The 49,994-nt window shown below is 45.5% G+C and carries 36 protein-coding genes and 1 pseudogene; 26 read left to right on the forward strand and 11 right to left on the reverse strand.

Translation table 11 applies throughout. The annotated features are described in order from the left end of the window. Positions 1-2,170 (reverse strand): tetratricopeptide repeat protein (locus QUA47_RS04320; RefSeq protein ID WP_333429844.1); only part of this gene is annotated, 2,170 nt, incomplete at its 3' end. 201 nt (positions 2,171-2,371) lie between these two features. Next, a complete protein-coding gene (locus tag QUA47_RS04325) occupies positions 2,372-3,517 on the reverse strand; it encodes a hypothetical protein (RefSeq protein ID WP_333429845.1) in 1,146 nt (381 codons plus the stop codon). Between the two features lie 275 nt (positions 3,518-3,792). Between QUA47_RS04325 and QUA47_RS04330 the strand changes: the two genes are divergently transcribed. Then, positions 3,793-4,497: a hypothetical protein gene (locus tag QUA47_RS04330; RefSeq protein WP_333429846.1), complete on the forward strand. Its 705-nt coding sequence runs from the start codon at positions 3,793-3,795 to the stop codon at positions 4,495-4,497. A 453-nt stretch (positions 4,498-4,950) separates the two neighbouring features. Here QUA47_RS04330 and QUA47_RS04335 read toward each other — a convergent pair whose 3' ends face one another. Together QUA47_RS04335 and QUA47_RS04340 are read right to left on the reverse strand one after the other, a co-directional pair. Further along, positions 4,951-5,397, reverse strand: coding sequence for an NADAR family protein (locus QUA47_RS04335; protein WP_333429847.1), 447 nt, complete (start codon positions 5,395-5,397; stop codon positions 4,951-4,953). Between the two features lie 48 nt (positions 5,398-5,445). Beyond that, the gene (locus tag QUA47_RS04340) at positions 5,446-6,159 is read right to left on the reverse strand and encodes a hypothetical protein (protein WP_333429848.1); all 714 of its coding nucleotides are present in this window, start codon (positions 6,157-6,159) and stop codon (positions 5,446-5,448) included. Between the two features lie 121 nt (positions 6,160-6,280). On the opposite strand from QUA47_RS04340, the gene QUA47_RS04345 reads away from it, so the two are divergent. The 7 genes from QUA47_RS04345 to QUA47_RS04375 all read left to right on the forward strand — a co-directional run bounded on the left by QUA47_RS04345 (position 6,281) and on the right by QUA47_RS04375 (position 13,408). Continuing rightward, positions 6,281-7,360: a dipeptide epimerase gene (locus QUA47_RS04345; RefSeq protein WP_333429849.1), complete on the forward strand. Its 1,080-nt coding sequence runs from the start codon at positions 6,281-6,283 to the stop codon at positions 7,358-7,360. 158 nt (positions 7,361-7,518) lie between these two features. After that, complete coding sequence (locus tag QUA47_RS04350) at positions 7,519-8,568, forward strand: DUF1611 domain-containing protein (RefSeq protein ID WP_333429850.1); 1,050 nt, start codon at positions 7,519-7,521, stop codon at positions 8,566-8,568. A 43-nt stretch (positions 8,569-8,611) separates the two neighbouring features. Beyond that, positions 8,612-9,253: a restriction endonuclease subunit R gene (locus QUA47_RS04355; protein WP_333429851.1), complete on the forward strand. Its 642-nt coding sequence runs from the start codon at positions 8,612-8,614 to the stop codon at positions 9,251-9,253. 403 nt (positions 9,254-9,656) lie between these two features. Beyond that, positions 9,657-11,036 carry an amidase gene (locus tag QUA47_RS04360; RefSeq protein WP_333429852.1) on the forward strand — a complete coding sequence of 460 codons (1,380 nt, stop codon included), beginning with the start codon at positions 9,657-9,659 and terminating at the stop codon, positions 11,034-11,036. Positions 11,037-11,316: 280 nt separating this feature from the next. Beyond that, positions 11,317-11,787, forward strand: coding sequence for a GNAT family N-acetyltransferase (locus QUA47_RS04365; RefSeq protein ID WP_333429853.1), 471 nt, complete (start codon positions 11,317-11,319; stop codon positions 11,785-11,787). Positions 11,788-12,720: 933 nt separating this feature from the next. Beyond that, positions 12,721-13,008: an NfeD family protein gene (locus QUA47_RS04370; protein WP_333076309.1), complete on the forward strand. Its 288-nt coding sequence runs from the start codon at positions 12,721-12,723 to the stop codon at positions 13,006-13,008. 112 nt (positions 13,009-13,120) lie between these two features. Beyond that, positions 13,121-13,408, forward strand: a complete 288-nt coding sequence (locus QUA47_RS04375) for an NfeD family protein (RefSeq protein ID WP_333403272.1) — start codon at positions 13,121-13,123, stop codon at positions 13,406-13,408. A 174-nt stretch (positions 13,409-13,582) separates the two neighbouring features. Here QUA47_RS04375 and QUA47_RS04380 read toward each other — a convergent pair whose 3' ends face one another. Further along, entirely contained in the window at positions 13,583-13,999 is a 417-nt protein-coding gene (locus tag QUA47_RS04380; RefSeq protein ID WP_333429854.1) for a hypothetical protein, read from the reverse strand. 82 nt (positions 14,000-14,081) lie between these two features. Between QUA47_RS04380 and QUA47_RS04385 the strand changes: the two genes are divergently transcribed. Further along, entirely contained in the window at positions 14,082-14,351 is a 270-nt protein-coding gene (locus tag QUA47_RS04385; protein WP_333429855.1) for an XRE family transcriptional regulator, read from the forward strand. An 84-nt stretch (positions 14,352-14,435) separates the two neighbouring features. Here QUA47_RS04385 and QUA47_RS04390 read toward each other — a convergent pair whose 3' ends face one another. Both QUA47_RS04390 and QUA47_RS04395 read right to left on the reverse strand, forming a co-directional pair. Then, the gene (locus QUA47_RS04390; RefSeq protein ID WP_333429856.1) at positions 14,436-17,291 is read right to left on the reverse strand and encodes a CHAT domain-containing protein; all 2,856 of its coding nucleotides are present in this window, start codon (positions 17,289-17,291) and stop codon (positions 14,436-14,438) included. Positions 17,292-17,470: 179 nt separating this feature from the next. Further along, positions 17,471-18,322, reverse strand: a complete 852-nt coding sequence (locus tag QUA47_RS04395) for a hypothetical protein (protein WP_333429857.1) — start codon at positions 18,320-18,322, stop codon at positions 17,471-17,473. Positions 18,323-18,572: 250 nt separating this feature from the next. On the opposite strand from QUA47_RS04395, the gene glyQ reads away from it, so the two are divergent. Together glyQ and QUA47_RS04405 are read left to right on the forward strand one after the other, a co-directional pair. Then, complete coding sequence (glyQ, locus tag QUA47_RS04400) at positions 18,573-19,451, forward strand: glycine--tRNA ligase subunit alpha (protein WP_190660228.1); 879 nt, start codon at positions 18,573-18,575, stop codon at positions 19,449-19,451. Between the two features lie 154 nt (positions 19,452-19,605). Beyond that, the gene (locus tag QUA47_RS04405) at positions 19,606-20,373 is read left to right on the forward strand and encodes an ATP-binding cassette domain-containing protein (protein WP_333429858.1); all 768 of its coding nucleotides are present in this window, start codon (positions 19,606-19,608) and stop codon (positions 20,371-20,373) included. Between the two features lie 309 nt (positions 20,374-20,682). On the opposite strand, the gene QUA47_RS04410 is transcribed toward QUA47_RS04405, so the two are convergent. Both QUA47_RS04410 and QUA47_RS04415 read right to left on the reverse strand, forming a co-directional pair. Further along, positions 20,683-21,954: an MFS transporter gene (locus tag QUA47_RS04410; RefSeq protein WP_333429859.1), complete on the reverse strand. Its 1,272-nt coding sequence runs from the start codon at positions 21,952-21,954 to the stop codon at positions 20,683-20,685. Positions 21,955-22,242: 288 nt separating this feature from the next. Then, positions 22,243-22,755, reverse strand: a complete 513-nt coding sequence (locus QUA47_RS04415) for a DUF2808 domain-containing protein (protein WP_190738368.1) — start codon at positions 22,753-22,755, stop codon at positions 22,243-22,245. Positions 22,756-23,200: 445 nt separating this feature from the next. Here QUA47_RS04415 and QUA47_RS04420 point away from each other — a divergent pair, with 445 nt between their 5' ends. The 13 genes and pseudogenes from QUA47_RS04420 to QUA47_RS04480 all read left to right on the forward strand — a co-directional run bounded on the left by QUA47_RS04420 (position 23,201) and on the right by QUA47_RS04480 (position 41,042). Then, positions 23,201-24,349: a Re/Si-specific NAD(P)(+) transhydrogenase subunit alpha gene (locus QUA47_RS04420; protein WP_333403280.1), complete on the forward strand. Its 1,149-nt coding sequence runs from the start codon at positions 23,201-23,203 to the stop codon at positions 24,347-24,349. A 257-nt stretch (positions 24,350-24,606) separates the two neighbouring features. Further along, entirely contained in the window at positions 24,607-24,900 is a 294-nt protein-coding gene (locus QUA47_RS04425) for an NAD(P) transhydrogenase subunit alpha (RefSeq protein ID WP_006633295.1), read from the forward strand. Further along, positions 24,897-26,306: an NAD(P)(+) transhydrogenase (Re/Si-specific) subunit beta gene (locus tag QUA47_RS04430; protein WP_333429860.1), complete on the forward strand. Its 1,410-nt coding sequence runs from the start codon at positions 24,897-24,899 to the stop codon at positions 26,304-26,306. The genes QUA47_RS04425 and QUA47_RS04430 overlap by 4 nt, the downstream gene beginning before the upstream one ends. A gap of 1,197 nt (positions 26,307-27,503) precedes the next feature. Beyond that, positions 27,504-29,759, forward strand: a pseudogene (locus tag QUA47_RS04435) (type ISP restriction/modification enzyme). Between the two features lie 20 nt (positions 29,760-29,779). Continuing rightward, the gene (locus tag QUA47_RS04440; protein ID WP_333429861.1) at positions 29,780-30,106 is read left to right on the forward strand and encodes a DUF433 domain-containing protein; all 327 of its coding nucleotides are present in this window, start codon (positions 29,780-29,782) and stop codon (positions 30,104-30,106) included. Between the two features lie 198 nt (positions 30,107-30,304). Then, positions 30,305-33,010: a protein-arginine deiminase family protein gene (locus QUA47_RS04445; RefSeq protein WP_333429862.1), complete on the forward strand. Its 2,706-nt coding sequence runs from the start codon at positions 30,305-30,307 to the stop codon at positions 33,008-33,010. 252 nt (positions 33,011-33,262) lie between these two features. Continuing rightward, positions 33,263-33,532 carry a FitA-like ribbon-helix-helix domain-containing protein gene (locus QUA47_RS04450; RefSeq protein WP_190740363.1) on the forward strand — a complete coding sequence of 90 codons (270 nt, stop codon included), beginning with the start codon at positions 33,263-33,265 and terminating at the stop codon, positions 33,530-33,532. Beyond that, positions 33,529-33,981 (forward strand): type II toxin-antitoxin system VapC family toxin, encoded by a 453-nt coding sequence (locus QUA47_RS04455; protein ID WP_333026972.1) that lies wholly within the window; start codon positions 33,529-33,531, stop codon positions 33,979-33,981. The genes QUA47_RS04450 and QUA47_RS04455 overlap by 4 nt, the downstream gene beginning before the upstream one ends. 105 nt (positions 33,982-34,086) lie before the next feature. Continuing rightward, positions 34,087-34,413 (forward strand): DUF433 domain-containing protein, encoded by a 327-nt coding sequence (locus tag QUA47_RS04460; protein WP_333324707.1) that lies wholly within the window; start codon positions 34,087-34,089, stop codon positions 34,411-34,413. A gap of 192 nt (positions 34,414-34,605) precedes the next feature. After that, entirely contained in the window at positions 34,606-35,529 is a 924-nt protein-coding gene (locus QUA47_RS04465) for a hypothetical protein (RefSeq protein ID WP_333429863.1), read from the forward strand. A gap of 85 nt (positions 35,530-35,614) precedes the next feature. Next, a complete protein-coding gene (gene pruA / locus QUA47_RS04470) occupies positions 35,615-38,590 on the forward strand; it encodes an L-glutamate gamma-semialdehyde dehydrogenase (RefSeq protein ID WP_333429864.1) in 2,976 nt (991 codons plus the stop codon). Between the two features lie 124 nt (positions 38,591-38,714). Beyond that, positions 38,715-40,385 (forward strand): glycosyltransferase family 39 protein, encoded by a 1,671-nt coding sequence (locus QUA47_RS04475; protein WP_333429865.1) that lies wholly within the window; start codon positions 38,715-38,717, stop codon positions 40,383-40,385. Between the two features lie 177 nt (positions 40,386-40,562). Beyond that, positions 40,563-41,042, forward strand: coding sequence for a hypothetical protein (locus tag QUA47_RS04480; protein ID WP_333286367.1), 480 nt, complete (start codon positions 40,563-40,565; stop codon positions 41,040-41,042). Positions 41,043-41,213: 171 nt separating this feature from the next. On the opposite strand, the gene QUA47_RS04485 is transcribed toward QUA47_RS04480, so the two are convergent. After that, positions 41,214-43,259, reverse strand: coding sequence for a S8 family serine peptidase (locus QUA47_RS04485; protein WP_333429866.1), 2,046 nt, complete (start codon positions 43,257-43,259; stop codon positions 41,214-41,216). 254 nt (positions 43,260-43,513) lie between these two features. Here QUA47_RS04485 and QUA47_RS04490 point away from each other — a divergent pair, with 254 nt between their 5' ends. Together QUA47_RS04490 and QUA47_RS04495 are read left to right on the forward strand one after the other, a co-directional pair. Beyond that, positions 43,514-44,563: a UPF0104 family protein gene (locus QUA47_RS04490; protein ID WP_333429867.1), complete on the forward strand. Its 1,050-nt coding sequence runs from the start codon at positions 43,514-43,516 to the stop codon at positions 44,561-44,563. A 332-nt stretch (positions 44,564-44,895) separates the two neighbouring features. Beyond that, positions 44,896-49,125, forward strand: coding sequence for a DUF4347 domain-containing protein (locus QUA47_RS04495; protein WP_333429868.1), 4,230 nt, complete (start codon positions 44,896-44,898; stop codon positions 49,123-49,125). Between the two features lie 159 nt (positions 49,126-49,284). Here QUA47_RS04495 and QUA47_RS04500 read toward each other — a convergent pair whose 3' ends face one another. Then, the gene (locus tag QUA47_RS04500; RefSeq protein WP_333429869.1) at positions 49,285-49,734 is read right to left on the reverse strand and encodes an ATP-binding cassette domain-containing protein; all 450 of its coding nucleotides are present in this window, start codon (positions 49,732-49,734) and stop codon (positions 49,285-49,287) included. Positions 49,735-49,994 lie beyond the last annotated feature (260 nt).

Consider the following 49,994-nt stretch of genomic DNA (forward strand, 5'->3'; position numbering starts at 1 on the left):
CCCACTTATAATTGGCATCTAGTTCGATCGCCCGATCATAAGATACTAAAGCTTCATCATAACGTTCGAGGTTGTTGAATACATCGCCTCGGGCAGCCCAAGCCCACTTATAATTGGGGTCAAGTTTGATCGCCCGATCATAAGATACTAAAGCTTCATCATAGCGTTTTATCTTCTTGAATACATCGCCTCGGTCAGCCCAAGCCCACTTATAATTGGGGTCAAGTTCGAGCGCCCGATCGTAAGATACTAAAGCTTCTTCATAGCGTTTGAGGTTGTTGAGTACATTGCCTCGCATACGCCAAGCTAACTTATAATTGGCATCTAGTTCGATCGCCCGATCGTAAGATACTAACGCTTCTTCATAGCGTTCGAGATTGTTGAGTACATAGCCTATGTTAGACCACGCCCACTTATAATTGGCATCAAGTTCGAGCGCCCGATCGAAGGATTCTAAGGCTTGTTCATAGCGTTTGAGGTCGTCGAGTACATTGCCTCGCCAATACCAAGCTAATTTATCATTGTCGTCAAGTGCGATCGCCTTATCGTAAGATACTAAAGATTCTTCATAGCGTTCTAGACTGTTAAATACATTACCTTTATAAGCCCAAGCCCTCGCATAGTCAGAGTCAATTTCAATAGCTTTCTCTAAACATTCCAAAGCTTCCGCGTGGCGTTCAAGCCTATTCAAACAACGTCCTTTTTCCGACCAATCCTTTGCCTCACCGCGACTGGTTACCAATCTTTCCGCATATTCTAAAGCAGAAATATCATCTTTCTGTTCCCGACAATATTCCATTTCATCAAAATAAGCCTTCAGACGCGGGTCTTCCTCATTGTTCTCAATATCCTCCAGCGCCCGCCTATAATATTCTCGTTCCATCACAGCATCAAGTGGAATCGGTTCCAAATTTGGTCGATACTCAAAAAGACTTTCCTTCTCCGCAAAATCAACATCCGCCATCCTCAATCCCAATCGCTGCTGCAACTCTTCCTGCGTATACCAAACCCGCAGAAAATCCACAAATAATCTAATCGGCTCATTGCGCTGCTTCTTCACTTCCAAACAAAAACGCATCAGCGGTTCCCGCAATTCGTACCAAGACTCCCGCCCGATTTCTTCACTTTTCACATAACCCTTTTGCCGCAAATCTTTCAATTGACTGGATGCAGTTTGGTGAGAGATAAAACAGCGCTTAGCAATTTCTTTCACCGGGGCCGCGCGGCGCAAATCAGCCAAAAAATCCACAATCTTGCGCTGCTGATTTGAGATATATTTCATCCGATCCTGGTAATACGGCGTTAAATCGTCCAGCATCGCCATAAATGCTTCCACCAGTCCATTTAGAGATTCGCGGTTCACCAGAAAATCGGAGAAAACCATATAGATGCGGGGACTACCACCAGACAGGAAATGTACAACTTTAATCCGATTTCGCCCCGTTGAATTTTGAATAAAAGATGCTAATTCTGTCTTCCCTTCCAAGCTAGCAATCTGATTTAATAAATTTACAGCATCATCGAGTTCTAATTCAGTGAGATTGTGAGGATAAAAAAAGCCATAAAAAGGCTGGTCTCGGCTTTCAATGCCATCAAACAAACTTTGCGAAGTTGCCAAAATAGTCAAAAACCCATGATTTTGAATATAACCCCTAAACTGCTTTTGTCCGATATCGCCCAACCCACCAAATACATCATCCAAATTTTCGACAATCAATAGCAAAACGCGCTTTCCCACAAAATCTTTCAACAATTGTGCCGCCACAGATTCCGCCTCCTCCGGCGACAACTCATAAAGCCCTTCGACAGCATCGTGTAACTCAGTCTGATATTTTGTAGGATATTCTTTACCAATGGCGCGCAATATGGCAATTAATAGATCCAAGAAAGATGCAATCCCATACTCTTCTTCTCGCAGCCATGCAATTAGCAATTTATCTCGCAAGTCTTTCATTTTGACAACGCGGTGATAAATAAGTGAAACTAAGTGGGTTTTGCCAATGCCACGCGGCCCGATTAGGAGTTGATAATGTTTGTTATCGGTGGTGGCGCTATCTCGGATTTTATCTACTAAATAGCTGGCGAGTGCGTGACGCTGTACGAGGATGCCTTCGAGGGTTTCGGGTGCCATCAAGCTAGGAGTAAATCGAGATATTAATGTGTTTTTCATGGATTGATTGTGTTGTTTATTTAGCGATATGTAGGTTGGGTTTCGTTCCTCAACCCAACTCTTTATTTAAAATAATGTGTTGGGCGGAGCGAAGCGTAGGGTTCGCTCGCGCTCTACCCAACCTACTGAATCTTAAAATAATGTGTTGGGCGGAGCGAAGCGTAGGGTTCGCTTGCGCTCTACCCAACCTACGGATTCTGCTCAACATCTCAAGGATTTCCAGTATTTTTGAATCAGCGGATAGCGAAATTGAAATCTGCTATCTTGCTTATAAATATAGTAATCCTGCTCCAAAAGCCTTAACACTTTCCTCGCCATTTCCTTATCTTGAGTTTCCGACTCTTGCTTAATTCCACTAAACAACTCATCAAAGGACAAAGACCCATCAGCCGCAGCCAAGATATCAAGTAAATTCAGAGCATAAGGACGCTGTTTGTCATCATAGTAACTATCAAGCCGCTCCCTATAATGTTCCATCCTCCACGGATTCAGCGGGTCGTCCAAACAATCAGCAATAATTTCCTGAATAGCTGGTATATTCCCTGAACCGCCGCGCAATTTTAGTTTCACAATTAAGTGGTGGATGTAGAAAGGAATGTTGCTTAATTCATCGGCGATAAAAACCGCAGTTCCTTGAATGTCCGGTGTAGCAATATTTTCGCCCTCAAGCAATTTGCGGGCTAAATTCGTGGCATCTTTCGCAGATAGGGGCGGCACATCTTGGACGTACATATCATTAATAGGGTCGTTTGTATAGCCCGCTTTTCTGAGCACACCAAGGACGTGATGCAAGCCAATTGAACCTGTATAAACCATTCTCACAGCCGGGTACATCTGGCGGATCGATCGCAAAGTATCCAGCAATTCCATAGCCGCTGCATCCCCGATATTGTCCAGCATATACGGGACTTCATCCCAAAATAAGATGACTGTGCGGTCTTGATTTTCTACCAAGTCTGCAATGGTTTGAGTCAGTAGTTCTTTCCAGTGAGGGGCGGCAATGTCGGGTAATTTGAAGCCGCTCAATTCTGTTCCTCCGAGTTGAGTTATCAATGCGCGAGCCTTCTTTGCGGTGCGATTAGAAAGGCTTAAATACTCTTCGACATCCTTAAAAATTGTCTGGACAAATTCTAAGGGCGATCGAATATTTTCTAAATCACGATAAATCGGCAATTTATCTGTAGTAGCTTCGGCTCGCATTTTCTTGATTACCGAAGTTTTTCCCATCCGGCGCTCAGCACTCAATATGACACTTTGCTGCTCTAAAATTCCCCACAAATCTAAAATTAACTTGTCCCGCCCCATGATTTCTGCTGGAGCAATTTCTCCGCCTGGATTTGCTTTCATTTTGTATCCTTAATTATATGTAAAATCTACGATGTTTTTATTGTACGTCAAATCTGACGTATATTGTAACTCGTCTGTCAATCGATTAACTGCTTCCTCGGCTCTGCCTAGGAACCGAGATCTAGAGGCTCTGCCTCTTCGCTTGCTGAGGAAAACAGCAGGCAGAGCCTCCAAATCTACGTCCCCAGGCTGAGCCGGGGAACAAGAAAAAATCTGAAAAATATTCCTTAAGACTTGTTACAATACACAAAACTTCATACTTTCCCCAACACTGGATGACCTTTTTCAACGCCTCCGAACCCCTAATCCGCTGCAAACAGGAACATCTCGACGTACAAGACCGCGAAGGCCTGTTGCAACTCCGCTGGCAAATTGGAAATATTACTCTTTTCTCAGGATTTTATACCCGCATCGACCAAACTTTTCTGCTTTGGGGTTTGGTGACAGCGGGGATTTTTTTTACGGCTCAGTTTTTCCCCATCAGTTGGAGCTTTCAGGCGATTCTGTGGTCAACTTTGACTCTAATTGGCACTGCGGCAATGGCCGTTTTGACTTTGTTTTGGGTAAGAGTCGAGCGAGTTAGCTGGATTCTTTACTCTTGGGCGATTTTGATGATAACTGGTTTGGTTCTGACCGATTGCAGTATTTTTGCCGGTTGGGGAGGTGTGTTGCTGCACCTTTGCGATTTGTGGTTGGGCTTGAGCGCGATCGGCTATTTGTTGACGGGACTCGGTTTGCGATCGCGCACTTTTCTCCTGATTGGACTAACTCATTTATTTAGCATCCCTCTATTAACTTTTGTTGCACCTTGGCAATATCTAACCACAGGAATAATTATGACTGGCTGTTTGTTGTTATTGTCCGAATTGCAGTGGGATATGCGATCGCCGATCGACAATACTTTGCTAAGCGCAGAACAGAAAGAATTTAACAGAATTCAACAGCAACTGCGACAGAGTGGCGCGATTGTATCGGAATAAATCGCAAATGTAAAGAATTCTGTACAATAGCTAACACTTTCCATAAATCGTACACAATAGAAAGATACAGCATCAATAAAAAACCAACTTTAACCAGAACAGGAGTTTTGCTATTTGACCTGTGAATCGCCAACCTAAGGAGAACGGTGTCCGGGAGGCGACTGGCGAACAAATGCTGTACTTGCGACGATAAAAGTTAATTCGGATTGACAGTAGTGGTTGAAATCAAAATGTGGTGCAGGGTTTTTACCGTTTCCCCTGCTTTGCAGTCTTCTCGGAGAGGCTAAACCCTCTACCAGAACAGCCTGAGGAGATTGCCACAAAATTCGACAGTTGGTCAGGCGGATTTTTGAGTCAGCGTGTTTAATAAAATTGGGAAAATGCTCGCTTAGAGCTTTGCAGGACTTACTATTAAATAAGTCCTGCTTTATGATGGGAAATTTAAATTATCTTTTACTCTGACGTGCCTTTTCGCAATATCTCCCTTACTTCCATTAAAATCTGTCCCAACATATTTTTGCCGCTGCCATCTTTGCCGCCACCCCAATAGTAATCACTAGGAGAATTTTCGACTATTTCCTCATCGCCAGTAGCGAGTAAAATTTCTCTAATTTCGGCATGAGTTTCAAATTTGCGGAGTACGGCTTTTCTCATGATATCATCTTTTACTTCTTCCCAATCTTTGCGGAGGGGACGAGAGCGATCGCGCCCCATTTTTGCAGCATCTTTCGGCGTTTTTGCTTGGCGAATTTGGTCGCAATGAGCCGTTTTGGGAAACTTTTGTGCTTGAAAATAATGTTCGGTAGTTGCCCAATATTCTCCCTCTAACTCGAATCCATGAGAGGAAAAATTAGAAAAACAGCCGTATTCGCTGCCAGTGGTGTAGAAGTAGATAGGCATAAAGTCTGCGATTTCAATTTGGTTAAGAATCTTGGTTTATAGTCAGTTTTACCTCTGTGGATTATCCACTATCTTCAACCGCAAATCAATAGTTTCAAGATGGGAACCGATGTAAGACAGGAGGGCATAGATAAATACGATCACCCCTACCATTTCCAAAATTTCTTCAACAGAAGCCATCAAACCGTAGATCAAATTTCGCTGACCTACCGCATCTGCATAATAGCCACAAACCATTTCCATGCCAAGTGCTCCACCGACATATATACTGCCTGCCAGTAAAAATAAATCCCTTGTTTTCCGGGGTAGGTGCCGGAGAAACTTGAGATAAGCCAGCCCAGTAACCACAACAAAAATCGCCCCCGGAATTACCCAAATGAAGTAAAAAACTCCCCCTAAATCCAGTGCCTTTCGCAAGTCGTTAATAATTAATATTTCGTGCAAACTCAAGATTTCATCTAACGAAAAAAATACAAAGATGAACCCCAGCGCTTTCCATTGTCCAAAATAGCGATCGCCCTGCTTCTTCTTAGCACTAGCAATAATACCTAGCAAAATCGCGCAAAACAGCAAAGTAAATGACGAGTACCACGAAGGATAATTTATTTCTCTGTCTAAGTTAAACAAACTAATCCAGCGTTGTTGATAGTTAAAACCGTAGCGGAGAACTTGTACGATGCAACCAGCAATAGCAAAGAAGAGCACCCAAATGCTGAGAGAGAAAGCAACTCTCTTCGGCGAAACAGAAATCAGGAATTTCATCAAGTTTTTGATAAACTAGAACAAGCAAAATCAAACTATAAAGTAAAAAGTTAGAAATCGCAAGAGCGGCGCAATCCGCCACCTCGGGTTTTTCTCTACAAAAAATCACCAATCACTGACAATGCACGTTCAAATTGAAACTTTCACTGTCCGCAAGCGGTTTGCCCTTACCATCAGCCGCGGTACAACAGCCCAAAGTACCAATTTATGGGTAAAATTAGCACACGAAGGCATCGAAGGCTGGGGAGAAGCATCGCCGTTTTCCACAGGTTCTCGGCCCCAAACTACCGAAATTCTGCTAGCCGCATTGCAGGAAGTTGCACCGCTGCTCGAAAAGTTGACTCCGTTGGATCGCCAAAAAATCGAACAAGTATTAACAGAGGTCAACTTACCCTCAGCCGCCCGCGCCGGCATCGACATGGCAATGCACGACTGGCTGGGCAAAAAAGCAGGCTTGCCACTGTGGAAAATGTGGGGATTAGATCGATCGCGCATCGTCCCCACCTCTGTCACAATCGGCATTAATTCGCCCTCTGGTGCAAGAGAAAGAGTGCGCGATTGGTTTGGTAAAGATGCGACAAATCCAGCAAGCATCAAATACCGCGCCGTCAAGGTCAAATTAGGAAATCCCGCAGGAATCGAAGCCGACAAAGCTATGTTAATAGCAGTGCTTGACGAAGCACCAGCTAACCTTAAAATTAGTGTTGATGCTAACGGCGGTTGGAGTTTAAAAGATGCTGCCGAGATGTGTCACTGGCTAGAAAAGTATAAGATAAATTATGTCGAACAGCCGCTTTCACCCCTCGCAGATATGGAGGAATTCTCAGAACTGTACCGTCAATCGCCCCTGCCAATTTTTGCTGATGAAAGTTGCTTTAATAGTTCTGATATACCCAAGTTAGCGCACTGCGTCCACGGCATCAATATCAAAATGATGAAGTCAGGCGGATTGACCGAAGCAATGCGGATGATTCACACCGCAAAAGCCTGCAATTTGCAAGTAATGTTCGGCTGCTATTCAGATAGCGCGATCGCAAATACAGCAGCAGCACAACTTTCACCGCTAGCTGACTATTTGGATTTGGACAGTCACTTAAATTTATTAGACGATCCTTTCACCGGTGCGATCGTCGAAAATGGGTGTTTGCTGCCAAACGAGCGATCGGGATTGGGAGTGCGGCGAGTTGAGATTGGAGAATAGAAGTAAGTAGGTTGGCGCAAATAAACTTTACCATGTAACAGAATATCAAGCTATCATAACCTTTGCAATTGTTTTCCTTCGGCTCGCGAAAGCTACAGATTCACTCACTGCCTCCCGGGCTGATGTATTTTCAAGTTTCATTTACTTACAATAAACCAATGACTAAAAACTATCCCATCAAAAATGGCAAAGTTGCTATATTGTTCCACGAGGGTATTCTCGGCCGTTCCGGCAAAACAGGTTTAGCCTTTTTGCGCTACAGCGAAGCACAAATTGTAGCAGTAATAGACAGCCAATGTGCCGGACAATCTTTACCTGAATTAACTGGCATTCCTCAACAGGTACCGATAGTTGCTTCCGTTGCAGAAGCCTTGCAATTGGGGCCGGATATTCTGCTAATTGGTATCGCTCCTTCCGGCGGTGGTTTGCCTGCGGAATGGCTGCCAGAAATTAATCAAGCGGTAGCAGCAGGTTTGTCAGTTGTCAACGGTTTGCACGCGAAACTTGCACCTTTGATAACAGTTCCCTTAAGCGAAAATCAATGGATTTGGGACGTGCGTCAGGAACCGAAATCTGTGGGTGCGATCGCCTCTGCCGCCGCCGCTAAATTAAGTTGTCGCCGCGTGTTAACTGTCGGCACCGATATGAGCGTTGGCAAAATGTCAACCAGTTTAGAACTCAACCGCATTTGCTTGCAGCGGGGTTTGCGTTCCAAATTTTTTGCAACCGGACAAACTGGTTTAATGATCGGAAATGAAGGCATTCCTTTGGATGCAGTGCGAGTGGATTTCGCCGCTGGTGCTGTCGAACAAATGGTGATTAAATTGGGTTCTGAATGCGATATTCTGCACGTAGAAGGGCAAGGTTCGTTATTGCATCCGGGTTCGACGGCGACTCTGCCGCTGTTGCGGGGTTCGCAGCCAACTCACTTAATTTTAGCCCACCGAGCCGGACAAACTAGCATTCGCAATCACCCGCACGTATCGATTCCTAAGTTATCAAAAGTGGTCGAACTGTACGAATTGGTAGCCGCAGCGGCGGGTGCTTTTTCAGGGGGGAAAGTGAGCGCGATCGCCCTCAACACTCATCACTTAAATGAGGCAGATGCGCTGTTAGCAATAGCTGAAGTTCAAGCAGAAACGGGATTGCCTTGTACCGATGCGGTAAGGTTTGGTGCGGAGGTGTTGTGGGAGGCGATCGACAGTTGATATGCTACAAGAAATTACAACTAGCAAATCGCTACAGAAAACTATGACACAAAGCATTCAAGCAAAAACACTGACTCTGCTAGATGTCGAAACAAAATTTAATTTTCAACTTTGTGAAGACGAGCAATTCTTCCGGGAGTGGATTGACGATTTACCGGAAATTAGCGATGACAAAAAGCGAGCGCTCGACAACGTAAAAGCAGGTTATATCAACAGTGTCAAGTACGCGATGCTGGAAGATACCGTAAAAATGGTGGTACTGGCTCCCTTGCTATTTTTAGCAGATTTCTACTTGACTCCCTTTCACATAGAGGCAGAAAAATCAGTAGAACTGACTATTGAAGATGAAGATACAATTGTCCAGGGTAGCATCGATGTCCTGCTATTGCTGAAATCTTTTTGCGTAGTTGCGATCGAAGCCAAACGCTCTCAATATTCCGTTGAAGCTGGGCTTCCTCACTTACTATTTTATATGCTGAATGACCCCAGCCCCGAACCAGTAACATTTGGGCTTCTGACGAATGGTAGCAGCTTTCGATTTATCAAAATGACCAAACGAGACACACCGCAGTATGCCGTCTCTAAACTTTTCGATATTGCGAATCCCGGAAATGAACTTTACGAAGTTTTTCGCATTTTGAAGCGGCTAGCTGGTATAATTTCTAGTGACCGAAGTTATTCTTAAATACAATCTCTGGAACTAGACTCGGAAAATAACAATAAATTTACTAAGTAGGTAAGCGGGATTAAACCGAGCTATGTAACAATATGTCAACAGGGCTAACTTAGCCATGCTTAGGGCATTTGGATACTTTACAATCCTTAACATAATTGTGTTTTACAGCGCCTACCTACTTAGCAGTTCTGGTTATGAGTCAGGATACATCCATCTCCTGATGCAGCGACAGCCCTTCCAGTGGATCCAATGGGAAATAAGTAGGTAAGCGGGATTAAACCGAGCTATGTAACAATATGTCAACAGGGCTAACTTAGCCACGCTTAGGGCATTTGGATACTTTACAATCCTTAACATAATTGTGTTTTACAGCGCCTACCTACTTAGGTATTGATAACAAGAGTTAATTATAATGAATGATTTAGTTTATTTAACTGCTCATCAATTAGCAAAAGCAATCCGCGTTCGTCAAGTCTCTTCAACAGAAGTAATAGAAGCTTATTTGAGTCAGATTGCTCAATACAACCCAGGACTAAATGCGATTGTGACTCTGGATGCGGAAAATGCGATCGCGCAGTCGAAAGTGGCAGATCGAGCATTAGCTCAAGGAGAAAATTGGGGGCCCTTACATGGAGTACCCGTAACTATCAAAGACACCCTCGAAACCAAAGGATTAGGCACAACCAGCAGTTATCAACCCTTAGCTAATTATGTCCCAAAGCAAGATGCTACCGTCGTCGCTCGACTGCGTGCTGCGGGAGCAATTATTTTGGGCAAGACGAATACACCACAACTAGCTGGTAACTTTCAGACCAACAGTCCTCTGTTTGGTAGAACAAACAACCCCTGGAACCATGAATATACGCCAGGCGGCAGCACTGGGGGTGGAGCGAGTGCTATAGCTGCGGGGTTATCCCCTCTTGAACTTGGTAGTGATATTGGTGGGTCAATCCGCGTTCCCTCTCACTTCTGTGGCATTTTCGGCTTGAAACCAACCCAGAATCGCGTCTCAACATTTGGACATATTCCAGAATTACCAGGAACACCTAAAACTATCCACCACTTACAAACAATAGGGCCTCTTGCCCGCTCTGTAGAAGACTTGCGATTGTGCCTGTCACTGATTCAAGATCCAGACCCCCGCCAGCCAGAAGTAATACCGATATCCAAACAAGTTAACCCAGCAACCACGCTACAATCGTACCGCTACGCTTGGACAGAAGGTTTTGGTGAGATTCCAGCCACAGCTCAAACCAAAGCTGCTCTAGAGAAATTAGCATCATCCCTGACAGATATAGGATGCTGTGTAGAGCAACACAACGAGCCGCCAAATTTTGATAGCAATGCGGTACGTGATACTTACTTCAATATTTATAATTTTGAATTGGGTTTATCCCAGCCACACCAGACGCAGATTGAACGGCAACAACGATATGTCAACGCCCTCATTGAGCGCGATATTCTGATTGCTAATATCGAAAGTTTCTTATCTAATTGGGATGTTTGGCTGTGTCCAGTGGTGCCAGTGCCTGCTTTCACCCACCGTCAGCCAGGAGAACCCATTGAGGTGGATGGTCGCGAGTTCTCTTATTGGAAAACAATAGGTGCTTACGTAACAATTTTCAATTTAACTGGCAACCCTGTTGTAGTGCTGCCCTTTACCCAGTCAAAAGAAGGACTACCCATCGGCGTGCAAGTGGTGGGACGGCGTGGAAGCGATCTGAAACTGCTAGAGATTGCGGAAAAGTTAACTCAAGTAACTGGTTTTTTTCAACGCCCGCCTGGGTATTAGAAATGTCATTTGTCATTGGTGTCGGGCATCTGACTGCGGGAGCAATGACCAAGAGCCATCGGCGTTGTCCCAGCCCATAAAGATTACTCTGTACCCTACGGTATAGCTTGAAAAAAGCCTGACGGTAGTTAAGTAGGTAAGCGGGATTAAACCGAGCTATGTAACAATATGTCAACAGGGCTAACTTAGCCACGCTTAGGGCATTTGGATACTTTACAATCCTTAACATAATTGTGTTTTACAGCGCCTACCTACTTAAAGCTAATTTTATGGAATCATAATGAATGAAAGTTTTTTTTCGTTGCCGTCTGAATGCGCCATCCGCCCGGCATCAGCTCAAGACATCAAATCAATTAGAATGTTAGTGTGGAGCGCCCGACTCGATCCAACTCAGTTGCGCTGGGAGCAATTCTGGGTCATCGAATGCGGTGGGGAATTGGCAGCTTGCGGACAGTTGCGGAACTTTGCGGGCGCGCAAGAATTGGGCAGTTTGGTGGTGGCGAAAGAGTGGCGCGATCGAGGTTTGGGAAGCTACCTCACAAAATATTTAATTCAACAAGCTACAGAACCGCTATATTTAGAATGTTTGGGAAAGCGGCTCGCATCATTTTATACTCGCTTTGGCTTCGTAGAAGTTTCCGTACAAGAATTGCCGCAGTCGCTTAAATTCAAGTTCGGTTTGTCTCAATTAGCTAAAACTTTATTCAGAATTCCTGTAACAATTATGCAGTATCCAGCAGGTTGTCTATAATTATGACTTTTATGAATTTAAGATTCTGAATTTATGAATGGATTTTAAGTTCGACCTGTTCAATAATTGGATAACAGGGTGCGATCGAGCTGCATCGATCAAAAACTCCTACGGCCTCCTGATATCTGCGTCAATCTCGATCGCCTATTTTCTATGTCTAAAGAGGTAGGTACCAATCAACATCGCATGGGGAGGGCGGGTGAGAGGCGAAGTTTACTTGCTTGTATCATAGATCCGCTTACGGGCCCCTAATGGCGCACAGGGTGTCAGAAACCGGGTTTTTAGGGGTTTGGTGCGTAAGTCACGGACTAGATATGTATGGATATTCCGGATTGGGCGATCGAGACGGCGTAAGTTCATAGTTCACTGTTCGCGGTAGTCCAGTTGGCTAAATTGGCACAGCTACAAGCCTGAGCGTTAGGCCCAAACCGTTGCAAAATCGTTGTTTGCAGGTTGGCGAGTGTCATGTGCCAGTACCAGACTCGGAAAGTGGACTGGCGATCGCACCAAAGATATTCGACTCCTGGCAAATTAGTAAATGTAAAGCAAGTGAGTCACAACCCAATCAAAAAATTCAACCCAAAAATTTAACCCAAAAATAAAACATTTTCACAGCAGCAGTAATGCGGAATCAGTCAATCTCTAATGTAGCTAACAACATCTACCCTTGAGGCAAATCCCACCCACTGCTCAACCATGAAATCCTTAATTCAATACCTCGGAATTACTGGATTTATACTCCCCCCAACCGCTTCTCAAATCCCCTCAACATTTCAAAAATTCTTCGCCTTTTATCCTGATAAAACCACGGAAGGCAAGAACAATGAAATATCAAGGCAATCAATCAATCTCAACCGAGGAAATGCAGCCTCTCAAATAGCATAAACAGACAATTACACATCCATATATTTTAACACCACAGGAGTAAATATCATGTTCAACGTAGTAAAAGCTTTCGGCTCGATTTTCTCTACCCAAGGATACAGCGGCGCTAACAATATGCTGATCAAAAATTACGTCAACACCAATTTCCACTACTTCAACGAAGAAGCAGTCGTCGATGAATCGATTTACCCGAATCAAACAGGTCGCGTCCGCTTTCAAGGTAGCTGGTGGCCCGCACGTTGCGATCGCCAAATCACCCTCACACCAGGGGACACCGTTTATGTCATCGGCGTTGACAACATCACCCTGTTAGTTTCCCTCGCTCCCGCAGACTAAATCAGAGCATGAACAACCTGGTAATAAATCCCAACCAGGAAATGCTACTTCTCAAAGAGCATAAATAGGCGAGTAAAAATCAATATATTTTAACACAAAAGGAGTCAGGAAAATGTTCAACGTAATAAAAGCTTTCGGTTCAATTTTTTCTACTCACACCTACAGCACAGAAAAGAATCTCTTAATGGATAACTACATCAACACCAATTTTAACTACTTCAACGAAGAAGCAGTCGTTGATGAATCGATTTACCCGAATCAAACAGGTCGCGTCCGCTTCCAAGGTAGCTGGTGGCCCGCACGTTGCGATGGCCAAATCACCCTCACACCGGGAGACACGGTTTATGTCATCGGCGTTGACAACATCACTCTGTTAGTTTCCCTGGCTCCTGCGGACTAAACTAGAAAGTAATCTCAACTTTTTCACTGTCAGAACCCCGACTTATTCAATAAGTCGGGGTTCTGACTATTCTGTTTTTTAATGCCAATTTGGCGATCGCTTCCACTCAACATCTGACGCAAGACAGCAAGATCTGCCTCTGTTTATTTGCCAGTAGAAATATGGCAGCTCGCGCTACAATAAAATGGCATTTTTGAGAGCTTGTTTGTTGAGGCGATCGCGGAGTTGAGATTCGCTAGTTTCTCGGGTGACTGCTGCTTGTTCTGATGCCTTAGCGATCGGCGGTAGTGGTTCGAGCAGTTGGGCTTGAGCTTCCTGAATTGAAGGGTAATTTTCAGCCCAGGATGAAATCGCTTCTGAAAGAACATCGATCTCATCGGATAAGGGTTCAATTAGCTGCGCTAGTTCGGTTAATTGTTCGGTTCCGAAGAGCGATCGCTGCTGAGTTAATAGTTCGATAAACGAGTCGATATTTTGTTCGGGGAGTGACATTGATTCCCGTTGAATTTGGTTAATTGTTTGGCGAACAAATTCGAGAGACAAATCTAATAATTGCGCGATCGTCTCTAAATTCATTCCAAACGCTATCATCCGTAGAAAATGGTGTCTGTTTTCATGAGTTGTCGATGCGAATCGAAGATGGGTACTATACCATGCCAAGAGAGGAACAACCATGACACAAGAACCGATTGTTGAAGAAAGCAGTGGCAACGTATTCGCTGACCTTGGTCTAAAGGATGCAGGTGAACTTTTTATGCGAAGCAAAATAGGCATTCAAGTAATCCGTCTCCTGAAACAACGGAACTTGAAACAGCACGAAATTAGTCAACTTCTTGGCATTCCACAGCCAGAAGTATCTCATTTAATGAACGGAGAGTTTCAACGCTTGGGTGAGGGAAAACTAATGCTTTTCCTGAAGCGACTAGATACGGAAATTACCTGACATCTTCGTCCTCGTAATGGGGAAATCAATCTGCTGACATTGCGATCTCGTTATAGGAGTTAACGCTTCACTATGTAATTTACATCACCTATTGCGATCGTCCATCATACGCTCCCAATCCTGTTGAATACGCTTCAGGTCTTTCACTGCACCGAGACTTTGAAGGATATTGCAGGCCCAATCATAGTAAGTTTGCGCTAAGTCCATGTTGTGAAGAAATAGCTCAAGTCGGGCTAGATGATAGTTCGTTAGCGCTATGTGTTTCATCATGCCGCGATTATTAACGATTTCAAGAGCTTCTTGCAAAATTTCCCCTGCAACTTCCAGATTGCCTGCGTTAAGCTCAGCCTCACCTAGCTTGACTAATGTTTCGCCAATTTGGGGAATAAAAGTAGTATCAGCAAGGTCGGATTCTCCATGTTCTGCTACAAACTTTCGATAATGTTGTCTTTGAGATTCCAATATTTTGCGCTGTGTGTCAGCCGTCAAGGCTGCATTCTGTCTCTTACAGTCTGCCCAAAATTCCAAAAAATTAAATCCTGTTAATTCTGACGGATTTGGATAGAGGCGTTTGTACTCTGCTTTTGAGTTAAAGCTAATCTCCGCTAAGATATCCTCTTGCCGAATAATGTTAATAAGTTCTAATTGAAGGCTGCAAAGCTCAACATCAGTTTCAGTGCCTTGTGCTTGGGCAATTGAAATGGCATTTTGGAAATGCCGTTCGGCTTCTTCTAAATCACCTAATTCAAGGTATATCTCCCCAAGGAGGATTAAGCAGGATGCTTTTTTTCCCTCTTCAACGAATGGCAAAAGCTTCTCGCACACAACTCTTAATAATGGCCAGTGTCCCCCCTGTTTGAGTTGATTCCTTAATTTCCAAAGTCGGTCAAAGGCTTCACTGTAATCAACTATCTGATAAGCAAATGATTTTGTCTGGAAAAAGTCGCGAATTAGGGGGTGCAAGCGGTAGTTTCGGGGGTTTGTTTGTTGCAGCAAGTGCAGATTGAGCAACTCATTGTCGCGGGTTTCTTCAAGGATTTCCGGGTCTTGGTCAGCTAAGAACTGTTTCACCAGGAACCAAGGAATTGGGGCAGCGGCAAACAGACTGAGTAGATAGCCTAGCGATTTGGCGCTTTCTGACAAGGTTTCCCAACTCAACTCAAATGCTGCCGCCACACCCAATTGCGCCGTCATATCATCATCCGTCTGACATAATGCCCGTGCCGCTAATCGCTTCTCTTGCAACCGTTGCAGCATCGCTGCCAAGGATAGATCGGGTTTGCGAGCGAGATACCGTCCTACCAATTCCAGTCCCAACGGCAAGTAGCCTAACTGAGCGCATAGTTGCTGGGCGGAGTCTCGATCTGACTGAATCCGATCGCTTCCCACCAGTGATTCCAACAGTGACAACGCCGCTGATTCATCCAGCACCTCCAGTTCCAATTGATTGACGGACGAACCCAACCGCAGACGGGTGGTAATCAGCACCTTGAAGCTAGGGGCAGTCGAGGGCGGTAAGTAGGGTTTAATCGCGCCATAGTCGGTGACATCATCGAACACCAGCAAAACTTCCCCTGATTGCCAGTGTCGCCAGCAAAACTTCACCTGATCCAATAATTCCAAGTCTTCGGGTGGATTGAGGTCGAGAAGAGATCGCCCAAACTTCACAATCTGAGTCCCCACATCCACCCCTCTTGCCGAAAACCAGCAAATCCCTGCTGGGTACATCTGCTGGTATTTCAGCGCATATTGCAACGCCAGTTCCGTCTTGCCAACGCCGCCCATGCCCGCGATCGCAGAGACGGCAACGCGATGACCCTGTTGCAACATCTGGTGGAGTTCCGACATAACGGTATCCCGACCAACAAATGCCACCACACCACTACGGGGCAGATTTGCAGGAATTGGAGCATTGTTTTTGCCTATAGGTTGGTCAGTTGATTGTTCAGATTCGGCTTCTACTTCTTGATGACTGAATAGATAGCCATCTCGCACGCGCATAAAGATGACAGGGGTAGCAAAATCCCGCTTGCGATATTGTGTTGGGCCCAGAGCGATCGCCCGTCGTCCATATTGAGCGGCAATATCGACCGGATATCCTTGCACTAACTGTTGATAAAAGCGACGAGAAAATCGACAGGCTGTACTGTTAGTCACTTCATACTGCATTGCTACAACCACGGGAATATTTTGCTGAACCACCCTGGAGGCCACACCTACAAAAGCCTGGGATGCAGACAGCTTTCCTCCTTCACAAGCTTGCAGCATCACTACACCAGGTCGGTGTTGATTAAACAGTTCGCTGAAGTAATCAGCATCAACCCACATTGCTTCCTCAAACTCTGGGTCAACAAACGCAATTTGCCCTATTTCCCGATTATTTTCGTTTACCAAACGCCCGTGACCGATAAAGTGGAAAATATGCGGCTTTTTTGCCAAAACTGCATCCACCGTTTCAGGATTGGCTGACTTGAGGATTGGCAATAACTCTACTCGATCTGCTAGTTCGATCGCCAGTTTTTCCAAAGCCTCTTGCACGGGTTCGTAAGCGACTGGAGACAAATCTGGAGGTGCAGAAATCGCCAGCGCAATCCTTAGCTTTTCATCTTTTTGTAACTGAATAGGATCGGCTGCAATCCACTGCGATCGACGACGAGAGAATACCAAATCTGGAACTGTTCCGAGCCAAATCGTGCCTAAATTTGCCCGTGCAGGCACGCACATGAACTCCCAAGGAAGTGCAGCAATCTCAGGCATTCCCTGTTCATCAATGTCCAATTCTACTCGCAACAGTTGCTTTTCCTGCTGCACAACCCGGTGATAAAAATCCACAAAGTCCTGGAGCAGCCTATCATCAAATAGGATCTCAAACAAAACTTCTCCGATCGCTCGTGTCTGACTGGGGTTCTGCAACTCATTATTGCGTGCACTTGCTAGCATTGGTGTAATTTCTGCTAGCTTATCTTGATATCGGGATATTCCAGATGGTTCACCTAATGATTCATGTTTATCATTGCATTTTTGTACCTGCACGCGCTCATGATTAGCAACACAAATGCGATAAGTCCAGTAAGCTTTTGTCATTGATATGATAAAATAATGAATTGCTACCTGATTTTCTAGCTCGGAATAGTTGCTTTAGGTAGAATTAGCGACCATTCTTCATTTGCAATTCGAGCCAACTGAATCGCAGCTTCATCTTTACGCCGCAATAGATTCTTGAACCGATCTGATAATTCGCTAAACACATCACGCACATCGGCAGCCAACCAGTTCATATTAGGTTCGGCCCAGGCAATCCCTCGCAAATTAATCGATTCTGTTCCTTTAGGCACTTTGAAAACTACTGCAAATTTTGCTGTTCCGACTTTTTGAATTTCCTGGTCTTGGATGCGCCAAAAACAAGTGGAACTCCCCTCACCTACGGCAGTAATCTCACTATGACTCAGTTCGTATTTATATTCAGGAAGCACCAGAAATGCTTTGAGTTCATTCTTATTTGCTGCATTTGTTTTCAGCTCACCCGGAAGCAGGTTTGTAAGTTCACCTAGCGAAGCGCTGTCTACTTCAGCACTCCATTCGAGGTTGCCATTCAACTCGATGTCTGTGCCAACCCCAAAATTCATTATAGTTCGCCACTTCTGATTAGGGAAAATGCTCTGAATAATTGGCTCATTTTCACCTTTAGGGTGGAAATCGAGCTGACAGGTTAACCGCCAGAATTGAGCGCCCGGTTTGGGACGCAAATCCACTGTTAGTGTCATGTAATAAAAATCATACTGAGTCTGCATCTGCTGTTTATAGATGCCGATTAATTCAGTCCCACTTCCTTTAAATGTTTCCTCTGTCAGTAAGGTCAACGTATCTTGCGGATTGCCAAAGCTGACCTGAGTTTTCAATAGACTCTCAACGGCTGCTGCACTTGTGCCAAGTTTTGTCCCTGCAGCCAGGGTGCCTTCCCACTTTTGCACCTCTTGAAGGAGTTCTGACAGCAGGGTATCCGCTTCTTCGATGTTAGGCAGGGATAGGTTATCGGTCATCTTAGGTCTCTCTGGTGGTGATTAGAATATTTTCCCTACAACCAAGGTGATTTCTGGAAATTGTAAAAGTATCTTTATCATTGTAAGTTGCTGGAGAGTGTAGGTAGGCTCGATCGCCATAAATCCGCCACTCCTAGTATGCTTAAATAAGTTGAGACACATACTAGCCATATTTAAACCAGTGAACTTTCAATCAGTCATTGCCACCTTAAACAAATTCTGGAGCGATCGAGGATGCCTGATCGCCCAATCCTACGACACAGAAAAAGGTGCAGGAACCATGAATCCCCACACCTTTCTCAGAGCAATCGGCCCCGAACCTTGGTCAGTCGCCTACATCGAACCCTGTCGCCGCCCCACCGACGGACGCTACGGCGAAAATCCCAACCGCTTCCAACATTACTATCAATATCAAGTTTTAATTAAACCCTCTCCTCCCAACATCCAAGACATCTATTTAGACTCCCTCAGAGCATTAGGAATTAGCCCTGAAGACCACGACATTCGCTTCGTAGAAGACAACTGGGAATCGCCCACCCTCGGAGCTTGGGGCGTCGGCTGGGAAGTCTGGCTCGACGGCATGGAAATCACCCAATTTACCTACTTTCAACAGTGCGGTAGCATTGACTGTCGCCCGGTATCCATTGAAATTACCTACGGACTAGAACGCCTAGCAATGTATCTCCAAGAAGTCGATGCGATGACGAAAATTCAGTGGAAAGATGGCATCACTTACGGCGACGTTCACCTGCAAGGAGAAATAGAACAGTGTACTTATAACTTTGAAGCTTCCAATCCCGAATTGCTGTTTACTCTATTTGGATTGTACGAGCAAGAAGCCGAACAATTGACAAAAAAAGGATTGGTTTTGCCTAGTCTTGATTATGTGCTAAAATGTTCTCACACTTTCAATTTGCTCGACGCTAGAGGTGTGATTTCGGTAACGGAAAGAACCCGCTACATCACCAAAATTCGCAATTTGGCGCGGCGAGTTGCTCAGCTTTATTTGGAACAGCGCGAAAAGCTGGGTTTTCCTTTAGAAAAAGCTGTAAAAGTTTGAGTTGGAGTTGCTGGGGCGGGCATCTTGCCTGCCTTAAGAACGGGCAAGATGCCCGTTCCACAAAGAGTGAGTTGGATTGGGGAGTGGGCATCTTGCCTGCCTTAAGAACGGGCAAGATGCCCGTTCCACGAAGGTCATATTTTTAATTAATTAAATGCCTAATTATTCAGACAATAATACAGAAACAAATCCTCAACTGCGAATTGACGGTGTAAGCTTGAAAACACCGATCGCCTCAAGTCATTTGTTGGAAAATATATCATTTCAGGTACACAAGGGCTCTCGCGTGGCAATTGTTGGCCCTTCAGGTGCGGGGAAAACAACGCTGTTGCGGTTGCTAAATCGGCTCAGCACTCCCACCAGCGGCTCGATTTATCTGGAAAATACAGAATATCGCCAAATACCTGCGATCGAACTCCGCAAACAAATCACCCTCATCCTGCAAGAATCCAAGCTTTTGGGAATGTCGGTGCGAGAAGCATTGGCTTATCCTTTGAAGCTGCGGGGCGTGACTTCATCAAACATTGCTGAGAGAATTAGCGGCGCGATCGAACAACTGCACATACCCCAAGAATGGCTCAATCGCACTGAATTGCAGCTTTCCACAGGCCAAAAACAGCTCGTGGCGATCGCCCGCGGCATCATCCTGCAACCAAAAATCTTGCTTTTAGACGAGCCCACATCCGCCCTAGACGCAGGAAAAGCCGCCCACCTTTTGCAAGTATTGACACAGCTAACAAACGGCACAACCACAATTGTAATGGTAAACCACCAATTAGAATTAGCCGAGCAATTTAGCACCCGAATTCTGCATTTACAGCGCGGAAAGCTCATCGAAGACTTGCCCTCTCATCAAATAAATTGGGTGCAACTGCGGCAAAATTTAATCCAAGCAGAAGCAGAAGCCCAACAAGAATGGTGAACAAACTAAAAAATATATTCTGCGACTAGATACGCGGTAGAAATCCCAGAACCTTTTTCTAAAGTTGCGCCTAAAGCTGCTTGAATCTCTCTGAGAGATGCGATTGCACTTGTATTGGCTTGGTTTAACCTCTGCTTGCGTAATTAATTTGGATGTTTTAACCGCAGAGGGCGCAGAGGGCGCAGAGAAAGAGAAGAGAAGAGGGAAAGAGAGAAGTTTACAAATTGCTGAGGATTGCTAGAGATACAGTCAGATATTAGCTTTGGGAATGTTGTTTAATGTTGGCATTTGTGCTTTTACGCTAAATCGCTACTGCGGAATTAAACCCATTTTTTGATAAAGTGGCCGGACTAAGTTTTTTAAAGCTGGCAACTGTTTGGTAAAAACTATGGAGCCTAAAACACAAATTATACCTCCAAGGATGACTGTATTGGGAGAGCCGATATAATTTGCCAATCCCCCAGCAACTAAATTCCCAAACGGTGTCACTCCAAAAAATGCCATCGTGTATATGCTCATCACTCTTCCGCGTTTGTCGTCTTCCACAATTGTTTGCAAAAATGTGTTTCCTCCTGCAAATTGCAAAATGAAACCAAACCCCACAAACAACATCATGATTAATGACACCCACAAGACGCGGGACAAACCAAAACCTATCAGTCCACATCCCATAATTGCCGGTGAAATCGCAATCCATTTGCCGAGGCCAACTACACTTTTGCGCGAAATCAAATAAATCGCCCCGCCAAAGGCTCCTACTCCTGAAGCAGCCATCAAAAAGCCGAGGGTTTGTGCGTCGCCTTGCAGAATTTTGGTGGCAAAAATTGGGACTAATACTGTGTGCGACATTCCGGCAAAACTGACTAAAGCTAATAGCAGTAAAATTGCTCGAATCGGGGGAAACCCGAAGGCATAAACGAATCCTTCTTTTAATCTTTGTAAGGGTTTGGTATTAGTTGCGGCAATTTTACGGGCTTTGATCTGCATCGCTAATAAGCCTGCAATTACAGCAATGTAGCTGAGTCCGTCAATGAGAAAGCAATAACTTGGGCCGACTGTAGCTATCAGCAAACCTGCAATTGCTGGGCCGATTAGTCGGGCGCCGTTGAACATCGAAGCGTTGAGGGCGATCGCATTTGCTAAATCTTCTTTCTTTTCTACAAGTTCCGGCACAAAAGCTTGCCGTGCCGGCGCGTCAAAGGCATTAATTGCGCCTTGGAAGAAACTCAGTACCAGGATCTGCCAAATGTTAACGACTCCTGTTAGCGCTAAAAATGCGAGCGCTAAGGATTGAACCATTGCTAATATTTGAGTGGCAATTATCACTCGGTGGCGGTTCCAGCGATCGATTAAAACTCCTGCAAAAGGCAGTAAAATTAATGTGGGGATTTGACTTGTAAATCCCACCACGCCGAGCATCCAAGGTGAATCGCTCAAATTGTATACAAGCCAAACAGTAGCGACTTGCGTCATCCAACTGCCAATCAGTGAGAGGCCTTGTCCTGCAAAAAACAGGCGATAATTTCTCGATCGCAGCGCTGGAGGAATTTGTATAGTTTTGATTTTTGCTAGTAGATTCATGCGAGATTACGGCTAGAGCAATCCTATTTGATTTGTAAACATTTTTTAGGGGTAGCGCCCCTGGGCTTACCCCTAATTAGCGAAGGGCAACCATCGAGGGACTGCCCCTAGACTCATTATTACGAATCATTGAGAATTGCGATATGAGCCGAAAGTTCTATTTTACAGCTCCCGAAAACCCGGATTTGAGTATTGTTAAATTTTTGCCCGCAGCAAAACGATCGCCACATTTAATTTTTCTGTCGCGATCGCTTGACTAACGAGAAATTCCTTCCCCGAATCCTTCCCTCAATTAATGCTCAACAGCCAAGTACCGAGATAACGCAGCAAGGGAACGTCACCGGGGGTGCGGATGCGGACGTTGAAATGGTACATTCCGCCGGGAGATGGGTTTCTGACGTTGGAGAGTACAACCTCAACATTGTTGCCGGCGGCAATTGGTTCTTTGGGATAAATTTCTATGAATCGATTTTCTTTGTCCCAGATTACTTCTTGCAATTCTATTGTTTTGTCTTTGACGCGCACTTTAATGTCTTTTTGGTCAAATTCGCCTTTGTAGTAGTCTGGATAGGATATGTTCAGTTGGGCGATCGCCAAACTTACTTTTTTGGAAGGAATTCGCAGCCGATATCTATCGCCGCTCATCCCGGCTGTACCGTAATCCAAGCGATAGCTTAATTGGTTGGCCCGCTCGGGGCCGCCGAAAATCGTCAATCCTGGCATCGACTGGGCTAAACTGATGGCGGGCAATCCAGCCACCAAGCAACCTGTAACCGCTAGTGCTGAAAATAATCGTCGCATAACAACTCCTCTAATTAAACTCTTGGTGAACCTTAAATATTGCTCGCCCGAAATTTGCGATCGTGCCTACAATAATATCGAATGTCTCAGCAATTTGATGAGGGCGAGCGACCGGCGGCTGAGGTCACTTTTTTTTGCGTAATTTTTGCGTAATACTGATAACAGACATTCAAACTACATAAGTAGGCGACATAAAATTATATCATAATCGGTGGCAAACTTAACAATTTAGCGAATTTGAATGTATAAGATAAGTTAAAGATACGGGTCGAATTTGGGCGATCGGCTTTAGTATCAACGAGAGAAGTTTAGGGGAACGGCTGCTTCAATGTAAAGCAAGGCATCGGGCGATTAAAAATCGCACTTCAAGAAACCTGCGGAGGCAGGTTTTGTCTGTGTAGGCGCGGTTTCAACCGTCCTAGGAAGGCTTAAATAAGGAGAGTGTATGAAATTAGCGATCGCAAAAGAAATAGCAGCAGGAGAACGCCGGGTGGCTTTAGTACCCGACGCCGTAGCCAGATTAGTCAAACAGGGCGTCGAAGTTTGGGTTGAGGCCGGTGCCGGCGCACAATCCTTTTTCTCGGATATTGCTTACGAAGAAGCGGGAGCTCAGGTTGTCGCCGATACAGCTAGGCTGTGGGGCGAAGCCGATGTCGTCGTGAAAATCGGGGCCCTGCAAGAATCAGAAGTTCATCAACTCCGGGAAGGAGGCGTTTTCATCGGATTTTTGAATCCTCTGGGAGATCCAGCTTTAGTGCAGCGTTTAGCCGATCGCCAAGTAACGGCATTCAGCATGGAAATGATCCCGCGCACCAGCCGCGCTCAAAGCATGGATGCACTGTCATCTCAGGGTAACGTCGCCGGTTACAAAGCGGTACTGATCGCAGCCGCAGCTTTACCGAAATATTTTCCGATGCTGACAACGGCGGCGGGTACAATTCGCCCCGCGAAAGTATTGGTAATGGGTGTGGGCGTTGCTGGCTTACAGGCGATCGCCACGGCGCGCCGTTTGGGTGCTGTAGTCGAAGCTTTCGACATCCGCCCGGAAACAAAAGAACAAGTGCAAAGTTTGGGCGCTAAATTCCTTGATGTCGAACTCAAGGAAGAAACCGTCGCCGCCGGAGGCTACGCTAAAGAATTATCAGAAGCCGCCAAAGAATACACCCGCCAAGTGCTCACCCAACACGTCAGCGCTTCCGATGCAGTGATTACAACCGCTCAAGTTCCCGGCAGAAAAGCACCTATTTTAGTTACTAGAGAAATGGTTTCTCAAATGAAGCCCGGCTCGGTAATTGTTGACCTCGCGGGCGAACAAGGCGGCAATTGCGAATGCACGGAAGCGGGGAAAGATGTTGAATGGAACGGCGTTAATGTCATCGGCCCGATTAATGTGCCCTCGTCGATGCCGGTACACGCTAGCGAAACTTACTCGAAGAATATCTCCTCTTTACTTCAGTTGATGGTGAAAGATAAGGAGCTCAATTTGAATTTTGAAGACGATATCATCGCTGGTGCTTGCGTTGCCCGCGACGGTGAGATTAGCAACCAGCGAGTTCGCGATGCTTTGGCAGCTCAGGCTTCAGCCGTCAGTTAGATTCTGTCGTTATGAGGCAAAGTCCGGCAAGGGTTGAAACCCCTGCCTCAAAGCTAAAGTCCTCTTAAGAGGACTGAAGAACTGATTAAATATCTCCAAAAAAGGCTTTTTTGAACAGGCATCTTGCCTGTTCCACAAGAATTATTGGAGAGGTCTATTAGTCCTCTTAAGAGGACTTGGGCTATTAGCCAGGGAATTCATTCCCTGGCGGACGCAACCGGGAACGAGTTATTTCCAATTACCAATTACCAATTGTTATGGCAGAAGGATTGATTGCAGGTTTAGTGGTGTTTACTCTGGCGTCGTTTGTGGGATTTGAAGTAATTAATAAAGTCCCGCCGACGCTGCACACACCTTTGATGTCGGGCTCGAATGCAATTTCGGGAATTGCGGTTTTAGGTGCAATTCTGATTTCTGGCCAAGGCAATGTGACTGTTACTTCGATTTTGGGGACGATCGCGATCGCCCTGGCCACAATTAACGTAGTCGGCGGTTTCTTAGTAACCGATCGAATGCTGCAAATGTTCAAGAAAAAAGAGGTTAAAGCGTGAGCGATTTTCTGCCCAGTGGCATTCAACTAGGTTATTTAGTTGCCGCATCTTTATTTATTATCGGTTTGAAACAGTTGGGTTCCCCTGCAACCGCGCGTCAAGGGAATGTGTTAGCTGCGATCGGGATGTTAATTGCGATCGTCGGTACGTTGCTGGAAAAGCAAGTAGTCAGCTACGAATTGATTGCTGTCGGAATTATCGTCGGTTCCATTTTGGGAACGATTATGGCGAATACCGTGGCGATGACGGATATGCCGCAGATGGTGGGTTTGCTTAACGGTTTCGGGGGCGCGGCTTCTGCACTCGTTGCTGTGGGCGAATTCTGGCGCTATCTCAGCATCCCGGAATCGCCTGCGCCTGATGCGACAATCACGATCCTTTTGGGTGTGTTGATTGGCGGAATTACTTTCACTGGTAGCCTTGTGGCGTTTGCGAAACTGCAAGAATTGCTACCTGGTGCGCCCATGACGTTTCCGCTGCAACAGCCGTTTAATGCCATGCTGGCGATCGCACTTTTAGCCGGCAGCGGTTATATGCTGTTTAACCCGGAGAATGTGCCGGTATTCCTGGCTTTGGTGGCGATTTCCAATATTTTGGGCATCATGTTTGTGCTCCCGATTGGCGGTGGCGATATGCCGGTGGTGGTGTCGCTGCTTAACTCTTATTCGGGGATTGCGGCGAGTGTGGCTGGGTTCATTTTGATGAACAATATGCTGATTATCGCTGGTGCATTGGTGGGCGCGTCGGGGATTATTTTGACGCAAATCATGTGCAAAGGGATGAATCGATCGCTTTCTAGTGTGCTGTTTAGCGCCTTTGGTAGCGGTGGCGGTAGTGCTGCGGGTGCTGCTGGGGCTGCTGGTGCTACTGACAAAACTGTTCGCAGCATCAATCTCGAAGAAAGTGCGATGATGTTGGGTTATGCGCGATCGGTTGTAATTATTCCCGGTTACGGAATGGCTGTAGCGCAAGCACAGCACGCGGTGCGCGAGTTAGCCGACGGTTTGGAAAAAATGGGTGTTGACGTGAAATACGCGATTCACCCGGTGGCTGGGCGGATGCCGGGGCACATGAATGTGCTGCTGGCGGAAGCAAACGTGCCTTATCCGCAGTTGTACGATATGGACGATATCAATCCGCAGTTTGACGAAACTGATGTGGCTTTGGTAATCGGGGCTAACGATGTAGTGAATCCGGCGGCGCGCCACGATACGGCGAGCCCGATTTACGGGATGCCGATTTTGGAGGTTGATAAGGCCAAGCATACGATCGTGATTAAGCGCGGGATGAGTGCTGGTTTTTCCGGTGTAGATAATGAGTTGTTCTACAAGGATAAGACGATGATGTTGTTTGGTAGCGCTAAGGATGTGGTTGCCAAATTGGTTTCTGAAGTGAAGCAGTTGTAGGATTTTTTAACCGCAGATAAACGCGGATTAACGCGGATTAACGCAGATAATTAAACCCGGTTTTTTGGATAAACCGGGTTTTTTGTTTTGATTTGGTTGTGAGTTTGTTTTGGGGGCGATCGTTTTATGCGATGATAGTTTGGTTCAAGTAATCGCTGGAGATCGGTGTATGTAAAAATCCTTGTTCTCTGGCTGTTTGAAACCATTTTTCTGCTTCAGTGCGATCGACTGCTACACCATCAGCACCGCACAGATAAATTCCTGCTAAGTTGTTTGAGGCAACACCATGCAGGTTGATTCATTTACGGTTAAACTAACAATGGCAGAGGGGGGAAAACCAAACTAAACCAGGAAACTGATTCAATGCCGTCTATATCTTTTGATGCTTACCTCAAGTCGATTCAAAATAACCTGCAAAAAGGTAGCGAGCGCAGCCATTATCCAGCGCTGAAAGGTTTGCTGGATGACTCAGACAAGGGCATTGATGCCGTCATTGAAGAAAAAGGCAACAAGGCAGGGATTCCAGACTTTACCGTAAGGCGGCGGGAACTACTGGTGGGTTATGTAGAAGCCAAAGACGTTGGGCTAGACCTGGATCAGATAGAAAAATCGGAGCAATTACAGCGGTATATAGAAGCGTTTCCGAATCTAGTATTGACCAATTATTTAGAGTTTCGCTGGTATGTGAATGGGAAGCGCAGGCAGAAGGAAATTTTAGCAGACCGTAGTGAGAATAAGCTGCAAGCAAGAGCTACAGAAAAGATTGCGGCTTTGCTGGATCAATTTCTCAACTATACAGGCGAGATTATCAGCAGTCCTGAAGACCTGGCGCGACAGATGGCGAGGTTGACGAAGGCAATCCGGTTAGCAACAACAACTGCGCTGGATGGAGAAAGGAAAGACGGCGAATTGCATCAACTGAAGCAGGGCTTTAGTGAGGTGTTGTTGCCCGATTTGAATGATGCTGATTTTGCTGATATGTATGCTCAGACGATTTCTTATGGGTTATTTGCGGCAAGAGTTGGTCATGCTCAAAACCCAGGGGGTGAAGCGTTTACTCGGCGCACAGCGGGCACCTATATTCCAGCAACAAACCCATTTTTGAAGCGATTGTTTAATACGATCGTCGAAACGGATGCAGTCAGTCAGATCGATTGGGCGATCGACGATTTGGTGCAATTGCTGTCTCAGGTTGATATGGGTAGCATTCTCGAAAACTTTGGGCAGCGCACTCGTCAAGAAGACCCGGTTGTACATTTTTATGAGACGTTTCTGGCGGCGTATAATGCGGCTTTGCGAAAGAGTCGAGGGGTTTATTACACACCGGAACCTGTGGTGTCGTTTATTGTGCGATCGGTTGATGCTATTCTCAAAGACCGCTTCGATTTGCCATTGGGGTTAGCTGATAATGCCAAAGATCCAATAACACAAAAGCCGAAAGTGCAAATTCTCGATCCTGCAACGGGTACGGGTACGTTTTTGTATGAGGTGGTGAAGCAAATTTACCGCAATTTAGAAGAAATTGGCATGGCGAATCAGTGGGATAGCTATGTGCGAGATAATTTGCTGAATCGATTATTTGGCTTTGAGTTATTGATGGCTCCCTATGCCATTGCTCACCTGAAGCTAGGGCTAGAACTTCAGGAACTTGGTTACAAATTTAAGGGCAAACAACGATTAGGCATTTACCTCACCAATACGCTGGATGAAGCACTGAAAAAGTCAGAGATTTTGTTTGGTCAGTTTGTCGCACAGGAAGCAAATGAAGCTTCGACGGTAAAACGAGATATACCTGTGATGGTGGTGTTGGGCAATCCGCCCTATTCAGGACATTCGGCAAATAAAAGCGAGTGGATCGCTGGTTTAGTTCGCGATTACTACTACGTGAACGGTTTACCGCTAGGAGAACAAAATTCTAAGTATTTGCAAGATGATTATGTAAAATTCATTCGGTTTGGTCAGTGGCGAGTTAGCGAAACAGGTTATGGCGTTTTAGCGTTCATTACCAATCATGGTTATCTGGATAATCCAACGTTTAGAGGAATGCGTCAGAACTTGATGCAAACATTTACAGATATCTATCTCTTGGATTTACACGGTAATTCTAAGAAAAAAGAAATTTGTCCTGATGGTTCACCCGATCAAAATGTCTTTGATATTCAGCAGGGTGTTAGTATTGGAATTTTTATTAAAGAGCCTGGAAAGACAGGTGCAGCTAAGGTTCATCATGCTGACTTATGGGGAAATCGAGCGACTAAATATGAGATTTTGAATCAAAGTTGTATTGATGACATTAATTGGAAAGCAATCGCACCTCACTTACCCTTCTATTTATTCAGTGATCAAAATACCGACTCACTAGCAGAATATAATACAGGCTGGAAAATTACCGAAATTATGCCAGTTAACTCAACAGGGGTCAAAAGTCATCGAGATCATTTCGTATTTGATTTGGATTTATCAGAACTCCGCACGCGAATAGATAAATTTAGAGACTTAAGCATTTCAGATCAAGAAATTAGCAAGACCTATGAGATTCAAGATACGAGAGATTGGAAATTAAGCCAAAGACGACGATCGCTCAAATCAAACCCTGATTGGGAAAACTATTTTACACAATGCCTGTATCGCCCGTTTGACTGGAGAGCTTATTATCACCACGAAGATGTAGTCGAACTTCCAAGAAGTGAGGTTACACGTCACCTTCTCGTAGAAGAGAACTTGAGCTTATGTACAACTCGCCAGGTTAATGGTGAGTTTAGACATATCTTTTGTACTAAATATCCTGTAACGGACTGCACAGTTTCAGTGGCTACACGAGAGCGAACCTATCTATTTCCTCTCTACATATACCCTGATGAGCGGAATGCTCAGGGTAGTTTGTTTGCAGAAAAAACTACAAATCTAGTTCCAAAGTTTCTGAATGCAATCCAAGAAAAACTTGGCTACATTCCCACACCAGAAGCCATCTTTTACTACATATACGCCATCTTCCACAGTCCCACCTATCGCCAACGCTAGGCCGAGTTTCTCAAAATCGACTTTCCTCGTGTGCCGTTAACCAGTAACGATCAGCTATTCAAAGACTTGGGTGCAAAAGGTCAGGCATTGGTAGACCTGCACTTGATGAAATCAAAAAAGCTGAATAAGCTGATTACTAAAATGAGTGGCGATGGTGACAATGCCGTTACCGAAGTTACCTATAAGCCCGCAGAACAACGAGTTTATATCAACAAAACCCGCTATTTTGAAGGCATCGCCCCCGAAGTTTGGGAGTTTAAAATTGGCGGTTATCAGGTGTTGGACAAATGGCTCAAAGACCGTAAGAAAGCCAAACGCACTTTATCCTTTGATGATGTACTGCACTATCAAAAGGTGGTGGTTGCGCTCAAAGAAACCATGCAACTGATGGTAGAAATCGAGCAACTGATTCCTGGCTTCCCCATAGAGTAAAGTTGATGAGATCGTAAACAATGACACTGAAAGAATTAAAAAAACAACTACTGGCCTTAACTCCCGGTGAAAAAACTCAGGCAATACAGCTATTAGTTCAAAGTTTAAGCAATACTTGGCAAAGAATCGAGAAAACTGCGGGCGTGTGCGGCGGCGATGCTAGAATTGCCAAGACTCGCATACCTATTTGGTCGCTAGTAAATTATCGCCTTCTGGGTGCAAAGGATGTGCGGATTTTGCAATATTTTCCTCATTTGAATGCAGCGGATTTGGCGAATGCTTGGGCTTATGCTGAGGCACACCCAGAGGAAATTGAAGCAGCGATCGCTAGAAATGAGGAAGCCTAAAACATGGCGCGAATTTGCCTATTCACAACTTACGCACTCTGATCAAAGAAACCGGGTTTTTACCGAATCAGTCTGCAGCAACGAAGTATTTTATTAAAAAACCCGGTTTCTGGGCCGCCATGCGTAAGTCCTTATAAATAAATCCCCCATTGCTCCCCAGATTAGGTAAAATTATTGGCGTGTCTGAGGATAAACTATATGCGCTTGGTTAAATATATTGCGATCGCGATCGTCAATGGTTTCGGTGTGGTCATCGGTATTATTTGGGTTGCAGTCCCCACAACACTGGCTCAACCTTCCTTAAACTACCAACTCGCACTCTCTGCGCGACAGCCAGAGCGCGAAACTCCGCAATCCCTTTCCGAACTCTACAAATTGCGCGATCGGCTGAAAGTACAATTAGATAACCTTGCCAAAACTCCCGACAGCGCCCCGTTTCCGGCAGAACTTTGGAAATCAGCAATCCACCGTCAGCAATCTCAAACTCTGACGCAGCAACTCCAAAACGTTCAAAGTCAGATTCAAATAGAAGAAAGAGCCAAATATAATTGGGACGATGCTGCTAAATTAGCCGCCCAAGCAGTCTTAATTGGACGCACTTCTAATCCTTCTTCTGCTACTTGGGAACAGTCCCAGCGGCTGTGGCAGTTGGCTATCAATACGCTGCGACTCATTCCTCACGATTCTTTTTTGGCAGATGGGGCGATCGACAAAACCATCGAATACCAAGGAAACCTCAGTGTCGCTACCTATGAAATGCAAGTTGCACGTTCTGTTGAGAAAGTTAGAGCCGAGGAAGAAGAGATAAGAGAGCGAGCCCGCCAAGAGCAAGAGAAAAAAGAATTTGCTCGTCGAGAATTAGAGAGAAAAGAGCAAGAGAAAAAAGACCGGGCTAGAAAAGAACTAGAAAGGCAAGAATTCCAAAGGCAAGAATTAGCCAGGAAAGAACTTGAAAGGCAAGAATTAGCCAGAAAAGAGCTTGAAAGACAAGAACTTGAAAGGCAAGAATTAGCCAGGAAAGAACTTGAAAGGCAAGAATTCCAAAGGCAAGAGTTAGCCCGAAAAGAACTTGAAAGGCAAGAATTAGCCAGAAAAGAGCTTGAAAAACAAGAACTTGAAAGGCAAGAATTAGCCCGAAAAGAACTTGAAAGACAAGAACTTGAAAGGCAAGAGTTAGCCCGAAAAGAACTTGAAAGACAAGAGTTAGCCAGACAAGAATTAGCCAGACAAGAACTTGAAACACAAGAGTTAGAGAGAAATCAGCAAGCAACTTCTCAACCAACTCCTGAATCAACTGCAACACCTACTCCCGCCCCAGTTACGCCGGCTGCATCGCCGCCGCCGAACTTTTTCTTTGCTGGAGATACCAACAGAGATGGCCAAATTAACGAGCAAGACGAAGCCGGAAAAGAACAATGGTCTTTGTCCAAGGGCGCGCTAATTTTATTTAACGATCGCAATAACGAGCGCGGCAAGATACCGACTTGGAAACAAACCAAAGTTAGCGCTCCCCGCCGTGCAGCAATGCTTTCTCAAGTTAACTTAACACTGTCTGAAAACTTCAAAACCTCTCAGTTATTTATCACTGCTGACAGCATTGCTAGCCCTCACATCAGCGTTTTTCAGAAGACGGGCGACGGCTGGCAACCTGTAGATATATCCGGTGCTAAACCTTTAGTTTTCAGCACGAATATTGTTTTAGGTGTGGAAGCCAAACAATTTGCCGATCGCAATTGGAACGGCACTGTTAATCTCAAAGCAACTGCCCAAAACAACGGCCAAGAAATTGCCTCCACAACAATCCAAATGGGCGTTAGTCCTTGGATGATAGCGCCCAACACAGCACCAGTAACCGAAGTTCAGGTCAGCGACAGAGGCTCGGTAAACAGCGAATTTATCTCGCAGCTAAAACAAGCAGTAGAACCCACGGGCGCTCAAGTAAAAATTATCCAGGGCGATCGCACTTGGATGCAAGATACCCAGAAAAACGGATACGTTCAACTCCCCGAAAAATCGGATATACGCCAGTTTAAGGTCGCCATAAAAAGCAATAGCGAACCAGAGAAAAACCCGCCTGTTAAATCAAATCAAGACCGGGATTTGAAAGTATTTAAAATTGGCAATCCTCGTTCTTTAGACCCTGTAAGTCAGTGGTCTGACGGATACGGCAATTTGCAGGTGACACCGCCGATTCCCGGACACCCAATGGGTCGAGTTTATTACGGGAATTCGGGAAATGCTAGTTTTAATCCAGAGGTACTTAATTTTATTCAAGCTCAAAGAATTCAAGGGCCGCCAGTGGATATTGATACTTCTTGGCTTTTGACTCGCCAAGTCGATGAAATTATCAATTTTATTCCCACTCAAACTCCCGGACAATATGTAATGGCGATCGCCAGTCCCGAAGCCGGAGTTAAGCTGTTGGAAGAATTGGAGGGAAGAGGTTACGGCGATGTGACGCTCAATCGTGGTTTGAGCACTCAAACAACTGTCAGCGCCGCCTTGAAAAACCGTGCTTTAATTCAACACAATCTCTATTTGCAAAATCAGAAACTTAATCCGATTATAGAGAAGTTGAAAAGAGAGTTTTTACTCGGAGACGACCAAATTATTCAAGTTCCGGTGATGTTTGGCTACAGCGGTTATGCGTGGTGGCCGAATATGGTCAATTCGGTGCCAGTTAACGGCAAGTTGTTAGTTTCAAATCCGCGCGGGCCAATGATTGACGGTGTAGATTACACTCAGGAAAGATTGCGCCAACTGCTGCTTCCTGCTGGCGTCAGCGTTAGTTTTCTGGATGACAGGTATTATCAAGAATTAAAAGGAAACGTGCAGTCGGCGACGAATACTGTGAGGAAGCCAGAAGAGCGGCCTTTTTGGCAGTCTTTGCCTAATAATTACTAATGGGTAATTGGTAATTAGGAATGGGGAATGGGGAATGGGAAATTGGGAAATTGTAGGTGCGGGTTCCACCAACAATACGCGCCTGTAACTAACAATCTCATAAACCCGCCCCCAACCAACAGTAAATCGCAAGATACCTCTTGAAAAATACAATGGGTGGGTTTTACCAACAATCTATATTTAAAAGTAACTATCTCTTAAACCCGCCTGCCTATGCTAATATTTAGGAAAACTATGCTAGGAGTTTAACAGATGGCTACCCTGCAAATAGAAAATATACCAGAGGAATTGTACGCGAGACTGCAAGAGTTAGCCGCGGCTCAAAACCGCTCGATTAGCGCCTTTGCGATCGCCATTTTAGAAGCCGAGTTGTCAACAGAGACAAAACCCCTCTCAGGAAAAGGTAAAAAGTCTGTAACAGAACTATTGGCAGAAATCAGCCGCCGTCGCGAGTCTCGTCCGGCGAATATGGGGATGATACTAGATAGTACCGCTTTAATTAGAGAGGATCGCGACCGATGACCAATCCTGTGAGGTGCGTAGTCGATGCTAGCGTGGGGATTAAGCAATTTATCCCCGATCCGCTCTCATCTAAAGTCGTTCAATTGTTTACCCATCTTGAAATTCCACAGACTGAAATATTTGTACCCGATCTGTTTTATATTGAGTGTGCAAATATTATCTGGAAGTATGTCCGTGCTGGACTTTACGCTGCTGCCGATGTTCCAACAGATTTAGCTAATCTTAGAGCTTTATCCTTGCGTGCAGTATCTACTGCTGAACTGATTTTAGATGCAACAAACATCGCCTTAAATTATGGAATTTCTGCTTATGATGGCAGTTACGTTGCTCTTTCACAGCAAGTTGACGCGCCTTTGCTAACTCTCGACCAAAAGCTAGTCAGAGCTTTAGCAGGCACATCTTATAATGTTCTATCCTTTAACGATTTCGATGTACCAACACCGCATTAGCCTTAGCTTTATAGGAAATTAATTCACTTGTTTATTCTTATCAGTAAAAAGATCATCGCTATAAGATAGATACGACATTCCCAACAGTCAAACCCCTAATTAACTATGACACTAAAAGAATTAGAACCGCAACTGCTTTCCCTGACTCCGCCCGAGAAAGCTCAAGCAATACAGATATTAGCTCAAAGTTTAGCTAACACCTGGCAGGGAATTGAAAAAACTCCCGGTGTAGTCGGCGGTAATGCCAGGATTGCCGGGACTAGAATTTCTGTTTGGGGATTGGTAGAGTCTCGTCGATTAGGTGCAACTGATGCTCAACTTTTAGAAGATTATCCGCATCTTAGTGCTAGCGACTTGAAAAATGCCTGGGCTTATGCAGAAGCATTTCCTGACGAGATTGAAGCAGTAATTAATTTGAACAATATAGACTAATATCATGGCAGGTTTGTATGCAGATGAACAATCTTCATTCTAACTTTTGCCTAACCCTTGATAATTAATCCGTGTATCCGTGTCAAAATCCGTGTCGTGCCTTCTTGCTTCTGCTAGATAATTTCAGTGCAGGCGATCGCACCAGTAACGTAAAATGTCTAAAAGCGGTCTTTGTAAAATAAATTTAGCCCCATGAGCGACGAACAGGAAAAAAAACAAATTTTGACTCAGCAACCGGAAACAATTTCCACTGCCAGCGATGAGTTCGAACGCACTGAAATTGCCAGTGGCGATTCAACTTCCGCACCCCCAGGAACTCCCGCAGAAATTGTCGCGCCCAAAGATATTTCAGCGCCAATCGACGAGGCCGAAACAATTCCAATTGCCGCCGATAGCGCGCCGGCAACAACTCAACTTGCAAGTTATCCGCCTCCAACAATTCCAACTGCCAACCCCGAACCAAAACCAGCTCGATCCTGGCAAATCTTAGCAGTTTTTCTCAGCGGAATGTTAGTCGGTTCTGTCCTTAGTGTCGGCAGTTTGCTAGCGTGGAGAATGTATCAGGAAAGAGCGAACCTTCAAATCAAACTACCCGCTGACGTACCCCTTCCCGAAAGCCCTCCCCCTGTCGTAACAGCGCCCGCCAACCGTCGGCCCGGACTTCCCCCAGCACCTGGAACTCGACTGCCCGCCACAATCTATCCCTCGCCCCGTCCCACTCAAATACCCTCTGTGTCTGGCGTTCCCCAACTTGCTTCGCCGTCACCGTCGCCGTTGCTGTTGCCTTCTCCTTCTCCTTCTCCCGCTGTGGTTGAAACCCCTGTAACCGAGCGAGTTTACTTTCAAGCTGGTGCTACGGGAACTACTCTGAGCAATAGTTTGCGAGCCAACATATCCAGGCGCTACTTACTAGAGTGCAATAGCGGCCAAAGCATGACAATAAATGTTCAAGAAGGTCAAGTTAGCGCAGCAATTATTGCTCCTAACGGTGAAAATTTAGGTACTGCTGACAGCACAGGTCAGTGGCAAGGTCAACTAGCCAGTAGCGGCGATTATACTATTGAAATTTCAGGCGATCGCCAAGCAAACTACCAAGTTAAAATTGAAGTTAAATAGCAACTATAATTGTATCAGGGGGTAGTTACACAATACATAAACCCGCCCTGGTTGCCAATTACAAATTACCCATTACTAATTACCAATGGTTGCACAAATATCTCCAAGCATCTACGAAGCAAAAACTCAAGAAATTGCCACAGAAATCCTGCGGGCAACTCAAGAGAAAAAGCGCTCTTTTTTCGGTCAACTCCAAGACCAAATGCGCTGGGACGACAAACTGATGGATTGGGCGATGGCTAGCCCCGGACTGCGGGTGCAGTTGTTTCGATTTATTGACTGTTTGCCGGCTCTCCGCAGCAGGCCGGAAATTGCCCGCCACTTGCAAGAATACCTGACCGCCCAAGAGGTAGAATTGCCCGAAGCATTGAAAAAATTGCTCAACTTTGCTAGCCCTGATTCGGTTCCGGGTCAATTGGCTGCGACGACGGTTGCGCCTGCTGTGGAAACTTTGGCGCACAAGTATATTTCTGGGGAAAATATCAAGCAGGTAATTAAAACCTTAGAGCGGCTTCGCAAAGATAAAATGGGTTTTACAGTTGACCTTTTGGGGGAAGCTGTCATCACTGAAACTGAGGCGCAAATTTATCTTAACCGCTATTTGGAATTGATGGCTGAACTCGCCAATGCAGCTAAGAATTGGCCCCAGGTAGATGCAATTGACAAAGCTGACGGCGAAACTCTGCCGCGAGTGCAAGTATCGGTAAAGTTAACGGCTTTTTATTCTCAGTTTGACCCGTTGGATGCTAAAGGTAGCGAGGAAAAAGTAAGCGAGAGAATTCGCCTGTTACTGCGCCGCGCGAAGGAATTGGGCGCGGCTGTTCATTTCGATATGGAACAGTATGCTTACAAAAGTTTAACTCTGACAATTCTCAAAGACTTATTGTTAGAGGAAGAGTTTCGCAGTCGCACGGATATTGGAATTACATTGCAAGCATATTTGCGCGACAGTGCCCAAGATTTGCAAAACCTGATTTCCTGGGCAAAAAAACGCGGAAATCCGGTAACAGTGCGGCTGGTAAAAGGCGCTTACTGGGATCAGGAAACTATCAAAGCGATGCAGAAAGATTGGCCACAGCCGGTCTACAATGACAAAGTTACTACCGATGCAAATTTCGAGCAGATGACGCAGTTGCTGCTAGAAAATCACGAATATTTGTATGCAGCTATTGGCAGTCATAATGTGCGATCGCAAGCCAGGGCGATCGCCATTGCCGAAACTCTCAATATACCGCGCCGCGGCTTTGAAATGCAAGTGCTGTACGGCATGGGCGACAAATTGGCTAAGCTTTTGGTCGATCGGGGTTATCGCGTCCGAGTCTACTGCCCCTACGGCGATTTGCTGCCGGGAATGGCTTATTTGATCCGCCGTTTGCTGGAAAATACCGCCAACAGTTCTTTCATCCGGCAAAGTTCCGAAGAAATGCCGATCGAACAATTGTTAGCCGCGCCCGTTGCTAACGGAAATGGCCAGCTAGTTTACAGCAAAGTATTTCCCAACGTTGCCGATACAGACTACGCCAATACCAAATTGCGGCAACAAGCAGAAACAGCCATCAAATCAGTGCGGGTTAACTTAGGTAAAACCTATTTACCCCTAATCAATGGCGAGTACCAAAATACTGAAGCAACAGTTAATTCCCTCAACCCTTCCAATCCCACAGAAGTAGTCGGCAAAATCGGATTGCTTTCCGAAGAACAGGCCAAACAAGCCCTTGAAGCAGCAAAATCAGCCTCTACCAGTTGGCGGAAAACCCCCGTCCGCCAGCGCGCAGGCGTCCTCCGCAAAGCCGCTGAGTTGATGGAACAGCGGCGGCACGAACTGTCAGCTTGGATGGTGTTTGAAGTCGGCAAACCCGTCAGAGAATGCGATGCCGAAGTTTCCGAAGCTATAGATTTTTGCCGCTACTACGCCGACGAAATGGAACGGTTAGAACAAGGGAAAAATTACGACATTCCCGGAGAAACTAACCGCTACAGCTATCAGCCGCGCGGCATTTCTTTAATCATTTCGCCTTGGAATTTCCCCCTCGCAATTCCTGTCGGCATGACAGTTGCATCGCTGGTTGCAGGTAATTGTACTTTGCTCAAACCTGCGGAAGTTTCCTCAGTAATTGCAGCAAAAATTACAGAAATTTTGCTCGAAGCTGGCATTCCCAAAGGCGTATTTCAATACGTGCCTTGCAAAGGTTCAACCGTGGGCGCTTACATGGTGAAACATCCTGACGTTCACATGATTACTTTCACCGGTTCTCAGGAAGTGGGCTGTCAGATTTATGCCGATGCTGCGATTTTGCAGCCGGGACAAAAACACCTGAAACGAGTAATTGCGGAAATGGGTGGCAAGAATGCAATTATTGTCGATGAAAGTGCGGATTTAGACCAAGCAGTTGCAGGCGTAGTTTATTCGGCATTTGGATACAGCGGCCAAAAATGTTCCGCTTGTTCGCGAGTAATTGTAGTCGAATCGGTGTACGATAATTTTGTGGCAAGATTGGTAGAAGCGACGCGATCGCTCAATGTCGGCCCAGCAGAAAATCCCGGCACTCAAGTTGGCCCTGTGATCGATGCCAATGCCCATTCGCGCATCCGCGAATACATCGAAAAAGGTCGGGCCGAAGCTAAAATAGCTTTAGAAATGCCGGCACCGGAAACCGGTTATTTTGTCGGCCCAGTCATTGTTACGGAAGTATCCCCGACAGCAACTATCGCCCAAGAAGAAATTTTCGGCCCGGTTTTGTCGGTGATGCGGGCAAAAAATTTCAGCGAAGCGATTGTTATTGCTAACGGTACGAATTTTGCTTTAACCGGCGGATTGTATTCTCGCACGCCTTCACATATCGATCGAGCCGCATCGGATTTTGAAGTCGGAAACCTGTACATCAATCGCGGAATTACCGGCGCTGTCGTATCGCGCCAACCTTTTGGAGGATTCAAACTTTCGGGAGTTGGTTCTAAAGCTGGTGGCCCGGATTATTTGCTGCAATTCCTCGAACCCCGCACCATAACCGAAAATATTCAGCGGCAGGGTTTTGCGCCGATTGAAGGAGTGGATGATTAATCATTCCTTTGTTCGCAGTGATGACTGAAGTCCTCTCTCTGGCTGTTAAGTTAGTAGGGTGCGCCTAGCGCACCTTACGGGTGGGGTAACAGAAAAAATTTGTGCCAGATTAGCTAGTTATAAAATGGAATCTACGAAAGATCGCGATCGACTAAATTCTCACAACCCTTCACTTGACAAGTGGCTGCGATTTTTAATTATCGCCGTATTAGTCATAGGCATTTTATTTCGATTCGCCAATCTCGATCGCAAATTTTACTGGATCGACGAAACATATACTTCTTTGAGAGTTTCTGGCTACACCGAAGCCGAAATAATCAAACAAATTTCGTACCAGAAAATAACCTCGCCCTCGGATTTACAAAAATATCAGCAGATAAATTCCGAAAAAACTTTAAGCGATACCCTGAATTCTTTAGCAACAGAAGACCCCCAACACCCGCCGCTGTATTACGTACTAGCGCGACATTGGGCGCAATGGTTCGGCAGTTCCGTTGCAGCAATGAGAAGTTTGGCCGCCGTGATTAGCTTGCTAGTATTTCCCGCAATTTATTGGCTGGCTTGGGAGTTATTTGAATCTTCAGCAGTAGCGTGGATGGCGATCGCACTTTTCGCGATTTCTCCCTACCACATCATATTTGCCCAAGAAGCAAGACAGTACAGTTTGTGGACAGTAACTACTATTTTATCCAGTGCAGCCTTGCTGCGAGCAATGCGCTCTGACGAAAATCAAAATCCTGTCGCCCTAGTTCTTTCCTGGGGGCTTTATGCAGGCACAGCAACACTGGGATTTTACACCCACTTGTTATTTGTCTGCGTTGCCGCAGCCCACGCAATCTACGTCGCAGTTATTGCCAACTGGCGCGATGTGAAAACATTCATTTCCTATTATGTAGCAGCTTTAATCGCTTTGATCGGCTTCATGCCTTCCCTCGTAAATACTGTAGAGAACTTCAATCAAGTTAGGAGCACAACAGTATGGGCCGAACAAACAAATTACTTAAGATTAGTCAGCAGGTGGGTGGGTTCCCTCAGCATAGCATTTTTTGATATAGGCATTGATGGAACTGCCAACGCCACACAACTAGCCTTGCTAATTCCAGTTGGTATCATGATTCTAGCTTTAGTCGGCTATGCCCTTTATTTTTTATACCGACAAACACCAAAGCGAGTGTGGTTGATTGTATTGTTATTAATTGCAACAACTGCTTTATTTTTAGCAGTACCCGATCTAATCAAGGGTGGAAGGCGATCGGCAAATCCGCGATATTTAGTTCCTTGTTATGTGGGAATTCAGCTAGCAGTGGCTTACCTGCTGTCGGCGAAAATTAGTAACAATTTGGAGAAGTTAAAACAGCAAAAACTGTGGAAAATAGTTATAGTGGCAGTTTTTTCCGCAGGTATTATATCCGGTGGAGTTAGTTCTCAAGCAGATATTTGGTGGAATAAAGGCAGCGGTTGGTTGCGTGCCTTGGAAGTAGCTGGGACTGTCAATCAAGCCAGCAATCCCCTAATTATCAGCGATGCCAATATCGCACATATCATGCCTTTAAGTTATTACCTAGAACCAAAAGTCAAACTGCTAATAGAACCCCGCTGTTACACTTCTTGCTACAAAAATCGAGAATTGGCAAAGAAAAAACCCCAACCGCCACCAATTCCCGGCGGTTTGAGTGAGTTATTTTTATACAGACCGTCCTCTACTTTGCGATCGGCAATTCAGCAACAAAACTATCAAATAGATCCGGCTGACCCTAATGTCGAGCTTAATCTGTGGAAAATTACCAAAAAATAATCTAAAACATTAAGGCAAAAAACACGGGTTTGCTGCCAAAAAATAAATGTCTTATTAACTGCGACATACTGACCATAAACGGTATTTTTGGAACTATGTCGCAAGTATAGTTCGATAGGTTTGCTTTTCGTGGTAAGCTAAAAGTTAAGAATCAAAAAATAACATCAAAAGTCTCAAATGACAGTCACTGAAACCTCCAACATTCGTAAACTGCTGTGTGATCCAGACTTAGGGCTGATTCCTCACCTAGAAAAGTGCCTGAAAGATTTGCACTCATCTGCGATCGCCAGTGGAGAGAAATTCAAGGTAGAACCTTACGATATAGAACTCAAAAGCTGCCACACCCAGAAGCATCCCAACGACCAAAAACCCCTTGTCACCCAGTCAGTGTTAATAAAAGTTCCCTTGACTGGGAAAGTTCAAGACAAGATGCACCTATATCTGATCGCAACTGAGTTGCAGAACCAAATCGACTTCAAAATTATCGACTGGAGTGCCTTAGAACGCCGCCAATACGACATTCAGGGCATCCCCTTAAAGCAGCCGATCACCAAAATAGACGGCCACATGAATTACGAGTTAGTATTCGATCGACCAAGCTACTGCTGCATCACCCTGTGTCGCCAATTTGACTTAACTTACGCCGCCAATTTTTAATACCAATTCCTAACAAAAGTAGTGATACAGATTGAGTGTACGGAATCGTCTGTAGGGACAGGGCAATGCGATGTCCGGCGCGGGAAGTAGGACACGGCATTGCCCTCTCCCTACGGTTTGCTTTTAATAATTGGTAGAAGATTGAGGATTGTAGATCGCACCAGAGCGAATTCAAACCGCTCGATTCGCAGTTTCTGTAAGAATCCTCTTAATCTCAGCAGGAGTCAGACTCGGATTAGCTTGTAACATTAAAGCTATCACGCCGGATACTTGTGGCACTGCCATTGAAGTACCCGCAAAATATTGATAGGGAATCCCCGGTTGAGAAAGTGGCACAGTTGAATAAACATCACCAGAACCCGCCGTGCCACCGTCGCCGCCCGGACCAACAAAATAATTAATTGCATCCGAACCCGCCCGGTTAGAATAATCCGCAAACAAGCCATTTCGGCTAACAGCACCGACAGCAATTCCTACCTCATTGGCAAACCGAGCCGGATAATCTGCTTGGGCGCGAGCATCATTTCCTGCCGCCGAAATCACGATCGCGCCTTGAGCTTCAGCGGCTCGAATCGTATTCAATTCTTCATAATTCAACTCTTGGCCGCCCAAACTTACATTAATCACCTTCGCTCCATTTGCCACCGCATAATTAATCGCATTAATTTCATCCCGAATTTTACCCACCCCTGCGCCATCAAGTATTTTCAAAGGCATAATCTTCGCAGTCGGAGCCGTTCCAGTAATCCCAACCCCATCTTTTTTCGCAGCAACTAAACCCGAAATATGAGTGCCGTGATTGTTATCATCCATCGGGTCATTATCGTTGTTGACAAAATCCCATCCTCGGAAATCGTCAACAAAGCCATTGCCATCATCATCAACCCTGTTGCTAGCTTTATTGCGACCGATCGCATCAACACCGATTTCCCCCGCATTACTCCAAATATTGCCCGTCAAATCCGGGTGATTGTAGTCAACTCCGCTGTCGATAACTGCCACCACAATTCCGTCTCCAGTCAAGCCCTGGGCCCAAACCTCCGGAGCTTTAATTAAATCTCTGCCCCACTCGTCGCCGCCCAAGTCGGGAACGTCAGGAAAAGGTGCAGTACCTTGAGCGTTAGCAACTGCCGCCGCTGCATTTACCAAACCGAACCCAAAACGAGAGTCAAAACCTTGCAAGTTGCTCGGATTGTTAGGAGAAACAGTTGCAGGAGTTGCAGACAGATTTAGGGTGAAATCTGTACTGCCTTGGTATTGATAAACTCGGACAAAGTAAGTTCCTGCGGCTAAACCGTCGATGTCGATCGACTCCGGCGATAAATCCAATTCTTGAGAAGAAGCAATAATATCGGTGAAGTCAATAGAATTGTCGCCATTAATATCTTTAATCACAGCAACGTCAACATCCGCCGTCAAACCGCTGACACTTAATTTAAAGTCGCTATTTGCAGGCAAAGTAAAGCGGTAAAGGCTGTCTGGCCGGGCGTTGCTAACCGAGTCTGCGATCGTTTGAGTGTCGCCCAAAACGCCTAAATCGCGAGCTTGATCCAGTTGGTTGCCCAATACGGTAGTTGCAGAGATGAATGTATCGGCGAGGTCTTGTGGAGATGCGTTGGCTACCAAGCCTAAAATAGCATTGGATTGGCGAATTTTAATTAATGTATTGGAAATACCGGGGGCGATGGAGATTTCTTCGAGAATCAAGTCAGCTTCGGTAAGGTTGTCAGTCAGTCCGATCGAATCCACAAAACTGTTAAAGTCAGTAATAACGTCTGCAGCAGCCGGATCGGTGACTGCGGAGTCGCTGCGGAGGACAAAGGCATCGAAGCCCAAACCCCCTGTCAGCATATCTTTGCCGCCATCGCCCACTAAAACGTCGCTGCCAGAGTCACCGTTGAGGGCGTCATCTCCCTTACCTCCCTGCAAGGTATCGCTGCCGGCATCGCCAAACAGGATGTCGCTGCTGACACCGCCGTTAAGCACATCGTTGTCGGCACCGCCGAACAGGGTATCGGAATTGCTGCCGCCGAGAATGCGATCGTTACCATTATCGCCGCTGATGCGATCGGCATCCGACGAACCGATAATAAAATCGTTGCCGCCAAGGGCAAAAAATCCGTTAGGATAAGGAGTCAAAAAGCCCGGAGTCAAGGCGAAACTATTGGGGCTATCATCTAAAAGATAGGAAAGACCGTCAGGGCTCGGGCCGGGCATAGAAATGTACTCCTAGCGAGGTATATCGATCTAAATTTTAGATTTTAAATTTAAGTTTGTGGTTAAAAACGCCCTAAATAGTCTGTAAGGCGGGCATTACGCACAGTCTGTAGAGGTCTGCATAGGTTAGGTTAAACAGATTTATTCCGTCATATTATGCCGTGTAAATCAACCACAATTCCGCCTTGGCTCATCTCCAATATAAAATATAAAACACTATAACTTAATCCCAAATTCAAAATCGGGATCAGAAAATGGGAAAACCACACTTGCATCGAATTCAGAATTTTTTAAATCTCGCGAAATCGCATTTAAAGCCTTATTTGCGCTATTTGATTTTGGGCGGGACGTTTTTATTTATTGCCAAAGCTTTTTTAACTCACTGGCGAGAAGTCGCGAATATCCAAATTCGAGCCGAAAGTTTTCCGTTGCTGGCGATCGCCCTCGGCGTCACTTTATTATCTCTAATTTTTGTCGGCTGGGTGTGGATGTTGATTTTGCGGGAATTCCGCCAACCTGTAACTGCCGCCTGGGCAATTCAAGTTTTTCTCAAAACTAATATTGCCAAGTATTTGCCGGGGAATATTTGGCATTTTTGGGGTCGAATATTGGAGGCCAAAAAGGCAGGCATTTTCCCCAAAGCTGCTACTCTCAGCGTGTTGCTGGAACCGCTGCTGATGGCTTCGGCAGGCCTTTTGATTGGGTTGATTTGTTTTGACAAATTCAATTGGTTTTGGCGGCTTGTCGGTTTTGCTGCTATTTTAACGGCGATTCATCCCCGAATTTTAAATCCGATCGTTCTCTTTGTAGAGCGGTTGAAGTTATCCAAGAACAAGGGGGAAAATTCAAAGGCTGAGGAGGCTGCGGATGAGCAACTAAATTTTACTACAGAGTCTACTTCCAACATAGCTAAAAAAACATTGCGTGTCAAGTCCGGTCGCCAAATTAATTTGCCAATTAAACGCTATCCTTTAGTGCCGTTAATCGGACAAATGTGTTTTATCGGATTGCGGGGCTGCGGATTTTTGCTAACTGTAACGGCTTTAACTCCGGTGAACTTTAGTAATATTCCCAACTTGTTCGGTGCTTTTTGTTTGGCGTTTGTTGTCGGTTTAGTCGTACCGGGTGCACCGGGGGGAATGGGAGTATTTGAAGCAACGGCGATCGCCCTGCTGTCCGATCGCTTTTCTACGGGTATAATTCTGAGTGCCGTGGCTTTGTATCGGATAATTAGCATTCTGGCGGATGTTTCGGGTGCTGTTTTGGCAAAGCTCGATCGCCAGCGCGATCGGCGCAGTAAGTGAGTGGGAAAATGTATACTGCCAGCGGACTTGCCGCGATTAGCCGAGTCGAAAATATGTATTTTTATTAAGATTTTTTGCTTACGTACGTATGCTGGTATAGTTGAGCTTAGACAGAAGTTTTTCAAATAATCTGTTTGAGTTCATCAAGAACAAAGCCACAAACAATATAGTCTGAATCAATAAATTTAAGACTGGCAAGCAAACCGAGTTGCTCTCATAAAAATTACAATTTTAGGTATTGGTACCGTCAAAGAAACGTTTTTTTTGAGTTCCGGTTTGGTAGTCCTGGATTTATGAAAAATTGTTAACTTTAGGATATAGGGTACACAGCCATGATGCCAGTTTTATCAGCAGGTGCGAGCCAACTTCCGAATCAAATCAACGCGGGCAATGGGAGTTTTGGGGAAAAGAGCGATCGGCCCAATAACCCCAGTACAATAGTATTTATCGATACGGCAGTAGCAGACTATCAAACACTTCTAGATGGAGTGAAATTGGGAGTAGAAGCAATAATTATCGACTCCCACAGAGATGGAGTCGAACAAATTAGCGAAGTGCTAGCAAATCGCACTAATATTGACAGCATTCATCTAGTTTCCCACGGCGAACCGGGCAGCTTGCAACTCGGTAAAACCAGACTGTCTGTCGATAACCTAGAAGCTTATAGCCAGCAATTGCAGCAATGGCGACGCGCTTTAAAAATTGATGCAGACATCCTGATTTACGGCTGCCATGTAGCAGCAGCATCCCGCGCTTGCCCGAAAGTCCGCCAGGGAATAAATTCCCTGTCTCAAAGCGAAAGACGGTTGAAACGGACTGAAAACAATTTCATTAAACAGTCCTCTTTAGAGGACTTTTGCTATGACACGGGGGTTTCAACCCCCGGCGGAATCGAGGGCGAACCAGCCTTAGAATACTTTGGTGAAACAAGAATTGAAACCTCCAGCGGACTCGATGAACAAGCCGTAGATGGTGTCCAATTCCTCCACCGCATTGCATCCCTCACTGGTGCAAATATCGCCGCATCCAAGCATCTCACAGGGAGTGCAAAATTAGGTGGCAACTGGGAACTAGAAGAAAAAATCGGCAAGATCAAATCGCCCCTAGCATTCGAGTCAAACGCGATGCAAAATTATGCGTCTGTTTTGGCTACCTATACCGTTAAAAATACTTTAGATCTAGATGGCGTTCCAGACTCTCTGCGAAATGCGATCGAAAAAGCTAATTCCAATCCCGGGTTAGACACAATTGAGTTTGAAATTCCCGGCACTGGGCCTCATACCATTACCCTTGGCAATCAAGCCTTACCTGTCATTACCAGCCCAGTTAAAATCGATGGCACATCTCAACCTGGATATGCTGGTAAACCCCTTATCGAACTAAATGGTAGTTTAGTACAAACATCTTTGCCTTCTTCGTCTCCCTATGTCGCTGGTTTAGAGTTAGGGAAAAACCGTTTTGGCGGCCCAGAAGATTCCCGTGGCAGTACCATTCAAGGATTGGTTATTAACGGATTTGGAAAGGGCGCAAATTTCCCTGGCAAGGGCATTCTGATTACAACTAATAACAATACCATCCAAGACAACTACATTGGTACTGATATTAGCGGTACGACGGCTGTAGGCAACAGGGGCTATGGCGTCCACATCCAAAGTTACACTCAAAACAATCCTCCTGATGTCACCACCCTAACAGGCAATATTATCTCGCGAAACGTCATCTCTGGTAACGAAGGTATTGGAGGTATATTTATTGCTGCAACAGCGTCAGGGGGCGTCACAAACACCAAAATTACGGGCAATTACATAGGGACTGATGCCACGGGGACAATAGCTTTAGGCAACGATGGTGATGGCATTCTTATCTCCGGTCGCAACGCGAATAATACGATCATCGGCGGTACGGCAGCCGGAGAAGGAAATGTCATTGCTAACAATAATGGTAGTGGTATTGAAATTATTGGAAGTTCCGCCAGCAACACTATTCAAGGGAATAGCATCTTTAACAACAAAGAATTAGGAATTGACTTACTAGGCAATACTGGCATCACTCCCAACGATTTAGGCGACGCTGATACAGGTAGCAACAATCTGCAAAATTTCCCGGTTCTGACCTCAGTTAGCGGCAACACAGTCAGCGGCATTCTCAACAGCACTCCTAACGCCAACTTCCGGGTCGAATTCTTTGCAAATACCAGTTATCACCCGGCAGGTGCAGATCAAGGTGAAACTTTTCTAGGTTTCCAAGACGTTACTACAGATAGTGCTGGCAATGCTAATATTAACTTCCCCTACATTCCAGTAGCAGGCAAACCGGTTATCGCTGCTACTGCTACTAACAAAACTACAGGCGATACTTCGGAATTTTCCCTTCGCCGCAATCAACCACCAGTCAACACTGTACCGGGAAAAACAACTACTACCACAACTAACTCTAACAATATTACCCTCAACAGCGGAGACTTGGTATATAACGTTTTAGCGACACCGTATCCGTCTGAGATCGATGTTTCAGGCGTGACGGGAAATGTAGACAGCGTTACAGCCACTCTCAACAATGTCCAAACTTTTAATGGCTTGGATGGTTCATCGCAGGTAATCAACCTCTTGCTAGTTGGCCCAGAGGGACAAAATGTAGTGTTAATGTCTCACGTGGGCTCTGCACCACTTAACAACATCACGCTGAACTTCGATGATAATGCGGCTGCGTTTCTTCGTCAGCCATACCCTACTACTTTGCCGATTATTGCTTCAGGCAACTACAAACCGAGTAACTATTCGTTAAACGGTTTTCGCGATATTTATCCCTTTTTGTATAACAACAATACGCAAACACCGACCGGGGCACCAGAAGGGCCTTACGGTTCGACTCTTTCTGTTTTTAATAAAACTAACCCCAATGGCAGTTGGAAATTGTATGCAGTTGATGCCAACCAAGAGAATAGTAAAGCTTCCGGTGCTACTACTCCGGGAAATATTGCTAGCTGGAGTGTCAACATTACTACTGATGGCAAAGAAACGACGACTGAAAATACTCCTCGCATCTTCTCTGCTAGCAACGGTAATAGTATCTCTGTATCGGATTCAGATAGTGAGTCTGTCGAAGTTAATCTCAGCGTTACCAGCGGAATTATTACGCTCAATTCGCTGACAGGTTTAACGGGATCGGGGAATGGCAGCAACAGCCTGATTTATACGGGAAAACAGGCTGATATTAATGCTGCTTTAGAGGGTTTAACTTATACGCCGAATCCGAACTTTGTTGGAACGGATACGCTGACTTTGACGACAAACGATCGCGGAGCTCCAGAATTAGGGGGTGCTCAAACCGATAGCGATCGTGTGAATATTACCGTCAACCCACTAACTCCGACACCAACTCCACCAACGCCGACTCCGACTCCAACACCTGCGGAAACTCCGACGCCAACTCCACCAACGCCAGCTCCGACGCCGACTCCTGCGGAAACTCCGACACCAACTCCACCAACGCCAACTCCGACGCCGACTCCACCAACGCCGACGCCTGCGCCAACTCCGACTCCTGCGGAAACTCCGACACCAACTCCTGCGGAAACTCCAGCGCCAACTCCGACGCCAACTCCGACGCCTACTCCTGCGGAAACTCCGACTCCAACACCGACGCCAACACCATCAGTACCCGTTGTTACACCAGGAAGTAATACTGATTGCATTTGCAATACTATTGAGTATCCAACAGTCGATCGCCCAAACCAACCTGACAACATTATCAACGGCAATGGTAGCGGTGCAATTCAGTTGGGTACACCGGAAAATGATGCTTTTTACGGCAGTTTAAATCCGAATATTTTCGATGCCGATTTAGGCGATGATAACCTCTACGGCGGTGAAGGAAACGACATCCTTTACGGCAACAGAGGGAATGATTTTATTGACGGCAACAAGGGAGATGATATCCTTTTGGGCGGCAAAAGTAATGACATCATCCTTGGTCATGAAGGCGAAGATATCATCTTCGGCAATCGCGGCAATGATTCAATAAATGGTAAAGAAGACAACGACTTAATTTTGGGCTGTGAAGGTGATGATTTTATCGACGGTGGCAAAGGCAGCGATATCGCATTTGGAGGCAAGGGAAATGATATAATCTTCGGCGGCCAAGGGGAGGATTCTCTCTACGGTGATTATGGTAATGATACCCTCTGCGGAGGTGCTGGCAATAATTATCTGAGTGGAGGTGCTGGCAATGATTTACTAGACGGCTGCGAGGGAAATGATACTTTGATTAGTGGCAAAAGTAATGATACTCTGATTGGCGGTTTGGGGGATGATTGTTTAATTGGAGGTGCTGGGAGTGATCGCTTTTTACTATCTGCCAATTCTGGTATCGATATTATTGCCGATTTTGAAGCGGGAAAAGATTTGCTGATGCTAGCTAATGGCTTGACATTCGAGCAATTAACTCTTACTGAAAATAGCGGTGCAACATTGATTCAGTTTGGGGAAACAGGAGAAATTATAGCTGCTTTAAACGGAGTTTCTGTTAGCATAATAAGCGCCAGTGATTTCAGTTTCATTTAAACAGGCTCACCACTGATGCACGTCGGCAACAAACGGTGTCCCGTTCGTATACTTTTTGTGCCGATCGAGCATCTCCAACCTGACGCACCCTACCGCAACTGTCTCTTTCTCCTCTAACTCTGTGTCCTCTGCGGTTAAAAACTCTAATCCTTATATGAATTAAAGCATTTTTTCCAGAAATTGCTTGGCGCGATCGCACTTTGGGTTGCTAAAAAACTCCTGCGGCGGCACATCTTCCGCCACCTTTCCGCCATCGAGAAACAAGAGCCGGTGGGCGACTTCCCGCGCAAAACCCATTTCGTGAGTTACAATTGCCATCGTAATTCCCGTTTTCGTCAAAGCTTTCATCACATCTAACACTTCTTTAACCATTTCTGGATCGAGTGCAGAAGTCGGTTCGTCCATCAACAAAATTTCCGGTTCCATAGCCAAACAGCGGGCGATCGCCACCCGCTGTTTTTGTCCCCCCGAAAGCTTAGAAGGATAAACCTGGGCCTTATCTGACAAACCCACTTTTTCCAGCCATTCTAACCCTTTCAGACGCGCCTCATCCGATTCAACCTGCTTCACCTTTACAGGCGCAGACATCACATTTTGCAGCACAGTCATGTGCGGAAGTGGAAAGGCTAAAAAACCCTCCCCACTTTCTGGGGGATTTTCATAATATCTGCCTTCGGCAAAGTAATATCCACCTGTTGTCGGTTTAGTCGTACCCGGAGCATCGGCGGGAATGGGAGTATTTGAAGCAACGGCGATCGCCCTGCTGTCCGATCGCTTTTCTACGGGTATAATTCAATACGGTTCAGTTAAGGCTCAAATAGTGGTAAATTAGGTATGGTGTCCAAAAATGGAGAGCAAGTAAGGTGCAT

Origin of the sequence: Microcoleus sp. MON2_D5 (assembly GCF_036701905.1) — a bacterium.
Classification (GTDB): Bacteria; Cyanobacteriota; Cyanobacteriia; order Cyanobacteriales; family Microcoleaceae; genus Microcoleus.

Bases quoted from the DNA above. Each gene is read 5' to 3' on its own strand.
- QUA47_RS04325 (WP_333429845.1), bottom strand. From the start codon at position 3,517: ATGAAAGCAAATCCAGGCGGAGAAATTGCTCCAGCAGAAATCATGGGG.
- QUA47_RS04330 (WP_333429846.1), top strand. From the start codon at position 3,793: ATGACCTTTTTCAACGCCTCCGAACCCCTAATCCGCTGCAAACAGGAA.
- QUA47_RS04335 (WP_333429847.1), bottom strand. From the start codon at position 5,397: ATGCCTATCTACTTCTACACCACTGGCAGCGAATACGGCTGTTTTTCT.
- QUA47_RS04340 (WP_333429848.1), bottom strand. From the start codon at position 6,159: ATGAAATTCCTGATTTCTGTTTCGCCGAAGAGAGTTGCTTTCTCTCTC.
- QUA47_RS04345 (WP_333429849.1), top strand. From the start codon at position 6,281: ATGCACGTTCAAATTGAAACTTTCACTGTCCGCAAGCGGTTTGCCCTT.
- QUA47_RS04350 (WP_333429850.1), top strand. From the start codon at position 7,519: ATGACTAAAAACTATCCCATCAAAAATGGCAAAGTTGCTATATTGTTC.
- QUA47_RS04355 (WP_333429851.1), top strand. From the start codon at position 8,612: ATGACACAAAGCATTCAAGCAAAAACACTGACTCTGCTAGATGTCGAA.
- QUA47_RS04360 (WP_333429852.1), top strand. From the start codon at position 9,657: ATGAATGATTTAGTTTATTTAACTGCTCATCAATTAGCAAAAGCAATC.
- QUA47_RS04365 (WP_333429853.1), top strand. From the start codon at position 11,317: ATGAATGAAAGTTTTTTTTCGTTGCCGTCTGAATGCGCCATCCGCCCG.
- QUA47_RS04370 (WP_333076309.1), top strand. From the start codon at position 12,721: ATGTTCAACGTAGTAAAAGCTTTCGGCTCGATTTTCTCTACCCAAGGA.
- QUA47_RS04375 (WP_333403272.1), top strand. From the start codon at position 13,121: ATGTTCAACGTAATAAAAGCTTTCGGTTCAATTTTTTCTACTCACACC.
- QUA47_RS04380 (WP_333429854.1), bottom strand. From the start codon at position 13,999: ATGATAGCGTTTGGAATGAATTTAGAGACGATCGCGCAATTATTAGAT.
- QUA47_RS04385 (WP_333429855.1), top strand. From the start codon at position 14,082: ATGACACAAGAACCGATTGTTGAAGAAAGCAGTGGCAACGTATTCGCT.
- QUA47_RS04390 (WP_333429856.1), bottom strand. From the start codon at position 17,291: ATGCTAGCAAGTGCACGCAATAATGAGTTGCAGAACCCCAGTCAGACA.
- QUA47_RS04405 (WP_333429858.1), top strand. From the start codon at position 19,606: ATGCCTAATTATTCAGACAATAATACAGAAACAAATCCTCAACTGCGA.
- QUA47_RS04410 (WP_333429859.1), bottom strand. From the start codon at position 21,954: ATGAATCTACTAGCAAAAATCAAAACTATACAAATTCCTCCAGCGCTG.
- QUA47_RS04415 (WP_190738368.1), bottom strand. From the start codon at position 22,755: ATGCGACGATTATTTTCAGCACTAGCGGTTACAGGTTGCTTGGTGGCT.
- QUA47_RS04420 (WP_333403280.1), top strand. From the start codon at position 23,201: ATGAAATTAGCGATCGCAAAAGAAATAGCAGCAGGAGAACGCCGGGTG.
- QUA47_RS04425 (WP_006633295.1), top strand. From the start codon at position 24,607: ATGGCAGAAGGATTGATTGCAGGTTTAGTGGTGTTTACTCTGGCGTCG.
- QUA47_RS04440 (WP_333429861.1), top strand. From the start codon at position 29,780: ATGACACTGAAAGAATTAAAAAAACAACTACTGGCCTTAACTCCCGGT.
- QUA47_RS04445 (WP_333429862.1), top strand. From the start codon at position 30,305: ATGCGCTTGGTTAAATATATTGCGATCGCGATCGTCAATGGTTTCGGT.
- QUA47_RS04450 (WP_190740363.1), top strand. From the start codon at position 33,263: ATGGCTACCCTGCAAATAGAAAATATACCAGAGGAATTGTACGCGAGA.
- QUA47_RS04455 (WP_333026972.1), top strand. From the start codon at position 33,529: ATGACCAATCCTGTGAGGTGCGTAGTCGATGCTAGCGTGGGGATTAAG.
- QUA47_RS04460 (WP_333324707.1), top strand. From the start codon at position 34,087: ATGACACTAAAAGAATTAGAACCGCAACTGCTTTCCCTGACTCCGCCC.
- QUA47_RS04465 (WP_333429863.1), top strand. From the start codon at position 34,606: ATGAGCGACGAACAGGAAAAAAAACAAATTTTGACTCAGCAACCGGAA.
- pruA (WP_333429864.1), top strand. From the start codon at position 35,615: ATGGTTGCACAAATATCTCCAAGCATCTACGAAGCAAAAACTCAAGAA.
- QUA47_RS04475 (WP_333429865.1), top strand. From the start codon at position 38,715: ATGGAATCTACGAAAGATCGCGATCGACTAAATTCTCACAACCCTTCA.
- QUA47_RS04480 (WP_333286367.1), top strand. From the start codon at position 40,563: ATGACAGTCACTGAAACCTCCAACATTCGTAAACTGCTGTGTGATCCA.
- QUA47_RS04485 (WP_333429866.1), bottom strand. From the start codon at position 43,259: ATGCCCGGCCCGAGCCCTGACGGTCTTTCCTATCTTTTAGATGATAGC.
- QUA47_RS04490 (WP_333429867.1), top strand. From the start codon at position 43,514: ATGGGAAAACCACACTTGCATCGAATTCAGAATTTTTTAAATCTCGCG.
- QUA47_RS04495 (WP_333429868.1), top strand. From the start codon at position 44,896: ATGATGCCAGTTTTATCAGCAGGTGCGAGCCAACTTCCGAATCAAATC.
- QUA47_RS04500 (WP_333429869.1), bottom strand. From the start codon at position 49,734: ATGACTGTGCTGCAAAATGTGATGTCTGCGCCTGTAAAGGTGAAGCAG.